This is a genomic window from Pseudomonas sp. Irchel 3H3 (genome assembly GCF_900187635.1).
In the GTDB taxonomy this organism is placed as follows: domain Bacteria; phylum Pseudomonadota; class Gammaproteobacteria; order Pseudomonadales; family Pseudomonadaceae; genus Aquipseudomonas.
Genome location: NZ_FYEC01000039.1, coordinates 1 through 43,008, shown reverse-complemented (window position 1 = coordinate 43,008; position 43,008 = coordinate 1). Strand labels below are relative to the sequence as shown.

Below are 43,008 nucleotides of genomic sequence, written 5' to 3'. Positions count from 1 at the left end.
AGCGATCAGGTCGGCTTTTAGGCCGCCTCGCTTTGCTTTTGATCCTGGGCGCCCCGTTAACCACGCTGGCCGTACTTCGATATTGATTTGGGGGGTAAACCGGCAGGACGCCGGTTTAGCCGCACTGGGCCAGGGAGGGCCCATTGCGGTGGCCCCCCAAATCAATGTCGGAGTACGGGCATGCCGAGCCTAAGCGAGGCACCGAGTGGTGGGGTAAGAGCCTTTTGCTTACTTTTGGGCTGTTCAAAAGTGAGCCGCCGTCAGGCGGAACCATAGGAGGCCGTTACCGAAGAAATGGATATGTACTCGGTCTAATCCAACACCCTGGCCGGCCCACAGGTGCAACGTCGCACCACAGCTGTGTAGATACCTAGACCGCGATGGCGATATCTGGAAGGCCATCGCGGGCAGGCCGGGAGCGGCAAGCATCAGGCGAGGCCTCAGGTCATCGGGGTCTCGATAAACGCCGGCTGCTGTTCGGCATACGCGGTAAATGCGCTGATCAGTGGAAACTGCGTGGTATCGACCTGATCGGGCACCACCAGCAGGGTGAAGCTCCAGGCTACGGCGAGGGTGATGCCGTCCTGTTGCAAGGTGCCATCCATGGGCAGTGGTTGCCTGGCCAGTTCCCGCTCCAGTGCCGAGTACGCCGCATGCAATTGCCCGCTGACCCGCTCCAGCCAGGGCGCATGTTGTTTCTCGGCGGGGCGCAAGTTGCGTTCGTAATAGATCTGCACCGACTTCTCGCACGCGGCCAATGCCAGGCCGATCAGCCGCAAGGAGCGCAGGCGCTGATCCAGGGACGCCGGCATCAGGCTTTTACCCGGGCTGCCCAGGGCTTGCAGGTAGTCGATGATCAGGGTCGAATCCATCAGCACTTCGCCGTCGTCCAGCACCAGCGTGGGCGCCTTGACCACCGGGTTGATCGCCTGGAACGCCTCGAAACCGCGGAACACCGAAATCGAGGCGTGCTCGAACGGGATGTCCAGGGTCTTGAGGCTGATGGCGACACGTCTTACATAAGGTGAGTCGAGCATTCCGATCAGCTTCATGTACAGCTCCTTGGAGAGTGGCGGGGCTAGGGACAGAATCTAGCGTTAAATGGCTGGCTTTGAACACTTCTGGCGGGCGCCTGTCGCCGTTTGTCTTCTATATACAGCCGCTGAGTTGAATTTCTTGCTATAAACGCACTCCGATAAACGCCCAAAGCTTGCCGCAGAGCAATTTAAGGGCTTTGTCAGACAAATTCCCTGTCTTTTCAGTTGCTGAGGCCGCCCCTCGGCCTTAGACTGCCGCCCCCTCGTAAATTGACTGCTGGGTGGCGCTTGGAATGTATGGCGCCTTTGCGAAACCTGGCAGGTTGACCGGAACGCATCCTGATTCGCCTTAATGCACGTATTTTTTATAGAGAAATCAATGACAAAGGATAAGTTGCTGGCCATGCCGGCGGATGACTACATGAATGCCGAGCAACAGGCTTATTTCACTGAGCTGCTGCAAAACATGAAGGTGGAAACCCACGAGCGTATCGAGCAGAACCGCATCGCCATTGAAAGCCTGGACACCCCGGCAGATCCGGCTGACGCGGCTTCGGTCGAAGAAGAGCGCACCTGGCTGGTGAACGCCATTGACCGTGACCAGCGCATGCTGCCTCAGCTGGAACGTGCCCTGGAGCGCATCGCTGACGACAGTTTTGGCTGGTGCGACGACAGCGGCGAGGCTATTGGCCTCAAGCGCCTGCTGATCAGCCCGACCACCAAGTACTGCATCGAAGCTCAAGAACGTCACGAGCAGATCGACAAGCACCAGCGTCAAGCTTGATTCGCGCGGGTCACCCTTAGAGGGTTGCCGCAAACAAATCGCAACTTGCAACAGCGTCCGAGGCGGATGTTGCTGCAGGTTGCGATTTTTGCGTTTGGCGTAATGCTGGTCATTGTAGGAGCGTGCTTGCTCGCGATGAACTCAAAGACCGCGCGTTTGTTCAGGTTATACGCGTCATCGTTAACGTTCATCGCGAGCAAGCTCGCTCCTACGCGCGATTGTTACCGGTTACGCAACTAAATAGTGCAGGCACATCGCTATTTCCCCATTCGGCTATTCATTACCATAGGCCTATTGATAGGAAGCTAATGAATATCCCGAGGGGGGTTCATGCAATGTAAGGTCGATGTTGCCGTGATGATTGGCAGTGGTGTGCCTGCCGGGTTGCGGGCGTTGGGGCAAGCAGTGTGCTGGGTGGTCCTGCTCAATGGCGAGCAGTACGGAACGGCCTTTGGCAGCCGCACAGAGGCGCAAGCCTGCAAGGATGCCTGGTTGGCGCAGTTGAATGCCGGGCAGCCCGAGAGGCCGCGGGCCGCAACAGCGAAAGTCTGATCAGCTCTTCAGGGCGCCTTGATCGACGGCGAGCTTGAGGGCCTTGGCCGACTCCATGGCCGCGACGGCAGCCACTTCGCAGGTCTTGAACCAGCGGTCTTTTTCGACCTGGTGATAGGTGATGGTGGTCAGCGGTGGTTTGGCACGCATAACAATCACTGCCTGGAATTCGCCGTCGATTTCTCTGGCTTCGCCCCGGATGAAAAACTCGCCGATATCAAATTCGGTCACGTGCGCCTTCCCTTGGAAATTATTCTATTGATTGCAACGCAGTCCGCCGAGGAGGCTGGGTCTCAATGGTCGGGCAGTATGGCAGTTGTTGCGGGGAGGCGGCGCAGTTATGTCATTGGTATGACGAAACACCTGCGCCGGTTTACAGGGCGGTTACTTAGTGGCTGGCTTCGAAGGTGCGGGCGAGGGCACAGGCTTCGTTGTGGCTCATACGGAAACCCCTTACACGACCTGTAGCGGTTTCTGTGATATGAAAGAAGCCATTCCCAGCGAGTATGACTTGATAACGCAATTGAAGCGGTGCTGGAAAAAGCTCGCCGATCGCCCTGCAAGTCCCGTCGTGAACGGTCTGTGGCGAATAGTGGCGGTTGCTGGTGATTGGGCTGGCAAGGTGTTGTGAGTACATAGGAATTCCTTTTCTATGGTTTGCCGACGGTCGCACGTCACTTTCAGTAGTCTAGGAGCGCTTGGCTGCTCTAGAATCCTCCACTGACTGGAGGTAGGTGCTCATCTAAAGCAATTTTCTTCAGGCTATATGTCAGAAAAATGCTTTTTTTTATGAGCTTTTTCCCTAAAGTTGATAGTCCAGTATTCTCTGATCGTTAGAAGGAACATTTCCTTCAACATCCGACGACTGCCAGAGACGACGGTGCGAGTGGTTATCCAGTAGCCTGCTCGTGCCTTGCGATGAAGCGGTGCTCTACCGGCTTCACGATGACAGCCTGGGCCATTGTTGCGACATCTTCGGTACGGCCGTTTTTTTGCTGCCTGTTTTTCTGCCGGCAGTGTCATTTCTGATGTGGGGATATTTCGTTGGCAGTAAGTAATCTCGATATGCACGCTTTGTTTGTGCTGGGTGATTTGCGCGCAAAGCTGGTTAAGCAGTTTCAATCTCGTTTCGTCTACATCACCGAGCAAAACCCCGAAGGTATCTACGTCGCCGAGATCGATACCGAGTCGGCCCTGGTGGTGGATGACAAACAGCGCCTTGAACTCAAGGTCGGCGATCATTTTCGCGCCGCGGTATTACCCAGCCGCGAAGGCGGCAAGTTGGAAATCAAGTTTCGCGAAATCAAACTGACGGTCTACGGCCTGGGTGATTACGCGTTCGTCACCACTGCCGATGGCCAAGCCATCGTGTTCAAGGAAGGCCATAGCGTGGTCACCGTGTTTGCTGCGCATCAGCAACTGCAGGAAGGCCTGACCAAGACCCTGAAGGCCGTTACCGCCAAGGCAGCGAAGTTCCGCAAGGGTGAGTTGGTGTCGTTCAAGGCCAGTGAGTAATGAGTCTGTCCCGGGCTGATTTTCATCAGCAGCACAAGGCACGCGCCCACGCCCATGCACTGCAGTTGTTCGCCGAAAAGGCGGTCATGCAAGGAGCCTGGCTGAACTGGGTGGCTTCACAGCTCTACCTGTTGCGCCCGGCGGAGTACGCCAGCATGGTGCGTCGAGAGTTGCAGCAGCTGCAGGAACCGCCTGCCCGATAAACCTCGTCCCGCGATCACTGGACCCTCTACTGCAGTCAATTGACTGAATAAGCAGCGGCTGGCTTTTTTCCTGCGCCAGGCGGTCCTGACATCGCTCAGGCACCGATCCACTTTACCGACCTGAACTGGCAGCGCGGCAGCCAGGCCTGCGCAGCGTAAGCGAACTGAGGGGCACGGAGATATTGCTCATACCGATCGGCGTTTCATTGATAAATCGCAAAGCATTGAGGATTAGTCTGGTCTAGGCTGTTTTTTCTGCCAACGATTCAAGGAAACTCGATCATGACCTTCGTGCTTGCTCAATGGCTTGCAGGAGCATTTGTGGTGATCAGCCTGATCCATGTGTACTGGGCGCTGGGTGGTCAATGGGCCAATGATGCGGTAGTGCCCTACGTCCCGACGCCCGAGGGCAAGGGGTTGCGCCCGGCTTTCAAACCTTCGTCACTGGGCACCCTGGCGGTAGCCGTCGGGCTGCTGCTGATTGCCCTGATGGTGAGCTTGCGAGTGGGACTGCTGGTGCCACAGATTCAACATTGGTCGCTGCAATGGTTGATCAGCGCGATTGCCCTGCTGATGTTTGCCCGGGCCATTGGTGATTCGGACCTGGTGGGGTTCTTCAAGGAGCAGGTCGGGTCGAAGTTCGCGCGCCTCGACACCTGGGCCTTTTCCCCCCTGTGCGTAGTCCTGGGGGCGGGGCTGCTGACCGTCGCCTGGGTCTGAATCAGCCTCTCAACTACCGCTCTCGTTGCGCCGGCTGCTGACTTCAGCCGGCACGTCATCGCCCGCCATGCGCTTGCGGAACAACGCCGCGCGCGCCAGCAGCAGGGTCGTCACCGGCATGGTGATCGACAGCAGTATCGGGATCAGCCACGCATGCAGCACCGGACTGGACTTGAGCGTCGAAAAATAAATGATCGACGCCAGCGCTACGCACCAGGCCCCCAGGGTCGAGGCCAGTGCGGGCGGGTGCATGCGCTGGAAGTAATCCTTCAGGCGCACCATGCCGATGGCACCGATCAGGGCGCTCAGGCTGCTGATGACCAGCAAAATGGCCACGGTGATCTCGACCCACAGGGGCAATTGAGAAGCCTGGTTCATTCGATCACCTCGCCGCGCAGGAGGAATTTCGCCAGGGCAAAGGAGCCGACGAAGCCGAACAGCGCAATCAGCAGCGCCGCTTCAAAGTAGGTATCACTGGCATAGCGGATGCCCAGCACCAGCATCATCAGCATGGCGATGATGTACAGGTAGTCCAGCGCCAGGACCCGGTCCTGGGCCGAGGGGCCTTTGAACAGGCGGATCAGGGTCAGCACCATGGCCAGGGAAAACACGAACAGGCTGAACACAATCGCATTCGAGAGCAGGGCACTCATTCGAAGATCTCCATCAGGGGGCGCTCGTAGGTCGCCTTGAAGTGTTCGATGAATTGCGCTTCGTCCTCCAGGTCGAACACATGCAGCAGCAGAATGCTGCGATCCAGTGCCAACTCCGACCAGACCGTGCCGGGCACCACCGTGGTGATCATCGACAGCGCCGCCAGGCCGTTGGCGTCGCGCAGGTCCAGCGGCACCTTGACGAACCGTGAGCGCGGCGGGCGTCGCTTGGCATTCAGGACGCCCCAGGCCACCGCCAGGTTCGACCCCAGCACGTCACGCCCCACCAGCAGGAACAGGCGCAGGACCACCCCCGGCCGGCGGATGCGGATCGGTAGCGGGCGCAGCTTGCGCATCATCAGCGGGGCACAGAAGCCCAGCAGCGCGCCGAGCAACAGGTTGCCCGGGCTGACTGAAAGGTTCAGTACCAACCACAGTACCCACAGCGCCAGGGATAGCCAGGGAGCCGGAAACAGACGCCTCATGGGTGCACCTCCTGCGCGGCGGCCTGGGCTTCCGGACTAGGCACGGCGCGGGTGCCGAGCACGGCCATGACGTACTGCTGGGGATTGTTCAGGGTGTCGGCGGCGGCCTGGGTGAAACGCATCAGCGGTTCGGCCTTGAAGGTCAGCAAGATGCTCAGGCCCAGCAAGGCGATGATCGGCACGCACTCCAGGCGCCGCAGGACCGGTGGCTGGCGCTCTTCCGGGGTCCAGAAACGCTGGATGCCCAGGCGCGAGAACGCGATCAGCGAAGCCAGCCCGGACAGGATCAACAGCGCGAGCAGGCACCAGGCCGCAGTCGACACCGGCTGGCCCGAGGACGCGCCGAGCCCCAGCGGGTTGAGCAGGGCACTGAGCAGGCTGAGCTTGCCGATAAAGCCCGAGAGTGGCGGCATGCCGATGATCAGCAGGGCGCAGGCAATGAAGCTGAGGCCGAGAAAGGCCATGGTCCAGGGAATCACCTGGCCGACCACGGCTTGCTGTTCGTCGTCGAGGTTGATGCCCTTGGTCGGCGGGCTTGCTCCGAGTGGACGTGGCAGCGCTTCGACTTCGTCGTCCAGGGGGATTTCCACCGCCGTGCGCGAGCGCTCGATCAGTTCAGCCAGGAGAAACAGCGCACTGAGGGCCAGGGTCGAGCTGACCAGATAGAACAACGCCGCTGCCACCAGGTTCGGTTGGGCAAAGCCGATGGCCGAGAGCAGGATGCCGGCCGAGACCAGGATGCTCAGGCTGGCCATGCGTTCCAGGCGGCGCGCGGAGAGGATCGCCAGCGCCGCGCAGACAATGGTCGCCATGCCGCCGTAGATCAGCCAGTCACCGCCGAAATACGCCGAGGCTCCGGCCTGCCCGGAAAACAGCAGGGTCCACAGGCGCAGCAGGGTGTAGACGCCGACCTTGGTCATGATCGCGAACATCGCCGCCACCGGCGCACTGGCCGAGGAGTAGGCCGGCACCAGCCAGAAGTTCAGTGGCCACATCCCGGCCTTGGCCAGGAACGCCACCGCGAGGATCGCCGCGCCGGCATGCAGCAGGCCTCGATCGGCTTCGGGCGCCAGGGGAATCTTCAGCGCCAGGTCGGCCATGTTCAGGGTGCCGGTGACGCCGTAGATCAGCGCCGCGCCAATCAGGAACAGCGAGGAGGCCAGCAGGTTGATCGAGATGTAGTGCAGGCCCGCGGATACCCGGGTGCGACCCGAGCCGTGCAGCATCAGGCCATAGGAGGCCGCCAGCAGTACTTCGAAGAACACGAACAGGTTGAACAGGTCGGCCGTCAGGAAGGCGCCGTACAGGCCCATCAGTTGAATCTGGAACAGCGCATGGAAACTGGCCCCGGCCCCGTCCCAGCGGGCCATGGCGAACAGCAGGGCGCTGACGCCGATGATACCGGTCAGGACCAGCATCAAGGCCGACAGGCGGTCGACCACCAGCACGATGCCGAACGGCACCGGCCAGTTGCCGGGCAGGTACACGCCGATGGAGTTGGGGACGCCCTGTTGCTGGGTCCAGTACAGCAGCATCACCGAGATCCCCAGGCCGATCAGGCTGGAAAACAGGTTGAGCCGGGCCTTGAGTGGGCGATGTTTTTCCCCCAGCAGCAGCATCAAGGCCGCCGTCAGCAACGGCAGGAGAATGGGGGCGGCGATCAGATGTTGCATCCAGTTCATTCTTTAGGCTCCCGGCCATCGACATGGTCGGTGCCGGTCAGGCCCCGGGATGCCAGCAGCACCACCAGGAACAGCGCGGTCATGGCAAAGCTGATGACGATGGCGGTGAGTACCAGCGCCTGGGGCAGGGGATCGGTGTAGTTCAGCAGGTCCTGGGGCACGCCGTCCTTGATGATCGGCTCCTTGCCGATAAACAGGCTGCCCATGCTGAATATGAACAGGTTGACCCCGTAGGACAGCAGGCACAGGCCCATCACCACCTGGAAGGTCCGCGGACGCAGTACCAGCCAGACCCCGGAGGCCGCCAGTACGCCAATGGCAATTGCGATGACTTCTTCCATCAGGCAGCTCCTGGCTTGGCAATGGGTTTGGGCTGGCTGCTCGGTTTGTGGCCACGCACCGATTGGTGCGCCAGGGCCGTCAGGATCAACAGGGTCGAACCGACCACCACGGCATACACGCCGACGTCGAAGAACAGCGCGCTGGCGATATGGATATCACCCAGCAGCGGCAAGCTGAAGTGCCAGGTATGGGTGGTCAGGAACGGATAGCCGGCCGCCATGGCACCGAGGCCGGTGACGCTGGCGAACAACAGCCCGGTGCCCATCCAGCGCAACGGACGCAGGCTCATCTGTGCCTCGACCCATTGGGTACCGGCCACCATGTACTGCAGGATGAACGCCACCGACATCACCAGGCCGGCGACAAACCCGCCGCCAGGCTGGTTGTGCCCGCGCATGAACAGGTAGAACGAGACCACCAGGGCAATCGGCAGCAGCAGGCGCACCAGCACGGCCGGGACCATCATGAAGCCCAGGGCGGTGTCGCTGGCCTGGCGCGGGTTGACCAGGTCGGTGACCACGTCGGGTGCCAGCAGGCGCTGTTGCGCCGGCAGTTGCATGCTTTCCTTGGGTGGACGGAAGCGCCGCAGCAAGGCAAACACGGTCAGCGCCACGGCCGCCAGCACGGTGATTTCACCCAGGGTGTCGAAGCCGCGGAAGTCCACCAGCATCACGTTGACCACGTTGCTGCCGCCGCCTTCGGGCAAGGCGCGGCTGAGGTAGAACGAGGAAATGTCGTTGGGTGTCTGGCGGGTCAGCATGGCGTAGGACAGCAGCGCCATGCCGACACCGACCGCGATCGACAGCAGCAAGTCGCGCAGACGGCGAACCTTGGCCCGGGCTTCGCTGCCCGGCAGTGGCGAGACTTCCTCGATCCGCCGTGGCAACCAGCGCAGGCCCAGCAGGATCAGCACCGTGGTCACCACCTCGACCACCAGTTGGGTCAGGGCCAGGTCCGGGGCCGAGAACCAGACGAAGGTGATGCAGGTCATCAGGCCGCAGACACTGACCATGGTCAGGGCAGCAAGACGGTGGTACTTGGCCTGCCAGGCGGCGCCCAGGGCGCAGACAATCGCCAGCAGCCACAGGGTGACGAAGACAATCGAGCCCGGGATCTTCGGCCGGTCGCCCCAACTGATACCGCTGCCCAGCATCGGGATCAACCCGGCCAGCACTGCCGCCAGCACCAGCAGGAACAGTTGTGCCTGCAGGCGCTTGGTGCTGATCCGTCGCTCCAGGCGGCGGGCCAGGCGCATCATCACCACCAGGCTGCGTTCGAACAGGCGCTTGCCGTTGAACCGGCCAATCAGCGGCGGGTACTTGAAGCGCCCGTGCTTGAACTGGTTGCGCAGCAGCAGATAGAGAATGATGCCGCAGGACATGGCGATCAGGCTCATGATCATCGGCGCATTGAGGCCGTGCCAGATCGCCAGGCTGTACTCGGGCAAGGTGCCACCGACTACCGGCAAGGCGGCAGCGGCCAGCAGCGGGCCGACCACCTGGGCCGGGAAAATCCCCACCAGCAGGCAGGTGAACACCAGCAACTCGACCGGCGCGCGCATCCAGCGTGGAGGCTCGTGAGGGGTATGGGGCAGGTCGGTGGCGGTCGGGCCGAAGAACACGTCGACCGTGAAGCGCAGGGAGTAGGCGACGCTGAAGGTGCCGGCGATGGTCGCGATGATCGGCAGGCTGGTCTCGACCCAGGCGGTGGCGTTGATGAACACCGTTTCGGCGAAGAACATCTCTTTGGAGAGGAAACCGTTGAGCAACGGCACGCCGGCCATCGAGGCGCTGGCGACCATGGCCAGGGTGGCGGTGAACGGGATCAGGCGGATCAAGCCACTGAGCTTGCGGATGTCACGGGTGCCACTTTCGTGGTCGATGATCCCCGCAGCCATGAACAGCGAGGCCTTGAAGGTCGCGTGGTTGAGAATGTGGAACACCGCTGCCACTGCCGCCAGTGGGCTGTTGAGGCCGAGCAGCAGGGTGATCAGGCCCAGGTGGCTGATGGTCGAGTAGGCCAGCAGGCCCTTGAGGTCGTTCTGGAACATGGCGCAGTAGGCGCCGAGCAACAGGGTGCAGGCCCCGGCACCGCTGACGATGTAGAACCATTCTTCGCTGCCGGACAGCGACGGCCACAAGCGCGCCAGCAGGAAGACGCCGGCCTTGACCATGGTTGCCGAGTGCAGGTAGGCCGAGACCGGTGTCGGTGCGGCCATGGCGTGGGGGAGCCAGAAGTGGAAGGGGAACTGTGCGCTTTTGCTCAAGGCGCCGATCAGGATCAGGGGTAACAGGATGGGGTAGAGCGCGTGGGCGCGAATCAGATCGCCGGCGGCCAGGACCTGGTCAAGGTCGTAGCTGCCGACGACATGGCCAAGCAGCATGACCCCCGCCAGCAGGCACAATCCACCGGCACCGGTGACCATCAACGCCATGTACGCGCCTCGGCGGGCGTCGGCGCGGTGGTGCCAGTAGCCGATCAACAGGAATGAGAAGAGGCTGGTCAGTTCCCAGAAGAACACCATTTGAATCAGGTTGCCGGAGATCACCAATCCGAGCATGGCGCCCATGAACGCCAGGAAAAACGCGAAGAAGCGCGGTACCGGGTCTTCGGGCGACATGTAGTAACGGGCGTAGAGCGACACCAGGGTGCCGATGCCCAGCACGAGCATGGAAAACAGCCAGGCGAACCCGTCCATGCGCAGGACGAAGTTCAGGCCGAGGCTGGGCAGCCAGGAGAATTCTTCGCGAATCACCCCGCCGTCGGCGATTTGCGGGTACAGCAAGGCTACCTGGATGGTGCCGACGAGGGCGACCAGTCCAGCGAGAATCGATTCAGCATTACGTGCATTGTGGGGCAGCAAAGCCGCCAGACAGCTGCCAATGAATGGCAGAAGCAGTAGAACTATCAGGGACATAGGCTTCTATTCTGCGCAAGTTTGTGAAGGATCATACTTGCCGAGGCCCGGATCACCAACTGCCAAGCTGTGGCAGAATCCTACAAGTTAGACTGAATTTACCTGTTTATCATTGTTTCGGTGGTGGGTAGATGTATGTGCATATCCGTTGCTGCGGTAACGGCTACTTAGGGTTGCGCCCTGCTTTGCCTGGCTGGAACGTATCCCCTGTGGGAGCGGGCTCGCCCGCGATGGCGATCCCCACACACCACAAATCTGGGCAATACCCCAGCCCCCCGTAGCAGCTGCCGAGCCCGCGAGGCTGCGTTCGAGGACGCAGTCCTCGCCGCCCTTCAACGCATCAGATCAGATGTCCCCACTTGGAAATCCCCTCGCGCCCTAAACAGCGTCCTGCACCTCGACGTCAGCCTTTTCCTTGGCCCTCCACTCACTGACAATCACCGCCAGCACGATCAACCCCGCGCCAACCAGCGCCAATCCTGGCAACCGTTCCCCGGCAATCCTTCCGACAATCCCGGCCCACACTGGCTCGCCGGCGTAGATCAAGGTCGCGCGTGTTGGTGAGACGCTTTTTTGCGCCCAGTTCATCGCCAGTTGAATCGCGGCGCTCGCGGCGCCCAGGCCGAGGGCGCTGGCCAGTAGGAACCAGGAGAATCCGGGAATAACTTCCCCGGTCGGTACAATCATCAGCATCGCCAGGATCGAGGTGGTCGCCAGTTGCACCACCGTGACCCGCCGCACATCGACACGGCCGGCGTAGCTGCTGATCAGGATGATCTCGACGGCGATGGCTACGGCACTGATCAAGGTCACCAATTCGCCGGCATTGAAATTCAGCGATGCCCCGGCCGGGCCGCAGATCAGCATCAATCCGGTAAAGGCCAGCATGATGCCGATGCTGGGCATCAGCCCTGGCCGCCGCCCCATCACCAGCCATTGCAGCAAGGGCACGAACGGCACATAGAGCGCGGTGATGAAGGCCGACTGGCTGCTGGGGATGGTCTGCAGGCCGACTGTTTGCAGGCCGTAGCCGATCATGATCGCGGCGCCGATGAAGAACCCCGCCCTGAGCTCGAACAGGGTCAGGTCACGCAAGCTGCGCCAGGAGAACAGGGCCACCAGGCACGCGGCGGCGGCAAAGCGCAGGCCGACGAAGAACATCGGTCCGCTGACGGTCATGGCGTGTTGCACCAGCAGGAACGTGCCGCCCCAGATCATGGTGATCAGCACCAGCACGCACTCGGCCTTGCTTAAACGCAGGCGCCGGGAAGAGGGATTGCAAGGGGTTGCCGGCGTCATGGTCTTGCGCGCTTCCTGAGTGGGACGCACAATGCGTCGACAGTTGGGCAGTATACTGCGCAATCAAAAAAGTGAGCAATATAGTGCACAAAGACCATGGCCAACGCGCCTCCGTCCTGCAACACGTCAGCCAGAATGTTCGCCGCCTGCGCCATGCCGCCGAACTGAGCCAGACTGCGCTGGCAGAAAAGTCCGGGGTCAGCCGGCGGATGCTGGTAGCCATCGAGGCTGGCGAGAAGAACGTCAGCCTGACCACCCTCGACCGGGTTGCCGAAGCGCTGGACGTGGCCTTCAGCGACTTGATCCAAGCCCCCGATGCCCGTGACCCCAGTCGCATCAACGAGTTGGCCTGGGCCGGGGCAATCCCCGGCAGCCAGGCGGTGTTGTTGGCCAAGGCCAGCGCCAGTCGCGAGGTGGAGCTATGGCAATGGCGGCTAGAGCCCGGCGAGAATTATCTGTCGGAAGCGGATGCCGAAGGCTGGAGTGAACAGGTGTATGTCTTCGAGGGTTGCCTGACGGTGGTGCTGGGCGATGAGGAACGGCTATTGTCGAGCGGTGAGTTCATCAGTTTTGCCAGCGACCGCACCCACGCCTATCGCAACGATGGCGCCGTGGCTGTCAGGTTTGTCCGTAACGTGGTGATCTAAACCTCATGTAGATTCTCTAAAAGCTATCTAAGTCTTTGAATTAAAAATAATTATGAGAAATTCATGAGCGAGATTCCCTGCGAGCAAACACCGCCGGATTTGCGTAGCGCCGATATCCTGATTGTCGGCGGTGGCTTGAGTGGTGCACTACTGGCAGCGCAATTGATGCGCCTGCCGGGCCGACGCCAGGTGCTGGTGATCGAACCGCGCGCCGAATTGGGTCGTGGTGAGGCCTACAGTGCCGTCGAGCTGGGCCATACCCTCAATGGCAACGCGGCGCGGATGAGCGTCGATCCGGACAATGCCGATGACCTGAGCCAATGGCTGAGCGCCTTCATCGCCACCGGTGGCTGGCCGGAATCGGCAGAGCAAGCGGTGCCGGTTGCCGAGTTGTTCCCGCCGCGGGGGCTGTTCGGGGTCTATGTGCAACAGCGCCTGGCGCAAGCGCAGGAACAGGGTGCCCTGCAGGGCTCGAGCGTCGAGCATGTGCGCGGCGAAGTGGTGGATCTGCAGGTCGATGCCCAGGCGACCTGGTTGACCTTGAGTGACGGCAGCCGGCTACGCGGTGAGTTTGCGGTGCTGGCCACTGGCATGTTCCCGGCGGCGAGAACCCCGCAAACCCACTCCAGCGGGATCAACGCATCGGCGCTCGATCCCTGGGACGTGGCGGCGATGGCGGAACTCGATCCGCACGCGACAGTGATGATCATCGGCTCCGGCCTGACCATGGTCGATGCCGTAGTCTCGTTGGAGCAGGCCGGCCACCGTGGACCAATCGAAGTGTTCTCCCGCCACGGCCTGCTGCCGCATGTGCGGCGGCAACCGCCGGAGTGGATGGATTTCCTGGCCCAGGACCCGGACATCCGCAGCCCCCGACAACTGCTTCGCGAGGTGCGCCGCCAGTGCCGGGCGGCGCTGGCCCAGGGCATCGACTGGCAAGCGCCGCTGGACACCGTGCGCGCTCATATCGCGCGCTTGTGGAGCCAGGCCACGGACGTGCAGCGCCGGCAGTTCGTGCAGCATGTGCGGCCCTGGTGGGAAAGCCATCACCACCGTTCGCCACCCCTGAGTGCCGAATTGGTGGCCCGTTTGCATGAGCAGGGACGGCTGCGGATTCACGCAGCGTCGTTCAAGGGCCTGCTGCCGGCGCACGAGGGTCGGCTCAGCCTGGCGCTGCGGCGACGCGGCGAGTCTGAGATAACGGTGGTCGGCGGCGATGCCTTGATCAACTCCAGTGGCATCGAATACGACTGGCGCCGGGTTGCCCGGCCATTACCCCGGCAGTTGCTGGTCCGTGGCTTGATCCAGCCGGGGCCGCTGGCCCTGGGGATTGCCGCGCGAGCCGATGGGGCAGTGATCGACGCCCAGGGCCAGGTCGCCCAACGGCTGTTCGCCATGGGTCCACCCTTGCGGGGCATGTGGTGGGAAAGTACCGCGGTGACGGATGTGGCAAGCCAGGCCAAGGCGCTGGCGCAGCGTTTGGTGCGCAGGGGCTGATATGCCCCCCCGCTCCTACAGTAGAGATTCGTACACCAGGCAAAGCAGGCCGGCCTGACCCCGCCAACGGATATGCCCAAAAACCCAAGATCAAAAGATCAGGTCAAGACAGGAATCCCCCATCCACATTCAACGAAACCCCAGTGGTATAGCTGGACGCATCGCTCGCCAGGTACAGCACCGCGCCCGCCATTTCACTCGGCGCAGCCACGCGCTTGAGCGGGATCTGTTGCAGTGCGGTATTGAGGATCGCGTCGTTCTTCACCAGCGCCGAGGCAAACTTGGTGTCAGTCAGGCCCGGCAGCAGGGCGTTGCAACGAATGCCGAACTGCGCACATTCCTTGGCAAAGACCTTGGTCATGTTGATCACCGCGGCCTTGGTCACCGAGTAGATGCCCTGGAAGATACCCGGCGAGATGCCGTTGATCGACGCCACGTTAATGATGCTGCCGCCACCGTTCTCGCGCATCAGCTTGCCGGCTTCCACCGACATGAAGAAGTACCCACGGATATTCACATCGACGGTTTTCTGGAAGGCCCCCAGGTCCGTGTCCAACACGTTGCAGAACTGCGGGTTGGTGGCAGCGTTGTTGACCAGGATATCCAGGCGGCCGAACTGTTCGCGGATCCCGGCAAAGACTTGGCTGATCTGCTCCATTTCCCCGATGTGGCAAGCAATCGCAGTAGCCTTGCCGCCTTCGGCGATGATGGCGTCGGCCACGTGCTGGCAACCCTCGAGCTTGCGGCTCGACACGATCACATGGGCGCCTTGCTGGGCCAGCAGCCGGGCAATGGCCTCACCGATGCCACGGCTGGCGCCGGAGACAAACGCGATCTTGCCGTCGAGGTCGAACAACTGAGTCTTGGACATGGTTTTTCCTTGTGAGGGGGCGTGGCGCCGGAAGGGCGGTCAGAGACTGGATTTGTGGATCACTTGCAGGCTCATCTGCTCCAGCAGCTTGTTCATCGAGATGAACTGCGCAAAGCGTTTGTCCTGGGTCTGGCCATGGAAGAAACGGTAGTAGATCTGCTGCACGATACCGGCCAGGCGGAACAGCCCGTAGGTGTAGTAGAAGTCGAAATTCTCGATCTGGATGCCTGAGCGCTCGGCGTAGTAGTCGACGAACTCACGCCGGGTCAGCATGCCGGGGGCATGGCTGGGTTGGCGGCGCATCAGTTGCACTGGCGCCGGGTCGGCGGCCTCGATCCAGTAGGCGAGGGAATTACCCAGGTCCATCAGCGGATCGCCCAGGGTGGTCAGCTCCCAGTCCAGCACGCCAATGATCTGCATTGGGTTGTGAGGGTCGAGGATCACGTTGTCGAAGCGATAGTCGTTGTGCACGATGCTCGACGTCGGGTGGTCGGCTGGCATCTTGTCGTTGAGCCAGGCCTTGACCGCCTCCCAGCTCGGCGCATCCGGGGTCAGGGCCTTGTCGTAGCGCTCGCTCCAGCCACGAATCTGCCGCGCCACATAACCTTCAGGCTTGCCCAGGTCGGCCAGGCCACAGGCCTGGTAGTCGACGCCATGCAACTCGACGAGCTTGTCGATGAAGCTCTTGCACAGTGCCTGGGTCTTTGTCGCATCCAGGCCCAGCTCCGGTGGCAGTTCGGAGCGCAGGATGATGCCCTTGACCCGTTCCATTACATAGAACTCGGCGCCGATCACCGCTTCGTCGGTGCAGTGCACGTAGGCTTTGGGGCAGTAAGGGAAGCCGTCCTTGAGCTGGTTGAGGATGCGGAACTCGCGGCCCATATCATGGGCGGACTTGGCCTTGTGGCCAAAGGGCGGGCGACGCAGGACAAATTCCTGCTCGGGGTATTCCAGCAGGTACGTCAGGTTCGACGCACCGCCGGGGAACTGGCTGATCTGCGGCAACCCGCTCAAGCCCGGAATGTGGGCCTTGAGGTACGGATCGATCAGGCTGGCATCGAGTTCTTCGCCTGCGCGAATACGGGTGGACTGGTCGTTAAGCGCCATGCTTATCCCTTCTGCTTATTCTGGATGGCAGGAATTATTGGCTAATCTAATGCGCACACCCGGCACCCACAACCACGGCGGCCCTTTATAGGTGAGCGTGTTGCCGGTTAATCATTGCTTTTGATACAGGCGTTTGAAAGTGCTTCAGCGCAGCGCGCGCCGAACCGCCGGTGGCAGTTCTATGGGGGTCAGCAGCGGGCGACTGGAGAAGAATGCCAGCAGGTTCTGCCCCACCAGTTCCACGGTGCCCTGGGTCGCTTCGGGCGACAGGCCGGCGACGTGAGGGGTGAGGATCACATTGTTCAGGGCCTTGAGCGCATCCGGCACCAGGGGTTCGTCATCGAACACATCCAGGGCGGCTCCGGCGATCCGGCGCTGCTCCAGGGCGCTGATCAAGTCGCTGGTGACGATCACGCTGGCGCGGGCAATGTTGACGATAAAACCGTGGGGACCGAGGGCGTCCAGCGCCTGCTTGTTGATCAGGTGCTGGGTGCCCAGGCCGCCCGGGGTGCAAACCATCAGAAAGTCCGAGGCCCGCGCCAGTTCGGTGGGGGTGGAGCAGAAGTCATAGGGCACGTCGTTGCGCACCTGGCGGTTGTGGTAACTGACGCTCATGTCAAAACCATTGGCCGCGCGCTTGGCGATAGCCATGCCCACCGCACCGAGCCCGAGTATGCCCAGGCGCTTGCCGGCGAGGGAGGGGCGCATGATTTTTGGCCATTCGCCGCGGCGCACTGCCGAATCGGCCCGGGGAATGTCACGCACCAGTGCCAACAACAGGGCCATGGCATGGTCGGCCACCGATGAGGCGTTGACCCCCGCACCATTGGTCACGCGAATGCCCCGGTTGCTGGCGGCCTGCAGATCGACCTGCTCGTAGCCGGCGCCGATCACGCAGATGATCTTCAGGTTGGGCAGGGCGGCGATTTCTTCGGCATACAGTCCCAGTGGCCCGCGAGTCAGCACTGCGTCGATTTGCCCGCCGTAGGTGTTGATGGCTTGGGTGCGTTCGGTAGGAGTGGGGGCGAGGATCAGGTGAAAGCCTTGGTGTTCGAGAATCGGCAGGTAGTCGTTGATGGTTTCAACCAGTACAAGGACAGTTGCGGGCATTACTTTGCTCCTGTAGTCGGCGGCGTGGCGGGCGTCATGCGTCGTTTCAGAGTGCTGATTCCAGAACCAATTGGCAATGGTGGTTGATCGCGGTTGCAGTGTTTTCCAGTCTGGCCTGCTTCGCGCAAGAAGCAAATTTATGATGCTGGGCCACCGCAAGCGCAGTGACGTCTATGCGCAGCACACTGCAAAGGCGGTGTGCTGCTGCAATGTCACTGGGCTGTTGGCGACTGGTTTGCCCTGTTTTGTTCCGCCAGTGCGATGGCTTTGAAATCATAGGTCGGATAAAACTCGGTCCTGTATGCTCCCCACGCCGTATTTTCGAGTGCGAGATTTACTTCTGCCAAGCGAGAGGCTGGAAGTCGTAGTGTGACCACTTGCCCAATGCCCATCATGATGTTCCAACTGACAACCTCGACTCCCGCAGGTGGAAATGTCTTGTAAAATCCTTGACTGGCAAGCTGAGTCTTCAGTTCGCCCAAGGGCCTTGACTGATCATGTTTTAAAAAAACAGTCAGCATGACTGCATTCTCTGGCGTAGCAACGGCATTTTTTGCAGCGGAAGTTGTTGTGGGCTGCGCGCTGACCGCACTGCAAAAGAGCGAAGTAACAAGTAGTGTGGGTGCCAGCAGTGTTCTGATTATTTTCTGCACGGTGACTCTCCATGTTTTGGTTTGGCGGCTGAAGTATTTCAAAGGAGGCTACAGTTTGGCTGGGGTCTCTCAGGTCGATAACATAAAGTCGATCGGTTGATATTAGTCGGTGACAGGTGTGCCTGGCTTGAGCGCGGACTTAGTTTCTACTGAACCAGTGTAAGGGGCATGAACAACATAGATGCGCACAGGGGGGGTGTTTTGTCCCGTATGGTGGGGGACTTCACGAGAGTAAGTGAACTCGTTTCGATTCAGTGCTTCCAGGCGCCTGACCACTGTCTTGATTGGCCCGACATCGGGTACCAGAATGTGGGTCTTATGATCGCCAGTGACGAAAAAGTACCCGCCGCCGCCATTGCTGTACTTGGATTCGCCTGTGTCAGTGTAAAAAAACTCGTAGCGATTGCGTTCCGGGTCCCACGTTGATATTCCAACCACGCCTGGATAATTGTCTTTCACGTCCGTTTGGGGGGCGCCCTCGATATACACCTTGGTTGTCAGCCATCGAGCAGAGGAGGCCATTTCCCGGATGTCGGCAGTGGCGGGGGGTTGTTGCGCAAAGCTACTAAGTGGACATAACAGTGCCGCGAGAAGCAGGCATTTAAAAGTCATCTTGTTTTTTTGCATGAGGTTATCGCCTTCTGAGGATTTTGCAGGTTGCTGGTTATTAATTATCAGAATTAAAAGCGCAAAAAATATAGCCCTGGAAGACCTGTTGCTCAATAGCGGGGTGGTGGCTTGTAACAATTGCGTGCGTTTATTTGGAGTAATGTTTTGTCTTGTTTAATTGTGTTCGGATTGTAGGGTTATTCCTACTTATATAAATTGATAGATTATATTGCGTTGTTAGTCGTTCAGTCCCGGTTTAGAAAACCTTGTGCTGCTCAAGGATTTCATCGGATAGCGATTGCCCCTGAGTGGCTGCTACCAATTTCAGTATCGACACCAAGACTCCAGCAGAACAGAAAACCCCCTGTCATTTATCTGATCCGCACCACCGCTCCTCAGCTAAGTCTTTGCTTCTGTTCATTAATACCGGACAATCGCGCCCCTGTTTCGGCCAGGGCGCTGCCTGTCAGCTTTTTCTGACTCGCCCTGACCGAGTGGCAAGTGACCGGAATGCGGAGATCCGACCGGATGAATGATCAGGCCAATAGCGTTGATGAACGTTATGAAGCGGCGGCACCAGCAAGCCTCACTAGCTGGAATCGTCATGACACCACCTGGATGCTGGGCCTGTTTGGCACGGCGATTGGTGCGGGAACCTTGTTTTTGCCGATCAACGCAGGTGTTGGCGGTTTCTGGCCGCTGTTGATCCTGGCGCTGCTGGCATTCCCCATGACCTTTTATGCACACCGGGGCCTGACCCGCTTCGTGTTGTCCGGTCGCGAGGGCGCCGACATCACCGAGGTGGTCGAAGAGCATTTCGGCCTCAAGGCCGGCGCGCTGATCACCTTGCTGTACTTCTTCGCGATCTTTCCGATCCTGCTGATCTACAGCGTGGCCTTGACCAATACCGTTGGCAGCTTCCTTGAGCACCAGTTGCACATCATGCCGCCACCGCGGGCGATCCTGTCGTTCGTGCTGATCCTTGGCCTGCTGGCGGTGGTACGTTGTGGCGAGCAAGTGATCGTCAAGGCGATGAGCCTGATGGTCTACCCGTTCATCGTCGCGCTGCTGTTCCTGGCGGTGTTCCTGATTCCGCACTGGAATGGCGGCATCCTCAGCACCGCGAGCACCCTGCCAGAGCCTTCGGCGTTGCTGCATACGCTGTGGCTGGCGATTCCGGTGATGGTCTTCTCGTTCAACCACTCGCCGATCATCTCGGCGTTCGCGGTAGACCAGAAGCGTCGTTATGGCGTCCACGCCGAAGAACGCAGCTCGCAGATCCTGTCCCGCGCTCACCTGTTGATGGTGGCGATGGTGCTGTTCTTCGTCTTCAGTTGCGTATTGACCCTGTCGCCTGCGCAGTTGGCCGAAGCCAAGGCGCAGAACCTGTCGATCCTGTCGTACCTGGCCAACCACTTCAGCAACCCGACCATCGCGTTCGTGGCGCCGTTGATTGCGTTCGTGGCGATCTCCAAGTCGTTCCTGGGTCACTACATCGGTGCCAGTGAAGGCCTCAAGGGGTTGATCGTGAAAAGCGGCAAGCGTCCGGGTGCCAAGGCCCTGGACCGCATGACTGCGGCGTTCATGCTGGTGGTGTGCTGGATTGTCGCGACGCTGAACCCGAGCATCCTGGGCATGATCGAGACCCTGGGTGGGCCGATCATTGCGGCGATCCTGTTCCTGATGCCGATGTATGCGATTCGCAAGGTGCCGGCGATGGCGCGGTATCGTGGTCAGGCGTCGAATGTGTTTGTCACGGCGGTGGGGTTGGTGGCGATTACAGCGCTGATTTATTCGTTTATTGGGTGATTTGGTTGTTTCGTTTGTAGAGAATGCGGCTGATCCAGTTTGTGGGTTGGCCGTTTTTTTTGGCTTGGGGTGGGGGGCATAACAACGGATATGCCCCCCCCCAACACAAGAGCCACCACATTCCCCGAGCACAAAAAAACGCCGCGTATCTCACGACACGCGGCGTCTTCTACAGCAACTAAGCCTTAGGCTTGAACAACCGGAATGTTGGCGTTCGCAGCGGCTTCACGGAACTCGGCGATCTGGTCGAAAGACAGGTAGCGGTAGACATCGGCCGCCATGCTGTCGATCTTGCCAGCGTATTCCATGTACTCCTCGACGGTCGGCAAGCGACCCAGGATCGAAGCCACGGACGCCAGCTCGGCCGAAGCCAGGTAGACGTTCGCACCATCACCCAGACGGTTCGGGAAGTTACGGGTCGAAGTCGACACCACGGTCGAGTTCGGCTCTACACGTGCCTGGTTACCCATGCACAGCGAGCAGCCCGGCATTTCCATGCGCGCGCCAGCTTTGCCGTAGATGCCGTAGTAGCCTTCTTCGGTCAGCTGGTGAGCGTCCATCTTGGTCGGCGGCGACAGCCACAGACGGGTTGGCAGCTGACCCTTGACCTGCTCCAGCAGCTTACCGGCAGCGCGGAAGTGACCGATGTTGGTCATGCACGAACCGATGAACACTTCGTCGATCTTCTCGCCAGCAACGCTGGACAGCAGACGGGCGTCGTCCGGATCGTTCGGCGCGCAGAGAACTGGCTCCTTGATCTCGTTCAGGTCGATTTCGATGATTTCCGCGTATTCGGCGTCAGCATCGGCAACCATCAGCTCAGGGTTGGCAATCCAGGCTTCCATCGCTTGGGCGCGACGTTCCAGGGTGCGCGCGTCGCCGTAGCCTTCGCCGATCATCCAGCGCAGCAGGGTGACGTTGGAGCTCAGGTACTCGGTGATCGACTCTTTCGACAGCTTGATGGTGCAACCGGCAGCCGAACGTTCGGCCGAGGCGTCGGACAGCTCGAAAGCCTGTTCGATGCTCAGGTTGTCCAGGCCTTCGATTTCCAGGATGCGGCCGGAGAAGGCGTTCTTCTTGCCTTTCTTCTCTACGGTCAGCAGGCCAGCCTGGATCGCGTAGTAAGGAATGGCGTGAACCAGGTCACGCAGGGTGACGCCCGGTTGCATTTCGCCTTTGAAGCGCACCAGGATCGATTCCGGCATGTCCAGTGGCATCACGCCAGTGGCTGCGGCGAACGCTACCAGGCCGGAACCGGCCGGGAACGAAATGCCCATCGGGAAACGGGTGTGGGAGTCACCACCGGTGCCGACGGTGTCCGGCAGCAGCATGCGGTTCAGCCACGAGTGGATGATGCCGTCGCCCGGACGCAGGGATACGCCGCCACGGGTCATGATGAAGTCAGGCAGGGTGTGGTGGGTGGTCACGTCGATCGGCTTTGGATAGGCCGCGGTGTGGCAGAAGGACTGCATCACCAGATCGGTCGAGAAGCCCAGGCACGCCAGGTCTTTCAGTTCGTCACGGGTCATTGGACCGGTGGTGTCCTGGGAGCCGACGGTGGTCATCTTCGGCTCGCAGTAGGTACCAGGACGAACGCCTGCTACGCCGCATGCCTTGCCGACCATTTTCTGCGCCAGGGTGAAACCCTTGGTGCTTTCGGCAGGTGCTTCAGGCTTCTTGAACAGGTCCGAAGGTGGCAGGCCCAGTTCGGCACGTGCTTTTTCGGTCAGGCCGCGGCCGATGATCAGCGGAATACGGCCGCCAGCGCGAACTTCGTCCAACAGTACTGGCGTCTTCATTTCGAAGGTGGTCAGGACTTCGTCGGTGCCGTGCTTGCAGACTTTGCCAGCATGCGGGTACAGGTCGATCACGTCGCCCATGTGCATGTTGGTGACGTCGAATTCGATTGGCAGTGCGCCAGCATCTTCCATGGTGTTGTAGAAGATCGGAGCGATCTTGCTGCCGAAGCAGAAACCGCCAGCGCGCTTGTTCGGCACGTAGGGAACGTCGTCGCCGAAGAACCACAGCACCGAGTTGGTAGCCGATTTACGCGAAGAACCGGTACCGACCACGTCGCCGACGTAGGCGATCGGGAAGCCGGCGTTGCGCATTTCTTCGATCTGCTTCATCGGGCCGGTGACGCCTTGCTGGTCAGGCTCGATGCCTTCACGGGCCATTTTCAGCATGGCCAGGGCGTGCAACGGGATGTCTGGACGGGACCAGGCATCAGGTGCAGGGGACAGGTCGTCGGTGTTGGTTTCGCCGGTGACCTTGAATACGCGCAGGCTGATCTTGTCGGCCAGGGTCGGGCGGTTCTTGAACCACTCGCCGTCAGCCCAGGATTGCAGGACGCCTTGGGCGTGTGCGTTGCCGTTCTTGGCTTTTTCCGCGACGTCGTGGAACGCATCGAACATCAGCAGGGTGTGCTTGAGTTGGGCGGCAGCGACCGGGGCCAGTTCGGCGTCGTCGAGCAGGTCAACCAGGGTCACGATGTTGTAGCCGCCCTGCATGGTGCCGAGCAGTTCTACAGCGCGTTTTTTGTCGATCAGAGGGGAAGTGGCTTCGCCCTTGGCCAGGGCGGACAGGAAACCAGCCTTGACATAGGCTGCTTCGTCCACGCCAGGTGGAACGCGATTGGTGATCAGGTCCAGCAGAACGGCTTCTTCGCCAGCCGGGGGGTTCTTCAGCAGCTCGACCAGGCCTGCAGTTTGTTCGGCGTTAAGCGGCTGGGGAACGATACCCAGTGCTGCGCGCTCTTCGATATGTTTGCGGTAGGCTTCAAGCACAGTTATTACCCTCATCAGTGGTCCCAAATGGGTGTCCGGGACGCTCATCCCGAAATTGCCGTACTCATGCGCTGCGTGGCGTTGTGGGCCGCTTAGCCAGAATTACCGACAATTCCTTACAGAAGCTGCTTTCAAAGTTTTACGCCTGCAGAACGGGAGCTGATGAGGGTTGGCGCAAGGTTTTTCACCGCTGAAAAACCCTTCGCCAACACCGCTCTGAAGGAACGACTGTGCTCGTGACGCTTTGAAAACAGCTTCTAACGGACATTGGCGCCTAAAAAGGCTGGCTGATTCTACGGCAAAAAAAAATTAAAGGTAAGTTCGACCCTGAACTTTGAGGGGTGATGAATGTTAGACAAAGGGCTAACATGCCGGCCTGTCCTGCTTTCTCGCGTCCTGCCTACCTATGCCCAATCAGACTATCAAGACCCCCTGCATCGGCCTCTGCTCCACTGTTTACGGGGATCTGGTGTGCCGTGGTTGCAAGCGTTTCCACCACGAAGTGATCCATTGGAACGGTTACAACGAGGAAGAAAAACGCGCCGTGTGGCTGCGTCTTGAGCAATTGCTGGTGCAGGTGATGGCCGGCAAGCTGGAAATTTTCGATGCCAAGCGCCTGCGCGAGCAGCTGGAATCACGAAAAATCCGCTTTGTGCCCCATCAGTCGGAATATTGCTGGGCCTATCAGTTGATTGCCCGTGGGGCGCGGGTGATCAACAACCTGGAGGCCTATGGGATGGTGCTGCTGCCGGAGTTTCGCGAGTGGAACCTGCCGGAGCTGCGTGATGCCATTGATCGGGAATTTTTCCTTTTGTCCGAGGCGCATTACCAGCGCTACATCGCCCCGGGCTTTCTCAAGGATGCATTTGGCGGCTAGGTTAAAAAACCTCGCCGGCAAGCCGGCGCCCAAGGCGGAGTTGGCTTACCAGCGAAAGCGCCTCATCAGGTCTCGCTAGACGCCAATTCCTCCAGGTGATCCATGATTTCCTGCGGCTTGAGCACCAGCACGTCGCTTTCCAGCGAGTCGAGCACCACTTCCGCGGTATTGCCGATCAACGCCCCCGAGAATCCGCTGCGCGCCACGCTGCCGATCACCGTTACCGCCGCCTGCAGCTTGTGGGCCATGTGCGGAATCAATACATCGGCCGGGCCTTCCTCGACATGCAGGTGCTCGTCATCGATGTCGAACTCGGCCTGGAACGCCTTGCAGTCTTCGCGATAGCGCGCCTCGATGGTTTCCTTGAGCTGGAACACCGGGTCGGCGGCCGACAGCATCGGCGACGGATGCGCGGTGATCACATGCAGTTGGGCCTTGGCCAGGTGAGCGATGTCGAACCCATGATCGACGATGGTGGCGTGCAATACCCGATGTTCGGGGTCGTTGTTCCCCACATCGATGGCCGCAAGGATAGTCCCGCCGGTCCAGGGTTTGGCGGTTTTCACCAGTAGCACCGGGCTCGGGCACTGGCGCAGCAGTTTCCAGTCGTCCGGGGTCAGGAGGAATTTTTTCAGCGGATTGTCGGCAAAGTGCTGCTTGACCACCAACCCGCAGCCTTCGGCCTGCTGCACATCGACAATGGTGTCGTGCACGGTTTCGTTCCAGGCTTGTTCGGTGGTAACGCTATGACCTTCGCCCACCAGGCTGGCCTTGAGCACGCTCAACAGTGCCGAGTGATCATGCTTTTTATCGCAAATCAGCAAATGCAGGTGCGCCTGGGTGACCCCGGCGATCAACTTGGCGCGCTTGAGCGCCAGGCTTTCTTCGGGGGAGGGCTCAATCACCACCAGAATGCTGCGGATGTCTTGCATGGTCAGGATCTCCGATGACAAAAAATAAGCGTGTTGAACAACTATAGATGCTGGTGGTGATCCAGGGCCTTGATGCATATCAAGTGCAGCGACTGGTGGTCTGCCGGCAGCCCGGTATAATCGCGCCTCGCTTTGAACCTTTTGCCCGTGAGCCCCATGTCATCGATCCCTGAAATCCTCGCCGTCCTGCCCCATGGTCCTGTTGAACTGTCGGAAGTGAGCCAATGATCCTTCCCGAGATTCATCAGTTCCTTGGTTGCCGGACGCCGGACGGTTGGGTTCAGGCGGCGCTGGCCGATCAGGAAACCCTGCTGATCGACCACAAGAACTGCGAGTTCAAGGCCGCCAGCACAGCGTTGAGCCTGATTGCCAAGTACCACTCCCATGTTGACCTGATCAACCTGATGTCGCGCCTGGCCCGTGAAGAACTGGTGCACCACGAGCAGGTCATGCGCCTGATGAAGAAGCGCAAGATCGCGCTGCGCCAGCTGTCCGCCGGGCGTTACGCCTCGGGCCTGCGCAAGGTGGTGCGCAGCCACGAGCCGGTCAAACTGGTGGACACCCTGGTGGTCGGGGCCTTTATCGAAGCGCGCAGTTGCGAGCGCTTCGAGGCACTGGTGCCGCACCTGGACGAGGAACTGGGCAAGTTCTACTTCGGCCTGCTGAAAAGCGAAGCCCGGCACTTCCAGGGATACCTGAAGCTGGCCTATCAGTACGGCGACGCCAAGGATATCGCCCAGGTAATCGAGCGGGTCCGCGCTGCCGAGCAGGAGTTGATCGAGTCGCCGGACGTCGAATTTCGCTTCCACAGTGGTGTACCGGCCGCCGCCTGACACCCGCCGGGAAATTGTCAAAGAACCCGGGGCAATTGTTAAAAACTCTTAAGAGTATGAAAGATCACTGAAAACCGTCCGCCAAGGGCGGTTTTTGCCGTCTGTCGTCTGCGTCCCGCCGCCGATTGGCGCCATAATGCGGCCCCTTCACTCAAGGCGTGGTCGACGGTCGTTATGGATAACCTGGGTTTTGGCAAAGTATTGCTGGTGGAAGACGACGAAAAGCTCTCCGGGCTGATCGCCTACTTCCTGTCCCAGCACGGCTTCGAAGTGCGGCAGGTGTATCGCGGCGACCTGGCCCTGGCCGCGTTCATCGAGTTCAAGCCGAAGATGGTCGTACTCGACCTGATGCTGCCGGGCCAGAGCGGGCTGCACCTGTGTCGCGAGATCCGCAGCCTGTCCGATACCCCCATCGTCATCCTCACTGCCAAGGAGGATGACCTCGACCACATCCTCGGCCTGGAGTCTGGTGCCGACGACTATGTGATCAAACCGATCAAACCACCGGTGCTACTGGCCCGCCTGCGTGCCCTGCAACGCCGCCAGGTCCCGGAAAGCACGGTGCGCGGTTCGCTGGAGTTCGGCGGGCTGCTGATCGATCGCAGTTGCCGCGAAGTGCGCCTGGCCGGCGAGCTGATCGAACTGACCACCATGGAGTTCGAGTTGCTGTGGTTGCTGGCGAGCGCGGCCGGCAAGACCCTGTCCCGGGACGACATCCTCAACCGCATGCGTGGCATCGCCTTCGACGGCCTCAACCGCAGCGTCGACGTGTACATCAGCAAGCTGCGGGCCAAACTCAAGGACAACCCGCGCGAGCCGGTGTGCATCAAGACCGTGTGGGGCAAGGGCTACCTGTTCAATCCGTTTGCCTGGGAGCTCTAGATGCTGCGTCTGTTCTTTGGCCTGTTCCTGGTGCTGGCGATTGGTCTGGTGGCGGCCATCGAGGTGGTGGACCGGACCTTTACCGCGGTCCTCGACGGTGACCTGAAAACCTATAACCGCGAGGCGGTGCGCGGGCCTGCCTATTCTCTGGTGGAGCAACTGCGTGAGCTGGATGGGCCGGGCCGCCAGGCGCAACTGGAAAAACTGCGACCCCATTACGGCCTGCGCCTGCAGTTGGTCGAGCCGGCCGAGTTGGCGCTGAGCGACACCGAGCGGGCTGAGCTGGCGGATAACCTGATGGTGGTCCGCGACACATACACCCAGTTCATCTCGCGCATCGACGACGGCGAGCAACTGCTGAGCATCAAGCTGCCGGAGGAGCCCAGCCACACGACTATCTACATGCTTCTGGCCTACAGCATGCTCGGGGTGTTGCTGGGCATCGTGCTGTTCTTCTGGGTCCGCCCGCACTGGCGTGACCTGGAAAAACTGCGTCTGGCCGCCGAGCGCTTTGGCGACAATGACCTGACGGCGCGGATCCAGTTGTCCAAGCGCTCGAACATTCGTGACCTGGCCGAACACTTCAACCAGATGGCGGCGCGCATCGAAGGCCTGATCGCCAACCAGCGCGAGCTGACCAACGCGGTGTCCCATGAACTGCGCACGCCGATTGCGCGACTGTCGTTCGAACTGGACCAGCTCAGGCAGCAGGCTGATCCGAGTGCCAACAAGGCGCTGATCGCCGACATGTATGCCGACCTCGGCGAGCTGGAGGAGATGGTCTCCGAGCTGTTGACCTACGCCAGCCTGGAGCGCGGCGCGACGGTCATCAGCCGGGAAAACATCCAGGCCAACAACTGGCTCGACAGCGTGGTCGGCAGTGTAGCGCTGGAGGCCGAAGCGGCCGGGGTGCAGTTGCTGATCGTCGAGTGCCAGCTAGCGCAAGTGCGCCTGGAGCCGCGCTTCATGGCCCGGGCGGTGATCAACCTGCTGCGCAACGCCATTCGGTATGCCGAGCAGCGGGTGGAGGTGTCGTTGGTGCGTAACGGCGATCACTATGAAGTGCGGGTCAATGACGATGGCCCCGGCGTGCCGGTGGAAGGGCGGGAGAAGATCTTCGAACCGTTCTCGCGCCTGGACGCCAGCCGCGACCGCCGCACAGGAGGCTTCGGCCTGGGGCTGGCACTGGTGCGGCGAGTGTCGCAATCCCATGGCGGGCACGTGCACGTGACGGACTCGCCGTGGGGCGGCGCGTCGTTTCGCATGACCTGGGCGCACCTGGATTAACCAGCAAACCCCACAATGACGGTGTTCAGAACACAAAACTGTGAGCGACAGCAAACCCTGTGGGAGCGAGCTTGCTCGCGATGGTCGTCAACGATTACACGTGCATTCAGGATACCCGCAGCGCTCTCCAGATCATCGCGAGCAGGCTCGCTCCCACAGGATCTCTGGCGTATCTCGGGTTGCGATTCTTCACTGACAAACCAGCTGCCACAACACAAAACTGTGAGCGACAGCAGCCCTTGTAGGAGCGAGCTTGCTCGCGATGGTCGTCAACGATTACACGTGCATTCAGGATACCCGCGGCGCTCTCCAGCTCATCGCGAGCAAGCCAGCTGCCACAATGACTGTGCCCCTCAAAAGGTGTACACCACCTGCCCAGCCACAGTCGTCTGCCAGCGTCGCTCGACCAGTGGGCTGTCGGCGGCATCGCCGTTGAGGTACTGCAGCGCCAGCACCGTGGACACGCTCCATTGCTCATCGATCGGCAGGGACCAACTGAGGTCCGCGCCGCGACTGACCAGCCCAGCGTGGGTGTCGTGGGCGCGAAATTGGCTGCGCGAAGCCTGTTTGGTGCTGACCCCATACCAGGTGCGCACATAGTTGCTGTCACCGAACTGACTGTTGAGACTGCCCAGCAACTCGCCGTAGGCACCCTTGTACAGCGGGGCGCTGATGCTCAACTTCAGGTGGTTGTAGGCCGAGCCGGTGTCATGCTCGTCGTCCTTTTCCAGCGCGTGTTCGAAGGTCGCGCCAAGGATGGCTTCGCCCAAGGGGTAGGTGGCCTCAAGGCCGAACACCGGGCGCGATTGGATCGAACCCATGCCATTGAGCGCGTCGCTGCCGTGGAACTGCGATTTGCGGTCCTTGCGCGCATCACTGGCGCCGACATACAGGCTCAGGCCAAAGTCGTCCTCGTCAAAGGCCCAGCCCAAACCCTTGTCGCTGTCCAGGAAGAACCCATGAGGGCTGGTGATCTGCACACCCAGCAGCGGTGCACTGACCCGCTCGTCGCTGCCGCTGTAGCGGGGCAGGTTGGCGATGCCGGTGTGCACACTGGCGTGCCAGTCATCGGCAGGCAACGGCTCGGCGCCAATCAGCAGGCCGAAGGAGGTGAAGACGAGGCACAAGCACTTGCGGTTGTTCAGGGAAGACATGGGGCACCCAGGGGAAATTAGGATGCCGCCATGCTAGGCGCGCGAACTCAGGCAATCTTTGACAGCTTTGTCGGGAAACTGTCAAAGACTGTGCAGCGGTCCGGCCAGTCCTTAGCCCGCTTCAACCGGCACCAGGATCGCATCCCCGGTGGCGACCAGTTTCAACTGTTCGCCGTTCTGGGCAAACAGTTCGGCGCGGGCGAATACCTGCTTCTTGCCGGCCTTGATCACCTTGCCCTTGGCGATGAAAACCTCACCCACCGCCGGTGCCAGACAGTTCACCGAGAAGTGCGAGGCCAGCACGTTGCCGGCCACCGTCCCGGCGGCAAAACCGCAGACGGTATCGAGCAGGGCGGCGATCATCCCGGCGTGCAGGAAGCCGGCATATTGCGCCATGTCGGCCTCGCGAAAGGCCATGCTTAGTTCCACCTCGCCGCTGTCGGCACGGGTGACTTGCAGGCCGGCCCAGCGGTTGAAAGCCGAACTTGAGTTGATCTGTTTGAGTGTGTTGAGCATGTCGAATCCCTCCGGGTGAAACTTCACCCTGCGCCAGGGCCAATTGAAAGTCATCGACGATAGAGCAGGGTGATAGGCACTCAGGAGGCTTGTGAATGCAGGCGAGTGGATATCTGGCGCAAGCCGATTATGCTTCAGGGAGGCCATCAGCCTGGATCCCCGCCAAGCGGCATGGACAGAGAGGCACTCCGGCCTATGACAACTACTGGACGGAGAACACCCATGCCGGCAATCGACAGCACCTCCACGGGCAGCGCGCCTCATCACGGAATCACCAAGGAGGAGCGCAAGGTCATTTTCGCCTCGTCCCTGGGGACGGTATTCGAGTGGTACGACTTCTATCTGTACGGTTCCCTCGCCGCGATCATCGCCAAGCATTTCTTTGCCGGGGTCAACGAGACCACCTCGTTCATCTTCGCGCTACTGGCCTTCGCCGCGGGCTTCGCGGTCCGGCCTTTCGGCGCCATTGTGTTTGGTCGCCTGGGCGACATGATCGGACGCAAGCACACCTTTCTCATCACCATCGTGATCATGGGGGTCTCCACCGCCGTGGTGGGATTCCTGCCGGGCTACGCAACCATCGGCGTGGCGGCGCCGATCATCCTGATTACCCTGCGGCTCTTGCAAGGCCTGGCCCTGGGCGGTGAATACGGGGGGGCGGCGACCTACGTCGCCGAGCATGCACCCAAGGGCAAGCGCGGTTTTTTCACTTCCTGGATCCAGACCACCGCGACCCTCGGGCTGTTCCTCTCGCTGCTGGTGATCCTCGCTTGTCGCACCATCCTGGGCACCGAGGCATTCGAGGCCTGGGGCTGGCGGATTCCGTTCCTGCTGTCGATCCTGCTGCTGGTCATCTCGGTGTATATCCGCCTGCAGCTCAGCGAGTCGCCGGTGTTCCTCAAGATGAAAGCTGAAGGCAAAGCTTCCAAGGCGCCGCTGACCGAGTCTTTTGCCCGCTGGGATAACCTCAAGATTGTGATCATGGCGTTGCTCGGCGGCACCGCTGGCCAGGCTGTGGTCTGGTACACCGGGCAGTTCTATGCGTTGTTCTTCCTGTTGCAGACGCTGAAGATCGACCCGCAGACCGCCAACCTGCTGATTGCCGGTTCCCTGCTGATCGGCACGCCGTTTTTTGTGATCTTCGGCAGCCTCTCCGATCGCATCGGCCGCAAGGGCATCATCATGGCCGGCTGCATCCTGGCGGCGCTGACCTACTTCCCGATCTTCCATGCGCTGACCCAGTACGGTAACCCCGACGTATTCATCGCCCAGGAGAAAAACCCGGTCACGGTGGTCGCCGATCCCGCGCAGTGTTCGTTCCAGTTCGACCCGGTGGGCAAGGCCAAATTCACCAGCTCCTGCGACCTGGCCAAGACCGTGCTGGCGAAGCGGGCGATCCCCTACAAGAACGAGAAGGCCGAGCCTGGCGCCGTGGCCCAGGTGCGTATCGGCGACCAGGTGATCCCCAGTTTCGAGGGCACCGGCATGCCGGCCGCCGACTTCAAGACGCGCAACGATGCGTTCGTCGCCTCCCTCGGCAGCGGCCTCAAGGACGCCGGATATCCCGAGAAGGCCGACCCGGCGAAGACCAACTACCCAATGGTGCTGCTGCTCCTGACCATCCTGGTGATCTATGTGACCATGGTCTACGGGCCCATCGCCGCCTGGCTGGTGGAGTTGTTCCCGGCGCGCATCCGCTACACCTCGATGTCGCTGCCGTACCACATCGGCAATGGCTGGTTCGGAGGATTCCTGCCGACGGTCGCGTTCGCTATGGTGGCGGCCACGGGGGATATCTACTACGGGCTCTGGTACCCCATCGTCATCGCGGTGATGACGGCCGTCCTGGGCATCTTCTTCATGCCGGAAACCAAGGACCGGGATATTCATCACACCTGAGGCTGCGGCCCATCCCGGGGTCTTCGTCCAGTAGGCGAAACCTCGGGAACCCGCTTTGCAGTTATCACATTAAGTTGAACTTTCCGTGAGGATTTAGCGATCTATTGGTCGGCATACTCCCTGACAAATCCAACGTCAGGAACTGATCATGTCAGTGCTGCCCACCCCTATCCGCGCTCCTGTCGAGCATCCGTATGCCAGCCATCCGCGCTGGCTGCGGCTGACCCATTGGCTCAATGCCCTGGCCGTGCTGATCATGGTGACCAGCGGCTGGCGCATCTATAACGCCTCCCCTCTGTACGACTTCAGTTTCCCCCTGGTGATCACCCTCGGTGGCTGGCTGGGCGGCGCCTTGCAGTGGCATTTTGCGGCGATGTGGCTGCTGTTGTTCAACGGCATTGCCTACCTGCTGATCAACCTTGCCAGTGGTCGCCTGTCACGGCAGTTTTTCCCCTTGTCGGCCAAGGGCGTGGCGCAAGACCTGTGGGCCGCGTTGAGGGGTCGCCTGGGGCATGCCGACCTGAGCCGCTACAACCAGGTGCAACGGCTGGCCTACCTGTTCGTGATGCTCGACATCGCGGTGCTGGTGGTCTCCGGCCTGGTGCTCTGGAAGTCGGTGCAATTTGCCACGTTGCGCGAGCTGCTGGGGGGCTATGAAGCTGCCCGGCATGTGCATTTCGTGGCGATGGCGCTGATGGTGGGGTTCGTTGCGGTCCATCTGCTGATGGTCGCCGTGGTGCCTAAAACACTCTGGGCGATGATCGTCGGCCGCAAGGAGCGCACATGAACAAGCACACGCAAGGTCCACAACTGGATGAGTCCTCCATTCTGACCGATGCCAGGAAAATCCTCGCGCCACAGCTGCAAGTCGAGGACCGCTCGCGTCGCTCGTTCCTGCTCAGGGGCCTGACCCTGGGGGGTGTGGCGATGTTGTCCGGTTGCAGCCTGACCGACAACGACAGTGTCGAAACCGCGCTGTCAGCGATGTCGCGGTTCAATGATCGGGTGCAGGGCTGGCTGTTCGACCCCAACGCACTGGCGCCGACTTATCCGCAATCGATGATTACCCGGCCGTTCCCCTTCAATGCCTTCTACGGCATCGACCAGGTGCCGGTGGTCGAAGAAGCCGAGTATCGCCTGGAAGTCACCGGCCTGGTGGCGGACCGGCGCAGTTGGCGCCTCGATGAATTACGCGCCATGGCGCAGACCGAGCAGATCACCCGGCATATCTGCGTGGAAGGCTGGAGTGCAATTGGCCGTTGGGGCGGGGTGCGCTTCAGCGATTTCCTCAAGCGGATCGGTGCCGACACCGACGCCAAGTATGTCGGCTTCAAATGCGCCGACGACTACTACACCAGTATCGACATGGCCACCGCCCTGCATACGCAAACCTTGCTGGCCCTGACCTATGACGGCGAAGTACTGCCGCGCCGCTATGGCTTTCCGATGAAGCTGCGCATGCCGACCAAGCTGGGCTACAAGAACCCCAAACACATCCAGGCGATATTCGTCAGCAATACCTACAGCGGTGGCTACTGGGAAGACCAGGGCTACAACTGGTTCGGTGGTAGCTGATGGGCGCCGAGAATTTCTACGGCGCGGCACTCGCTGCGTCGATTCGCAACCTGAGCTTCAAGGAGTTACACCATGAACAAGATCACCACTGCAGTCCTGTCCATGTGCCTGGCACTAGGCGCCGCCAGCGTGTATGCCGCTGACACCATGTCCAAAGATGCGATGAGCAAAGACGCCATGAGCAAGGACTCGATGTCCAAAGATGCGATGAGCAAAGACGCCATGAGCAAGGACTCGATGTCCAAGGATGCGATGAGCAAAGACGCCATGAGCAAGGACTCGATGTCCAAGGATGCGATGAGCAAAGACGGCATGAGCAAGGGCTCGATGTCCAAGGACGCCATGAAAAAAGACGCCATGGCGCAGTAATATCCACCCCGGCAGATCCCATGGGCCGCCTTCCTGGCGGCCTTCTTGCGTGGCCAATCGGCACCGCGCGCCAGGCACTATAATTAACCTGTGTTGTGGCGCGTATTGCCCGGCGAACCCGCTGGCCATACGACGGCTCACAACAGAGGGTTCTGCCATGAAAAATCATTCCTTGCAGCATTTGTCCCACGACCTGGGCATGGCCGTTCACGACACGTGGACCACCACCCGGGTGAAATCCGCCCTGGCCTTCGCCGATAAGACGTTGAGCCTGAATGTCCACGTCAAGACTCATGCCGGCACAGTGGCCTTGAGCGGCAGGGTGCTGACCCATCGCCAGTGTGAACAGGCCATTGAACTGGCCCGGGGCGTGCCCGGGGTCATGGAAGTCGATGCCCGGGAACTGCTGACTAACGTGTTCATGCCGGGCAGCAACATGGAGGCGCCCGACGCCGAGGAGCGCCACGAGTACCGCTCGCCGTTGTCGGGCAAGAAGGACGATGAGCCTTAGCTGACCCGCAACCCAGCCGTAGCAGCCGGGGAGTGGCTCCCCGGCTGGCCCAGCCCGATCACAGCTGGACGTGACACCTGACTCGCTGCTGCTCATCCCCACGCATCACCTGTGGTTGTTCACAACCGTGGGTGCTGAAGCTGCAGCGCTCACGGAAAAAACAGCCTGTGGGCAGTTGCCGGTTACCGGGGAGCTCGGTTGGCGCGGCGACCTGTTCGGCATGCAGGGCAACCCCCAGGCGCGGTACTGCTTCGAACAGCAGGCGGGTGTAGGGATGGCGCGGTTCTTCGAGGACCTGGGCGGCGCTGCCCAGTTCGACAATCTGTCCCAGGTACATCACCGCCACACGGTCGGCCATGTGTCGCACCACCGAGACGTTGTGCGAAATTAATATGTACGTCAGGTTGCGGGCCCGTTGCAATTCGGCCAGCAGGTTGAGGATCTGCGCCTGCACCGAGATATCCAGGGCCGAGGTCGGCTCGTCGAGGACGATGATGTCCGGGTCCGAGGACAGGGCCCTGGCGATGGCGATCCGTTGCCGCTGGCCACCGGAAAACTGGTGGGCAAACCGGTCCAGGTACTCCGGGCGGATCCCCACCTGCGCCGCAACCTTGGCCGCGATCTCGCGCATTTCGCTGCGGTTGCGGTGGCCGCGGGCGTACAGCGGTTCGGTGATGATCCTCCAGATCGGCAGGCGCGGATCAAGGGACGATTGCGGATCCTGGAACACGATCTGCACGTTGCTGCTGCCCGGTCCCTTGCTGCCAGCGGCCCAGTTCAGCTCACCGCTGCTGGGCGCGAGCAGGCCCATCAGCAACTGGGCCAAAGTGCTTTTGCCGCAGCCGGACTCGCCGACGATACCCAGGGTTTCCCCGGCCCGCACCTGCAGGTCAATGCCGTTGAGGGCGTGGGCGTAACCCCGTGGTCGCCCCAGCCAGTCGTTGCTCACCGGGAAGCGCACACGCACGTCCGTGAGCCGCAGGATCTCGGCAGCGGATTCGCTAACGGGGTGAATCAGCGCACTGTTCATCACGCAAACTCCTTGAGCGGCAACCAGCACGCGCTTTGGCGTTGCTCATTACCCTGGATGGGGGTCAGGACCGGACGCTTGCCACACACTGGCATGCTGTGCGGGCAGCGTTCTTCGAAAGTGCAGCCCACGGGCAGGGAGGCCAGGTTGGGCACTTGCCCGGGAATGGTCATCAGCGGCTGACCCGGCTCGACCATTTCCGGCAGGCCGCTGAGCAACCCCTGGGTGTAAGGGTGTTGGGGGTTGCCCATGACTTCGGCGGTGCTGCCTTGCTCGACCACGGCGCCGGTGTACATCACGTAGACCCGGTCGCAGAACTGCGAGACCAGCGCCATGTCGTGGGTGATCAGCAAGATCGCCGTGCCTTTTTGCCGGGCCTTCTCGCGCAGCAGCAACAGCACCTGGCGTTGCACCGTGACGTCGAGGGCAGTGGTCGGCTCGTCGGCGATCAGCAGTTGTGGTTCACAGGAAAACGCCAGGGCGATCATCACCCGTTGGCGCATGCCGCCGGACAGCTCGAAGGGATAGCTTTCCAGCACTTGTTCAGGGCTGGCGATGTGCATGTCGCGCAGCAAGGCAATGGCCTTGGTGCGCGCCTCGGCGGCACTGATCTTCTGGTGGTGGATGATCACGTCGAGCATCTGCCGGCCGATGCGCCGGGTCGGGTTGAGCGCGGTCATCGGCTCCTGGAAAATCATCGCCGCATCGCGACCGCGAATCTGCAGCAAGTCCTTTTCCGGGGCAGCGAGCATGTCGCGGTTGAGCATGTGCAGGCTGCCACCGGTCACGCGATAACTGCGCTCGGGCAGCAGGCGCATGCTGAGCATTGCGGTCACCGACTTGCCCGAGCCGGACTCGCCGACCACGCCGACTATTTCCCCCGGATTGACGTGCAGCGAGACGCCGTTCAACGCCTTGACGTTGTTCTTGTAGGCCGGGAATTCCAGGCTCAGGTTTTCGATGGCCAATACAGGCGTAGCAGTGTGCATGGTCATTTCCCCTGTTGCCGTGGGTCGAGCAGATCGCGCACGCCATCGCCCAGCAAATTGAAACCGGTGGCGGTGATCAGGATCGCCAGCCCCGGGAAGGTCGAGTACCACCAGTTGTCCAGGATGTAGTTGCGCCCGGTGGCGACCATGGCGCCCCATTCGGCGGTGGGTTGTTGTGCGCCCAGGCCGATGAAGCCCAGGGCCGATGCCATGAGGATCGCGCTGCCGATATCCAGGCTCAACTGCACCAGCAAAGGGGGCATGGCATTGCGTGCGACGTGCCAGTGCACCATGTGCCAACGCCCTGCGCCGAAGGTTTCGGCAGCCTTGACGTAGCCCATCTGGCGGATGCTCAGGGCCTGGCCGCGGGCCAGGCGCACATAGGACGGAATCCGTACCAGGGTAATTGCCAACATGGCATTGAACAGGCTGGCGCCCAGCGCGGCGGCCAGGGCCATGATCAGCACCAGCGACGGCACCGACAGCATGATGTCCATCAGGCGCATGGTCAGGGCATCGAAGCGCCCGCCGATCACTCCGGAAAAACAGCCCAGCAAGCCGCCAATCAAGCACGAGGCAAAGGCCACGAACAGGCCGACGCCCACCGATTGCTGGCTGCCGTACAGGACTCGGCTGAACAGGTCGCGGCCGACTTCGTCGGTACCGAACCAGTGCTCTGCCGACGGCGGTGCCAGGCGCTCGGCGAGGTTCAGGGCGTTGGGATCATGGCTGGCCAGCCAGGGCGCAAAGATCATGCATAGCAGGACAATCAGGGTGATTGCCAGGCCGGCCATGGTCAGCGGGCTGCGGCGGATCTGGTAGGCCAGGTAGGCGAGTTTTTCGCGCCAGCGCGGACCACGCGCGGCCGTCAGGGTCAGGGACATTTCAATTCACCTCGCCAATGCGTGGATCGATCACGCGGTACAGAAGATCGATGGCCATGTTCAGCAGTACATAGATAAACGACACCAGGATCGCGAAGCCCATCACTGCCGGGAAGTCCAGGGACTGGATCGACTTGACCACATAGGCCCCCATGCCGGGCCAGGCGAACACGGTTTCGGTCAGCACCGCGCCATACAGCAAGTCGCCCAGGGTCAGCCCCAGCACCGTCACCGAAGGGATCAGCGCATTGGGCAGCGCATGGCGCAGGATCACTGTCCAGCGTGACAGGCCATAAGCCCGGGCTGTGCGAATGTAGTCTTCGCCGAGTTGGTCGAGCATCGCCGAGCGGATCTGCCGGGCGACCACGCCCAGGGTCACGAAGCCCAGGGTCGCGGCCGGCAGGATCAGGTGTTCCAGGGCGTCGAGAAACAGCCCGCCGTCACCGGCCAGCAGGGCGTCGATCAGGTAGAACCCGGTGAAGGTCGGCGGCGGTGCCACGCCTTCGGACAAGCGGCCGCCGCCGGGCAACCAGCCCAGGTGGCCGTAGAACAGCACTATGGCCCCCAGGCCCAGCCAGAAGGCCGGTGTGGAAATGCCAGTGACCGCCAGGGTCCGCGCGATCTGGTCGATCGCCCGGTTGTGATAGACCGCCGACAGCACGCCCAGGGGCACGCCCACCAGGATCGCCAGGAACAGCGCCACCAGGGCCAGCTCTAGCGTGGCAGGGAAGAATGCCTGCAAGTCTTCCAGCACTGGACGGTTGGTGCGGATCGATGTCCCGAGGTCGCCGTGCAACAGGTCCATCAGGTAGCGGCCGTATTGTTGGTACAGCGGCAGGTCCAGCCCCAACTGGTGACGAATGCCCGCCACCAGCGCATCGCTGGCCCGGTCGCCGGCGATCAACCGGGCGGGATCCCCGGGGATCAAGTGGGAAATTGCAAAGGTAATCAGCGAAACGCCGAACACGACCAACACCAGGCCGAACAGGCGCTTGCGCAACAGAGTCAGGAAGGCCATTTGGCACCTCAGTCACAGCAACGACAAAATTCAACAGCCGCGCCAGCCATTGCTGGCTGGCGCGAGGGAGCGGGTTTACTTGCTCATGCTGCCAAGGTTGAACACCTGTTCCAGCATCGGGTTGAACACGTAGCCCTTGACCGAATCACGCATCGGCAGGGTGTAGCTCTTCTGATAGAGGTAGGCGTAGACGCTGTCCTTGAGCACCATTTTTTGCGCGTTCTGGTACAGCTCGACGCGCTTGGCCGTGTCGCTGGTGGTGGCGGCCTCGCGGATCAGGGTGTCGACCTGGGGGTTGCTGTAGAACGAACGGTTGCCTTGCAGGCCCTGCATCTTGGAGTCGAACCAGAAGTTCATGAACATGTAGGGGTCGGCGAAGTCCGGGCTCCAGGTGCCCACGGCGATGTCGTAGTCGGCCTGGCCAACGCGTTCACGCAGGGTGGCGTTGGCGGTTTTTTCCAGCTTGAGGTTGATGCCCAACGGCGCCAGGGCCGCTTGCAGGGTCAGGCCGATCGGCTCCCAGTTGGCGTCCTTGTCCGAGTACATGTAGCTCAGGTTGGTGATCTTCTGCGGTGCCTTGGCCAGGCTCTCCTTGGCGGCTGCCATGTCTTGCTTCATCTCGGGCAGGGAGCTGTCGTAGGCCCACATGCCATCCGGGATCGGCCCGTTCAGCAGCTTGGCCTTGTCCTTGAGAATGCCCTTGACGATGCCGTTGTAGTCCACTGCTTCGGTAATCGCCCGGCGAGCGTCGACGCTGGTCAGCGGGCCTTTCTTGTTGTTCAGGTACAGGTAGGTGACCCGCAGCGACGGGAACTCCTTGACCACCACGCCCGGCTTGCTGGCGAGAGCGCCCAACTGGTCTTCGGGCATGTCCTCGATGATGTCCAGGTCACCGCGTTCCAGTTGCAGGCGGCGCACCGACGGCTCGGCGATGATCTTCAGCACCACGGTTTTCAGCGCAGGTTTGGGCCCGGCAAAGTGCGGGTTGGGCTCCATGGTCAGCGACTGGCCTTTCTGCCAGTTGCTCAGGCGGTACGGGCCGGAACCTGCGGTGTGGCTGGACAGCCAGGCGTTGGTTTCCGCGCCTTTGCTGGCCACGGCCGGGTTGACGATCGAAGCGCCGTTGTGGGCCAGGGTGAACAGGAACGGGGCGAACGGCGTCTTGAGCGTGAAACGAATAGTCTGTGGGTCGATCACGGCGACCACCATGTCTTCCGGGAACGCACCGGACGGCCCTTGCTTGAGGGTCATCAGGCGGTCGAAGGAAAACTTCACGGCGGCGGCGTCCACACTGGCGCCGTCATCGAACTTGTTGCCGGGCTTGATCTTGAATTCCCAGACCAGGTTGTCCGGGGAAACGGTCCAGCTTTCAGCCAGGTCGCCCTGGACTTCGGTGCTGCTCTTGTCACCCTCGATCTTGTAGCCCACCAGGCGCTGGTAGGACGGGTAGGTGATGGTCCAGTCATTGTTGTCGAAGGTCACGGCCGGGTCGAGGGTCTGCGGGTCGGCGGGTTTGCCGATGACCAGTGTGTCCTGGGCGACGGCAGCGCTGGCGGCTTGCCAGGCGCCGAGGCTCAGCGCGCTGCACAGGACGCTCAGCAGCAGTTTGCCGACGCCGGGGAAAGGTTTGCGGGTCACGGTGGTGATTAGGGTCATGCCGGTTTCCTTGATCATTCGATGTATGGAAGTACGTCAGGTTTGTTTTTATAAAATCTATAACCGGGCAGTAGCAGGTGAAGCAGGGTGGAGCGTTTTGTTGTTGTAGGTCGCGGCAGAAACTCTGCGGTTTCTTCGGTACGTCTTGGCCGGGGGCGGTTCATTCCTCCAGCAGGGGGTAGTCGTCGGCATTCGGCAGTTCGAAATGCCACCACTCGGTGGCGATGGCCTGGAAGCCGGCGCCGAGCATGATCCCCAGCAGCAGCAGGCGATTGCGCTGCACGCTCGCTGGCAGGTCGGGATAAAACTGATGGGACTTTTCTTCCATCGCGTCGAAGGCCGTGCCCATGTCCAGCGGCGTGCCATCGCTGTCCACCAGGGTCAGGTCGACGGCCACGCCGCGGCTGTGGTGCGAGCCCAGGTGCGGATCACGCACGTAGTCGTTGTTGGGCAAGGCTTCCCATAACAGGTACTGGGCATACGGCGGGCGGTAGGCGTCATAGATGCGCAGGGTGTAGCCGGCCAGGCGCGCCAGTTGGCTGGCCTTGTCCAGGCACTCGGCGGCTGCGGCGTGCAACAGGCAGCGCGCCGTCGGGTAGATCACTTTTCCAGCCAGGTTGTCGGCACTGGCGTAGATCAGATCGATTTGCACCTGATAACGCTGGGCGTCAATTTCTACAAGGGGGCTGTGGCTCACGCAAACACTCCAGTTGGGATTCAGTGGGGCGGGGGGATCAGCCTTCGAACTGGCCGAAGGCTTTTTGCAATTGACGGTTCCTGGCCAGGCGTTCATCGAGGCGCTCGCCGTATTTCTCCGCGACGGCCGAAACCACCAGGTTCAACAGGCACGCCAGGGGCGCCGGGGAGTCCCAGAACTGCCCGACATCGGTTTTCAGCTGCAACAGGTCAAGGGGATAGTCACGGGCCCAGGGGCATTGCAGGTCGGTGATCAGCGCCAGCGGCAGGTCGTTGTCGATCGCCGCGTCGCAGAAGGTCTGGGTCACGCTGGAGTACGCGCGAAAGTCGGCAATGATGGCGTACGGGTTGGCGAAGCCGGAGTTCAGGGTTTCGGCATAGATGCCCGACAGGCCATCGACGTAGTAGACCTTGGGGCGAATGTATTCCAGGTGACTGTGGAAGGCCGTGAGGATCCCGCGTGTGGACTGGATTCCGAGAATGAACACCGCATCGGCTTCGTAGATGCGCTGCACGATCTGGGCAAAGGTCTCGCTGCGCGCCAGGGCGTAGACCATCTGGATCGCTTCGATCTCGCGATGTTGGGAGCGCTCCAGGGCGTCGTCGGCGTTGGTTTCGGCACGGAAGGCGGCAATCCGGTCGGTGATCAGCCAGGAAGTGGGCGCCTCGCCGCGCAGGCTCTGTTTGACCTCATCGATATTCTGGTAGCCCAGGGAGCGCAAGAACCGCCCCACGGAAATCCCGGTGGTGGAGGTCTGCTGGGCGATGCTGTCGGCCGACTCGAAGGGCAATTGCTCGGGGTTGCCGAGCAGGTAACTGGCGATGCGCTTGCCGGTCGGGGTCAGGCTGGAGAACTTGTGTTCCAGCAACTGCAGAAAACTGTTCTTTTCCATGGACATAGGGGCGCGCCAGGTACGGGATTGTTATATATGTGTCATTTATTGTGACCGTGTTATGAACATAACATTCGTTATCGAGGGAACACAACGCCTTTTTACTCAGTGCGCCAATGACCCGGTTTGCCGGCTGGACGCTGTTGCGTCGCCTGTGGCATGGTCCAGCGCTCAGGTACGTCAGGCTTGTTCAGTAGTCGGGGTTGTCGTGATGGTTGCGGGTGAGTTGTGCGCTGCACAGATGTCGATGGCCACGCTCGAGGCATTTAATGGTTGCCTGCTCCAGCTGGCGCGGGTTGCGCGGGAGCGGGGCGGTTCGCACTTCATTGCCGAAGGCTTGCAGGCCTTTCGCCAATTGGTGCCGTTTGCCTCGGGTTGGTGGGGTGAGATGTCGGCCTCCCACGCCAGCGCGCCGCCGCAAAGCTGGATGCACGGGCGTATCGACCTGCCGGAGTCCTTTGTCGAGGAGTGGAGCCAGGTGGCGGAACTGGACTGCTTCGCCAATGACACCTTTACCCGCCTGGGGCAGGTGATGCGCGACAGCGAGTTCACCGACCCCAGCGAGGAAGTGAACGACTTCGCCCGCCGGCATGATCTCTATCACCTGATGAGCATCACTTTCGAATTGCCTGAAAGCGGCCTGTACTTTTTTGTCTGCCTGTACCGGGGCGTCGACGACGCGACTTTCAATGAGTGCGAGGCCGGGTTGTTCCAGGCCTTCTGTGATCACTTGTTGCAGCTGTGGCGATTCCAGGTGCAGGACATGATCCGCCTCGACACCGGCAATGGCGCCAGCGATTTTGGCGTAGCGCGCATGGACGGCAGCCTGCTGTATGTGGGCGCGCAGTTATGCGCTGCGATTGGCCGCGAAGTGCCGGGGTGGAACGGCTCGATCCTGCCGCCCCAGGTCATCGCCCAACTGGCCAAGGTCCCCTGCGTGATGCGCCTGGGCCGCTGCGCCCTGACCCTGAGCCCGAATGCCGAGCATGTGATCCTGTCCCTCGAAGCGCCACCGCGCGGGGTGGTCCTGGCCCCCCGCGAACGCACGGCGGCCATGCTGTTTGCCGCGGGTCACTCGTACAAGGAAATCGCCAGGATCCTCGCCCTGAGCCCCGCCACCGTGCGCACCTACCTGCGCAATTGCTACGTGCAGTTGGGGGTCAAGAGCAAGGTCGAACTGGGCTCGGCGTTGCGCTCCAACAGCTGACACGCAGCAAAGTACATATCCATTTCTTCGGTAACGGCCTCCTATGGTTCCGCCTGACGGCGGCTCACTTTTGAACAGCGCAAAAGTAAGCAAAACGCTTTTACCCCACCACTCGGTGCCTCGCTTAGGCTCGGCATGCCCGTACTCCGACATTGATTTGGGGGGCCGCCGCAATGGGCCCTCCCTGGCCCAGTGCGGCTAAACCGGCGTCCTGCCGGTTTACCCCCCAAATCAATATCGGATTCCGGCCAGCGTGGTTAACGGGGCGCCCAGGATCAAAAACAAAGCGAGGCGGCCTGAAAGCCGACCTGATCGCTAGGGCATGCGCGGTGTGGCTTCTACTTCCCAAGACGCTGACGAAGTCAGCCATCTTTTGATCTGGCTCTGGCTCTGGCTCTGGCTCTGGCTCTGGCTCTGGCTCTGGCTTTTGATCCTGGGCGCCCCGTTAACCACGCTGGCCGAACGCAGGCTTGAAGCCGTGGGTAACCCGGCAGGACGCCGGGTTAGCCGCCCCGCGCCATG

General features: G+C 61.1%; 44 protein-coding genes and 1 pseudogene. 19 read left to right on the top strand and 26 right to left on the bottom strand.

The features are described from left to right. Positions 1-440 precede the first annotated feature (440 nt). A complete protein-coding gene (locus CKW24_RS25735; RefSeq protein ID WP_095171464.1) occupies positions 441-1,052 on the bottom strand; it encodes a glutathione S-transferase in 612 nt (203 codons plus the stop codon). Between the two features lie 364 nt (positions 1,053-1,416). Between CKW24_RS25735 and CKW24_RS25730 the strand changes: the two genes are divergently transcribed. Both CKW24_RS25730 and CKW24_RS25725 read left to right on the top strand, forming a co-directional pair. Continuing rightward, positions 1,417-1,821, top strand: a complete 405-nt coding sequence (locus tag CKW24_RS25730) for a TraR/DksA C4-type zinc finger protein (RefSeq protein WP_095171462.1) — start codon at positions 1,417-1,419, stop codon at positions 1,819-1,821. A 330-nt stretch (positions 1,822-2,151) separates the two neighbouring features. Further along, positions 2,152-2,373: a hypothetical protein gene (locus CKW24_RS25725; protein WP_095171460.1), complete on the top strand. Its 222-nt coding sequence runs from the start codon at positions 2,152-2,154 to the stop codon at positions 2,371-2,373. Here CKW24_RS25725 and CKW24_RS25720 read toward each other — a convergent pair whose 3' ends face one another. Together CKW24_RS25720 and CKW24_RS28520 are read right to left on the bottom strand one after the other, a co-directional pair. Continuing rightward, positions 2,374-2,604 (bottom strand): hypothetical protein, encoded by a 231-nt coding sequence (locus tag CKW24_RS25720; protein ID WP_095171458.1) that lies wholly within the window; start codon positions 2,602-2,604, stop codon positions 2,374-2,376. Between the two features lie 157 nt (positions 2,605-2,761). After that, positions 2,762-3,010, bottom strand: a complete 249-nt coding sequence (locus tag CKW24_RS28520; RefSeq protein ID WP_095171457.1) for a hypothetical protein — start codon at positions 3,008-3,010, stop codon at positions 2,762-2,764. A gap of 428 nt (positions 3,011-3,438) precedes the next feature. On the opposite strand from CKW24_RS28520, the gene CKW24_RS25710 reads away from it, so the two are divergent. The 3 genes from CKW24_RS25710 (at position 3,439) to CKW24_RS25700 (ending at position 4,811) form a co-directional block, all read left to right on the top strand. Then, positions 3,439-3,888 (top strand): hypothetical protein, encoded by a 450-nt coding sequence (locus tag CKW24_RS25710; protein ID WP_095171455.1) that lies wholly within the window; start codon positions 3,439-3,441, stop codon positions 3,886-3,888. Continuing rightward, positions 3,888-4,091 carry a hypothetical protein gene (locus CKW24_RS25705; protein ID WP_095171453.1) on the top strand — a complete coding sequence of 68 codons (204 nt, stop codon included), beginning with the start codon at positions 3,888-3,890 and terminating at the stop codon, positions 4,089-4,091. Before CKW24_RS25710 ends, CKW24_RS25705 begins: the two co-directional genes overlap by 1 nt. Before the next feature lie 282 nt (positions 4,092-4,373). Next, a complete protein-coding gene (locus CKW24_RS25700; protein ID WP_095171451.1) occupies positions 4,374-4,811 on the top strand; it encodes a DUF3995 domain-containing protein in 438 nt (145 codons plus the stop codon). A gap of 9 nt (positions 4,812-4,820) precedes the next feature. Here CKW24_RS25700 and CKW24_RS25695 read toward each other — a convergent pair whose 3' ends face one another. The 7 genes and pseudogenes from CKW24_RS25695 to CKW24_RS25665 all read right to left on the bottom strand — a co-directional run bounded on the left by CKW24_RS25695 (position 4,821) and on the right by CKW24_RS25665 (position 12,278). After that, a complete protein-coding gene (locus CKW24_RS25695; protein WP_095171449.1) occupies positions 4,821-5,189 on the bottom strand; it encodes a Na+/H+ antiporter subunit G in 369 nt (122 codons plus the stop codon). Then, positions 5,186-5,464, bottom strand: a complete 279-nt coding sequence (locus CKW24_RS25690; protein WP_095171447.1) for a K+/H+ antiporter subunit F — start codon at positions 5,462-5,464, stop codon at positions 5,186-5,188. The genes CKW24_RS25695 and CKW24_RS25690 overlap by 4 nt, the downstream gene beginning before the upstream one ends. Further along, complete coding sequence (locus CKW24_RS25685; protein WP_095171445.1) at positions 5,461-5,949, bottom strand: Na+/H+ antiporter subunit E; 489 nt, start codon at positions 5,947-5,949, stop codon at positions 5,461-5,463. The genes CKW24_RS25690 and CKW24_RS25685 overlap by 4 nt, the downstream gene beginning before the upstream one ends. Next, positions 5,946-7,631, bottom strand: a complete 1,686-nt coding sequence (locus CKW24_RS25680; RefSeq protein WP_095171443.1) for a monovalent cation/H+ antiporter subunit D — start codon at positions 7,629-7,631, stop codon at positions 5,946-5,948. The genes CKW24_RS25685 and CKW24_RS25680 overlap by 4 nt, the downstream gene beginning before the upstream one ends. After that, the gene (locus CKW24_RS25675) at positions 7,628-7,972 is read right to left on the bottom strand and encodes a Na+/H+ antiporter subunit C (protein WP_005789164.1); all 345 of its coding nucleotides are present in this window, start codon (positions 7,970-7,972) and stop codon (positions 7,628-7,630) included. The genes CKW24_RS25680 and CKW24_RS25675 overlap by 4 nt, the downstream gene beginning before the upstream one ends. Continuing rightward, the gene (locus tag CKW24_RS25670) at positions 7,972-10,890 is read right to left on the bottom strand and encodes a monovalent cation/H+ antiporter subunit A (protein WP_095171442.1); all 2,919 of its coding nucleotides are present in this window, start codon (positions 10,888-10,890) and stop codon (positions 7,972-7,974) included. Before CKW24_RS25670 ends, CKW24_RS25675 begins: the two co-directional genes overlap by 1 nt. A 378-nt stretch (positions 10,891-11,268) precedes the next feature. Continuing rightward, a pseudogene (locus CKW24_RS25665) lies at positions 11,269-12,278 on the bottom strand (DMT family transporter). Here CKW24_RS25665 and CKW24_RS25660 point away from each other — a divergent pair. Continuing rightward, on the top strand, positions 12,273-12,836 hold the full coding sequence (locus tag CKW24_RS25660; RefSeq protein ID WP_095171440.1) for a helix-turn-helix domain-containing protein: 564 nt from the start codon (positions 12,273-12,275) through the stop codon (positions 12,834-12,836). The pseudogene CKW24_RS25665 and the gene CKW24_RS25660 sit on opposite strands and share 6 nt — an antisense overlap. 63 nt (positions 12,837-12,899) lie before the next feature. Beyond that, positions 12,900-14,333 carry an FAD/NAD(P)-binding protein gene (locus tag CKW24_RS25655; RefSeq protein ID WP_095171439.1) on the top strand — a complete coding sequence of 478 codons (1,434 nt, stop codon included), beginning with the start codon at positions 12,900-12,902 and terminating at the stop codon, positions 14,331-14,333. Between the two features lie 103 nt (positions 14,334-14,436). Here CKW24_RS25655 and CKW24_RS25650 read toward each other — a convergent pair whose 3' ends face one another. From CKW24_RS25650 to CKW24_RS25630, 5 genes are all read right to left on the bottom strand, one after another. Then, positions 14,437-15,204 (bottom strand): SDR family oxidoreductase, encoded by a 768-nt coding sequence (locus CKW24_RS25650; RefSeq protein ID WP_095171437.1) that lies wholly within the window; start codon positions 15,202-15,204, stop codon positions 14,437-14,439. A 39-nt stretch (positions 15,205-15,243) separates the two neighbouring features. Continuing rightward, positions 15,244-16,311 (bottom strand): phosphotransferase family protein, encoded by a 1,068-nt coding sequence (locus tag CKW24_RS25645; protein WP_095171435.1) that lies wholly within the window; start codon positions 16,309-16,311, stop codon positions 15,244-15,246. A gap of 144 nt (positions 16,312-16,455) precedes the next feature. Then, positions 16,456-17,421, bottom strand: coding sequence for a 2-hydroxyacid dehydrogenase (locus CKW24_RS25640; protein ID WP_095171433.1), 966 nt, complete (start codon positions 17,419-17,421; stop codon positions 16,456-16,458). A 212-nt stretch (positions 17,422-17,633) separates the two neighbouring features. Next, on the bottom strand, positions 17,634-18,074 hold the full coding sequence (locus CKW24_RS25635) for a hypothetical protein (protein ID WP_095171432.1): 441 nt from the start codon (positions 18,072-18,074) through the stop codon (positions 17,634-17,636). 102 nt (positions 18,075-18,176) lie between these two features. After that, positions 18,177-18,701, bottom strand: a complete 525-nt coding sequence (locus tag CKW24_RS25630) for a DUF4822 domain-containing protein (protein WP_095171430.1) — start codon at positions 18,699-18,701, stop codon at positions 18,177-18,179. A 510-nt stretch (positions 18,702-19,211) separates the two neighbouring features. On the opposite strand from CKW24_RS25630, the gene CKW24_RS25625 reads away from it, so the two are divergent. Further along, positions 19,212-20,492: a serine/threonine transporter gene (locus CKW24_RS25625; RefSeq protein WP_095171428.1), complete on the top strand. Its 1,281-nt coding sequence runs from the start codon at positions 19,212-19,214 to the stop codon at positions 20,490-20,492. A gap of 185 nt (positions 20,493-20,677) precedes the next feature. On the opposite strand, the gene acnB is transcribed toward CKW24_RS25625, so the two are convergent. Beyond that, the gene (gene acnB, locus CKW24_RS25620) at positions 20,678-23,278 is read right to left on the bottom strand and encodes a bifunctional aconitate hydratase 2/2-methylisocitrate dehydratase (protein ID WP_095171427.1); all 2,601 of its coding nucleotides are present in this window, start codon (positions 23,276-23,278) and stop codon (positions 20,678-20,680) included. A 406-nt stretch (positions 23,279-23,684) separates the two neighbouring features. On the opposite strand from acnB, the gene CKW24_RS25615 reads away from it, so the two are divergent. Then, on the top strand, positions 23,685-24,155 hold the full coding sequence (locus CKW24_RS25615) for a DUF1289 domain-containing protein (protein WP_095171425.1): 471 nt from the start codon (positions 23,685-23,687) through the stop codon (positions 24,153-24,155). Between the two features lie 65 nt (positions 24,156-24,220). Here the strand turns inward: CKW24_RS25615 and CKW24_RS25610 are convergent, their stop codons facing one another. Then, positions 24,221-25,087, bottom strand: coding sequence for a universal stress protein (locus tag CKW24_RS25610; RefSeq protein WP_095171423.1), 867 nt, complete (start codon positions 25,085-25,087; stop codon positions 24,221-24,223). A 224-nt stretch (positions 25,088-25,311) separates the two neighbouring features. On the opposite strand from CKW24_RS25610, the gene CKW24_RS25605 reads away from it, so the two are divergent. The 3 genes from CKW24_RS25605 to CKW24_RS25595 all read left to right on the top strand — a co-directional run bounded on the left by CKW24_RS25605 (position 25,312) and on the right by CKW24_RS25595 (position 28,089). Further along, positions 25,312-25,920: a tRNA-(ms[2]io[6]A)-hydroxylase gene (locus tag CKW24_RS25605; RefSeq protein ID WP_095171421.1), complete on the top strand. Its 609-nt coding sequence runs from the start codon at positions 25,312-25,314 to the stop codon at positions 25,918-25,920. Positions 25,921-26,094: 174 nt separating this feature from the next. After that, a complete protein-coding gene (locus CKW24_RS25600; RefSeq protein ID WP_095171419.1) occupies positions 26,095-26,802 on the top strand; it encodes a winged helix-turn-helix domain-containing protein in 708 nt (235 codons plus the stop codon). Then, on the top strand, positions 26,803-28,089 hold the full coding sequence (locus CKW24_RS25595) for an ATP-binding protein (RefSeq protein ID WP_095171417.1): 1,287 nt from the start codon (positions 26,803-26,805) through the stop codon (positions 28,087-28,089). Positions 28,090-28,442: 353 nt separating this feature from the next. On the opposite strand, the gene CKW24_RS25590 is transcribed toward CKW24_RS25595, so the two are convergent. Next, a complete protein-coding gene (locus tag CKW24_RS25590; RefSeq protein ID WP_095171415.1) occupies positions 28,443-29,243 on the bottom strand; it encodes a MipA/OmpV family protein in 801 nt (266 codons plus the stop codon). Positions 29,244-29,354: 111 nt separating this feature from the next. Further along, entirely contained in the window at positions 29,355-29,759 is a 405-nt protein-coding gene (locus tag CKW24_RS25585) for a PaaI family thioesterase (protein WP_095171413.1), read from the bottom strand. A gap of 222 nt (positions 29,760-29,981) precedes the next feature. Here CKW24_RS25585 and CKW24_RS25580 point away from each other — a divergent pair, with 222 nt between their 5' ends. The 5 genes from CKW24_RS25580 (at position 29,982) to CKW24_RS25560 (ending at position 34,113) form a co-directional block, all read left to right on the top strand. Further along, the gene (locus CKW24_RS25580) at positions 29,982-31,658 is read left to right on the top strand and encodes an MFS transporter (protein WP_095171411.1); all 1,677 of its coding nucleotides are present in this window, start codon (positions 29,982-29,984) and stop codon (positions 31,656-31,658) included. Between the two features lie 148 nt (positions 31,659-31,806). Next, positions 31,807-32,445: a cytochrome b/b6 domain-containing protein gene (locus CKW24_RS25575; protein WP_095171409.1), complete on the top strand. Its 639-nt coding sequence runs from the start codon at positions 31,807-31,809 to the stop codon at positions 32,443-32,445. Continuing rightward, a complete protein-coding gene (locus tag CKW24_RS25570; RefSeq protein WP_095171408.1) occupies positions 32,442-33,233 on the top strand; it encodes a molybdopterin-dependent oxidoreductase in 792 nt (263 codons plus the stop codon). Before CKW24_RS25575 ends, CKW24_RS25570 begins: the two co-directional genes overlap by 4 nt. Positions 33,234-33,305: 72 nt before the next feature. Then, positions 33,306-33,602: a pentapeptide MXKDX repeat protein gene (locus CKW24_RS25565; RefSeq protein WP_095171407.1), complete on the top strand. Its 297-nt coding sequence runs from the start codon at positions 33,306-33,308 to the stop codon at positions 33,600-33,602. 157 nt (positions 33,603-33,759) lie between these two features. After that, positions 33,760-34,113 (top strand): BON domain-containing protein, encoded by a 354-nt coding sequence (locus CKW24_RS25560; RefSeq protein ID WP_095171405.1) that lies wholly within the window; start codon positions 33,760-33,762, stop codon positions 34,111-34,113. 58 nt (positions 34,114-34,171) lie between these two features. On the opposite strand, the gene CKW24_RS25555 is transcribed toward CKW24_RS25560, so the two are convergent. The 7 genes from CKW24_RS25555 to CKW24_RS25525 form a co-directional block, all read right to left on the bottom strand. Then, complete coding sequence (locus CKW24_RS25555; RefSeq protein ID WP_095171404.1) at positions 34,172-35,143, bottom strand: oligopeptide/dipeptide ABC transporter ATP-binding protein; 972 nt, start codon at positions 35,141-35,143, stop codon at positions 34,172-34,174. After that, positions 35,143-36,132, bottom strand: a complete 990-nt coding sequence (locus CKW24_RS25550; protein WP_095171469.1) for an ABC transporter ATP-binding protein — start codon at positions 36,130-36,132, stop codon at positions 35,143-35,145. Before CKW24_RS25550 ends, CKW24_RS25555 begins: the two co-directional genes overlap by 1 nt. Before the next feature lie 2 nt (positions 36,133-36,134). Next, positions 36,135-37,016: a D,D-dipeptide ABC transporter permease gene (ddpC, locus tag CKW24_RS25545; protein ID WP_095171402.1), complete on the bottom strand. Its 882-nt coding sequence runs from the start codon at positions 37,014-37,016 to the stop codon at positions 36,135-36,137. Between the two features lies 1 nt (position 37,017). Further along, on the bottom strand, positions 37,018-38,034 hold the full coding sequence (locus CKW24_RS25540) for an ABC transporter permease (RefSeq protein WP_095171400.1): 1,017 nt from the start codon (positions 38,032-38,034) through the stop codon (positions 37,018-37,020). 75 nt (positions 38,035-38,109) lie between these two features. After that, on the bottom strand, positions 38,110-39,690 hold the full coding sequence (locus CKW24_RS25535) for an ABC transporter substrate-binding protein (protein WP_095171398.1): 1,581 nt from the start codon (positions 39,688-39,690) through the stop codon (positions 38,110-38,112). A gap of 160 nt (positions 39,691-39,850) precedes the next feature. Beyond that, complete coding sequence (gene ddpX, locus CKW24_RS25530) at positions 39,851-40,387, bottom strand: D-alanyl-D-alanine dipeptidase (RefSeq protein ID WP_095171397.1); 537 nt, start codon at positions 40,385-40,387, stop codon at positions 39,851-39,853. A 37-nt stretch (positions 40,388-40,424) separates the two neighbouring features. Next, positions 40,425-41,285 (bottom strand): MurR/RpiR family transcriptional regulator, encoded by an 861-nt coding sequence (locus CKW24_RS25525; protein ID WP_095171395.1) that lies wholly within the window; start codon positions 41,283-41,285, stop codon positions 40,425-40,427. Positions 41,286-41,490: 205 nt separating this feature from the next. Here CKW24_RS25525 and CKW24_RS25520 point away from each other — a divergent pair, with 205 nt between their 5' ends. Both CKW24_RS25520 and CKW24_RS28295 read left to right on the top strand, forming a co-directional pair. Continuing rightward, positions 41,491-42,486, top strand: a complete 996-nt coding sequence (locus CKW24_RS25520) for a helix-turn-helix transcriptional regulator (RefSeq protein WP_256585542.1) — start codon at positions 41,491-41,493, stop codon at positions 42,484-42,486. A gap of 331 nt (positions 42,487-42,817) precedes the next feature. After that, on the top strand, positions 42,818-43,008 hold a 191-nt coding region (locus tag CKW24_RS28295; RefSeq protein WP_218274108.1), incomplete at its 3' end, for a hypothetical protein.

Bases quoted from the DNA above. Each gene is read 5' to 3' on its own strand.
- CKW24_RS25535 (WP_095171398.1), bottom strand. From the start codon at position 39,690: ATGACCCTAATCACCACCGTGACCCGCAAACCTTTCCCCGGCGTCGGC.
- CKW24_RS25700 (WP_095171451.1), top strand. From the start codon at position 4,374: ATGACCTTCGTGCTTGCTCAATGGCTTGCAGGAGCATTTGTGGTGATC.
- CKW24_RS25550 (WP_095171469.1), bottom strand. From the start codon at position 36,132: ATGCACACTGCTACGCCTGTATTGGCCATCGAAAACCTGAGCCTGGAA.
- CKW24_RS25730 (WP_095171462.1), top strand. From the start codon at position 1,417: ATGACAAAGGATAAGTTGCTGGCCATGCCGGCGGATGACTACATGAAT.
- CKW24_RS25560 (WP_095171405.1), top strand. From the start codon at position 33,760: ATGAAAAATCATTCCTTGCAGCATTTGTCCCACGACCTGGGCATGGCC.
- CKW24_RS25580 (WP_095171411.1), top strand. From the start codon at position 29,982: ATGCCGGCAATCGACAGCACCTCCACGGGCAGCGCGCCTCATCACGGA.
- CKW24_RS25670 (WP_095171442.1), bottom strand. From the start codon at position 10,890: ATGTCCCTGATAGTTCTACTGCTTCTGCCATTCATTGGCAGCTGTCTG.
- CKW24_RS25525 (WP_095171395.1), bottom strand. From the start codon at position 41,285: ATGTCCATGGAAAAGAACAGTTTTCTGCAGTTGCTGGAACACAAGTTC.
- CKW24_RS25555 (WP_095171404.1), bottom strand. From the start codon at position 35,143: ATGAACAGTGCGCTGATTCACCCCGTTAGCGAATCCGCTGCCGAGATC.
- CKW24_RS25690 (WP_095171447.1), bottom strand. From the start codon at position 5,464: ATGAGTGCCCTGCTCTCGAATGCGATTGTGTTCAGCCTGTTCGTGTTT.
- CKW24_RS25570 (WP_095171408.1), top strand. From the start codon at position 32,442: ATGAACAAGCACACGCAAGGTCCACAACTGGATGAGTCCTCCATTCTG.
- CKW24_RS25680 (WP_095171443.1), bottom strand. From the start codon at position 7,631: ATGAACTGGATGCAACATCTGATCGCCGCCCCCATTCTCCTGCCGTTG.
- CKW24_RS25600 (WP_095171419.1), top strand. From the start codon at position 26,095: ATGGATAACCTGGGTTTTGGCAAAGTATTGCTGGTGGAAGACGACGAA.
- CKW24_RS25540 (WP_095171400.1), bottom strand. From the start codon at position 38,034: ATGGCCTTCCTGACTCTGTTGCGCAAGCGCCTGTTCGGCCTGGTGTTG.
- CKW24_RS25645 (WP_095171435.1), bottom strand. From the start codon at position 16,311: ATGGCGCTTAACGACCAGTCCACCCGTATTCGCGCAGGCGAAGAACTC.
- CKW24_RS25610 (WP_095171423.1), bottom strand. From the start codon at position 25,087: ATGCAAGACATCCGCAGCATTCTGGTGGTGATTGAGCCCTCCCCCGAA.
- CKW24_RS25695 (WP_095171449.1), bottom strand. From the start codon at position 5,189: ATGAACCAGGCTTCTCAATTGCCCCTGTGGGTCGAGATCACCGTGGCC.
- CKW24_RS25710 (WP_095171455.1), top strand. From the start codon at position 3,439: ATGCACGCTTTGTTTGTGCTGGGTGATTTGCGCGCAAAGCTGGTTAAG.
- CKW24_RS25590 (WP_095171415.1), bottom strand. From the start codon at position 29,243: ATGTCTTCCCTGAACAACCGCAAGTGCTTGTGCCTCGTCTTCACCTCC.
- CKW24_RS25575 (WP_095171409.1), top strand. From the start codon at position 31,807: ATGTCAGTGCTGCCCACCCCTATCCGCGCTCCTGTCGAGCATCCGTAT.
- CKW24_RS25585 (WP_095171413.1), bottom strand. From the start codon at position 29,759: ATGCTCAACACACTCAAACAGATCAACTCAAGTTCGGCTTTCAACCGC.
- CKW24_RS25520 (WP_256585542.1), top strand. From the start codon at position 41,491: ATGGTTGCGGGTGAGTTGTGCGCTGCACAGATGTCGATGGCCACGCTC.
- CKW24_RS25605 (WP_095171421.1), top strand. From the start codon at position 25,312: ATGATCCTTCCCGAGATTCATCAGTTCCTTGGTTGCCGGACGCCGGAC.
- CKW24_RS25595 (WP_095171417.1), top strand. From the start codon at position 26,803: ATGCTGCGTCTGTTCTTTGGCCTGTTCCTGGTGCTGGCGATTGGTCTG.
- CKW24_RS25675 (WP_005789164.1), bottom strand. From the start codon at position 7,972: ATGGAAGAAGTCATCGCAATTGCCATTGGCGTACTGGCGGCCTCCGGG.
- CKW24_RS25625 (WP_095171428.1), top strand. From the start codon at position 19,212: ATGAATGATCAGGCCAATAGCGTTGATGAACGTTATGAAGCGGCGGCA.
- CKW24_RS25565 (WP_095171407.1), top strand. From the start codon at position 33,306: ATGAACAAGATCACCACTGCAGTCCTGTCCATGTGCCTGGCACTAGGC.
- CKW24_RS28520 (WP_095171457.1), bottom strand. From the start codon at position 3,010: ATGTACTCACAACACCTTGCCAGCCCAATCACCAGCAACCGCCACTAT.
- CKW24_RS25705 (WP_095171453.1), top strand. From the start codon at position 3,888: ATGAGTCTGTCCCGGGCTGATTTTCATCAGCAGCACAAGGCACGCGCC.
- CKW24_RS25655 (WP_095171439.1), top strand. From the start codon at position 12,900: ATGAGCGAGATTCCCTGCGAGCAAACACCGCCGGATTTGCGTAGCGCC.
- CKW24_RS25725 (WP_095171460.1), top strand. From the start codon at position 2,152: ATGCAATGTAAGGTCGATGTTGCCGTGATGATTGGCAGTGGTGTGCCT.
- CKW24_RS25640 (WP_095171433.1), bottom strand. From the start codon at position 17,421: ATGCCCGCAACTGTCCTTGTACTGGTTGAAACCATCAACGACTACCTG.
- CKW24_RS25685 (WP_095171445.1), bottom strand. From the start codon at position 5,949: ATGAGGCGTCTGTTTCCGGCTCCCTGGCTATCCCTGGCGCTGTGGGTA.
- CKW24_RS25615 (WP_095171425.1), top strand. From the start codon at position 23,685: ATGCCCAATCAGACTATCAAGACCCCCTGCATCGGCCTCTGCTCCACT.
- CKW24_RS25735 (WP_095171464.1), bottom strand. From the start codon at position 1,052: ATGAAGCTGATCGGAATGCTCGACTCACCTTATGTAAGACGTGTCGCC.
- CKW24_RS25630 (WP_095171430.1), bottom strand. From the start codon at position 18,701: ATGCAAAAAAACAAGATGACTTTTAAATGCCTGCTTCTCGCGGCACTG.
- CKW24_RS25650 (WP_095171437.1), bottom strand. From the start codon at position 15,204: ATGTCCAAGACTCAGTTGTTCGACCTCGACGGCAAGATCGCGTTTGTC.
- ddpC (WP_095171402.1), bottom strand. From the start codon at position 37,016: ATGTCCCTGACCCTGACGGCCGCGCGTGGTCCGCGCTGGCGCGAAAAA.